55 protein-coding genes, 1 tRNA gene and 1 riboswitch (1 of these 57 running past the window's edge) are annotated in these 57,250 nt (G+C 45.3%); of the genes, 42 read left to right on the top strand and 14 right to left on the bottom strand.

All coding sequences use genetic code 11. From position 1 onward, the window contains the following. Positions 1-717: the 5' portion of a threonine/serine exporter family protein gene (locus AC5162_RS03330; RefSeq protein WP_496533829.1), read on the bottom strand. 645 nt of this gene lie to the left of the window's left edge; the window shows 717 of its 1,362 coding nt (coding positions 1-717); its start codon is at positions 715-717; its stop codon lies beyond the left edge, outside the window. Between the two features lie 175 nt (positions 718-892). Between AC5162_RS03330 and AC5162_RS03335 the strand changes: the two genes are divergently transcribed. Together AC5162_RS03335 and AC5162_RS03340 are read left to right on the top strand one after the other, a co-directional pair. After that, positions 893-1,243 (top strand): PH domain-containing protein, encoded by a 351-nt coding sequence (locus AC5162_RS03335; RefSeq protein WP_496533830.1) that lies wholly within the window; start codon positions 893-895, stop codon positions 1,241-1,243. Between the two features lie 1,097 nt (positions 1,244-2,340). Next, positions 2,341-2,949: a helix-turn-helix domain-containing protein gene (locus AC5162_RS03340; protein WP_496533831.1), complete on the top strand. Its 609-nt coding sequence runs from the start codon at positions 2,341-2,343 to the stop codon at positions 2,947-2,949. 450 nt (positions 2,950-3,399) lie between these two features. On the opposite strand, the gene rpiA is transcribed toward AC5162_RS03340, so the two are convergent. Beyond that, positions 3,400-4,080, bottom strand: coding sequence for a ribose-5-phosphate isomerase RpiA (gene rpiA, locus AC5162_RS03345; protein ID WP_496533832.1), 681 nt, complete (start codon positions 4,078-4,080; stop codon positions 3,400-3,402). Positions 4,081-4,260: 180 nt separating this feature from the next. Here rpiA and rbsK point away from each other — a divergent pair, with 180 nt between their 5' ends. The 3 genes from rbsK to lepB are packed head-to-tail and all read left to right on the top strand — an operon-like array spanning position 4,261 to position 6,190. Beyond that, entirely contained in the window at positions 4,261-5,196 is a 936-nt protein-coding gene (gene rbsK, locus AC5162_RS03350) for a ribokinase (protein WP_496533833.1), read from the top strand. 11 nt (positions 5,197-5,207) lie between these two features. Then, positions 5,208-5,519: a hypothetical protein gene (locus AC5162_RS03355; RefSeq protein WP_496533834.1), complete on the top strand. Its 312-nt coding sequence runs from the start codon at positions 5,208-5,210 to the stop codon at positions 5,517-5,519. Positions 5,520-5,563: 44 nt separating this feature from the next. Next, positions 5,564-6,190, top strand: coding sequence for a signal peptidase I (gene lepB / locus AC5162_RS03360; protein WP_496533835.1), 627 nt, complete (start codon positions 5,564-5,566; stop codon positions 6,188-6,190). Positions 6,191-6,266: 76 nt separating this feature from the next. Here the strand turns inward: lepB and AC5162_RS03365 are convergent, their stop codons facing one another. Then, complete coding sequence (locus tag AC5162_RS03365; protein WP_496533836.1) at positions 6,267-7,925, bottom strand: alpha-keto acid decarboxylase family protein; 1,659 nt, start codon at positions 7,923-7,925, stop codon at positions 6,267-6,269. Between the two features lie 162 nt (positions 7,926-8,087). On the opposite strand from AC5162_RS03365, the gene AC5162_RS03370 reads away from it, so the two are divergent. After that, entirely contained in the window at positions 8,088-8,441 is a 354-nt protein-coding gene (locus AC5162_RS03370) for a MarR family winged helix-turn-helix transcriptional regulator (RefSeq protein WP_496533837.1), read from the top strand. Between the two features lie 51 nt (positions 8,442-8,492). Here AC5162_RS03370 and AC5162_RS03375 read toward each other — a convergent pair whose 3' ends face one another. Both AC5162_RS03375 and AC5162_RS03380 read right to left on the bottom strand, forming a co-directional pair. After that, positions 8,493-9,743 carry an MFS transporter gene (locus AC5162_RS03375; RefSeq protein WP_496533838.1) on the bottom strand — a complete coding sequence of 417 codons (1,251 nt, stop codon included), beginning with the start codon at positions 9,741-9,743 and terminating at the stop codon, positions 8,493-8,495. 123 nt (positions 9,744-9,866) lie between these two features. Further along, complete coding sequence (locus AC5162_RS03380; RefSeq protein ID WP_496533839.1) at positions 9,867-10,361, bottom strand: DUF1440 domain-containing protein; 495 nt, start codon at positions 10,359-10,361, stop codon at positions 9,867-9,869. Between the two features lie 105 nt (positions 10,362-10,466). Here AC5162_RS03380 and AC5162_RS03385 point away from each other — a divergent pair, with 105 nt between their 5' ends. Together AC5162_RS03385 and AC5162_RS03390 are read left to right on the top strand one after the other, a co-directional pair. After that, positions 10,467-11,000, top strand: a complete 534-nt coding sequence (locus AC5162_RS03385; protein ID WP_496533840.1) for a YbhB/YbcL family Raf kinase inhibitor-like protein — start codon at positions 10,467-10,469, stop codon at positions 10,998-11,000. A gap of 213 nt (positions 11,001-11,213) precedes the next feature. After that, positions 11,214-11,717, top strand: coding sequence for a hypothetical protein (locus AC5162_RS03390; protein WP_496533841.1), 504 nt, complete (start codon positions 11,214-11,216; stop codon positions 11,715-11,717). A 107-nt stretch (positions 11,718-11,824) separates the two neighbouring features. Here AC5162_RS03390 and AC5162_RS03395 read toward each other — a convergent pair whose 3' ends face one another. Together AC5162_RS03395 and AC5162_RS03400 are read right to left on the bottom strand one after the other, a co-directional pair. Then, complete coding sequence (locus tag AC5162_RS03395) at positions 11,825-12,049, bottom strand: hypothetical protein (RefSeq protein ID WP_496533842.1); 225 nt, start codon at positions 12,047-12,049, stop codon at positions 11,825-11,827. Beyond that, on the bottom strand, positions 12,039-12,563 hold the full coding sequence (locus tag AC5162_RS03400) for a sigma-70 family RNA polymerase sigma factor (RefSeq protein WP_496533843.1): 525 nt from the start codon (positions 12,561-12,563) through the stop codon (positions 12,039-12,041). Before AC5162_RS03400 ends, AC5162_RS03395 begins: the two co-directional genes overlap by 11 nt. A 122-nt stretch (positions 12,564-12,685) precedes the next feature. Between AC5162_RS03400 and AC5162_RS03405 the strand changes: the two genes are divergently transcribed. The 7 genes from AC5162_RS03405 (at position 12,686) to AC5162_RS03435 (ending at position 19,524) form a co-directional block, all read left to right on the top strand. Beyond that, entirely contained in the window at positions 12,686-13,375 is a 690-nt protein-coding gene (locus AC5162_RS03405) for a helix-turn-helix domain-containing protein (protein ID WP_496533844.1), read from the top strand. A gap of 149 nt (positions 13,376-13,524) precedes the next feature. Next, complete coding sequence (locus tag AC5162_RS03410; protein WP_496533845.1) at positions 13,525-15,741, top strand: glycoside hydrolase domain-containing protein; 2,217 nt, start codon at positions 13,525-13,527, stop codon at positions 15,739-15,741. Positions 15,742-15,784: 43 nt separating this feature from the next. After that, positions 15,785-16,354: a hypothetical protein gene (locus AC5162_RS03415; protein ID WP_496533846.1), complete on the top strand. Its 570-nt coding sequence runs from the start codon at positions 15,785-15,787 to the stop codon at positions 16,352-16,354. 74 nt (positions 16,355-16,428) lie between these two features. After that, positions 16,429-16,962: a hypothetical protein gene (locus tag AC5162_RS03420; RefSeq protein WP_496533847.1), complete on the top strand. Its 534-nt coding sequence runs from the start codon at positions 16,429-16,431 to the stop codon at positions 16,960-16,962. Between the two features lie 22 nt (positions 16,963-16,984). Then, positions 16,985-17,569 (top strand): hypothetical protein, encoded by a 585-nt coding sequence (locus tag AC5162_RS03425; RefSeq protein ID WP_496533848.1) that lies wholly within the window; start codon positions 16,985-16,987, stop codon positions 17,567-17,569. 117 nt (positions 17,570-17,686) lie between these two features. Further along, complete coding sequence (locus tag AC5162_RS03430; RefSeq protein ID WP_496533849.1) at positions 17,687-18,991, top strand: HD domain-containing protein; 1,305 nt, start codon at positions 17,687-17,689, stop codon at positions 18,989-18,991. 17 nt (positions 18,992-19,008) lie between these two features. Beyond that, positions 19,009-19,524: a GNAT family N-acetyltransferase gene (locus tag AC5162_RS03435; RefSeq protein ID WP_496533850.1), complete on the top strand. Its 516-nt coding sequence runs from the start codon at positions 19,009-19,011 to the stop codon at positions 19,522-19,524. 217 nt (positions 19,525-19,741) lie between these two features. Here the strand turns inward: AC5162_RS03435 and zwf are convergent, their stop codons facing one another. Next, positions 19,742-21,202: a glucose-6-phosphate dehydrogenase gene (zwf, locus tag AC5162_RS03440; RefSeq protein ID WP_496533851.1), complete on the bottom strand. Its 1,461-nt coding sequence runs from the start codon at positions 21,200-21,202 to the stop codon at positions 19,742-19,744. Between the two features lie 208 nt (positions 21,203-21,410). On the opposite strand from zwf, the gene AC5162_RS03445 reads away from it, so the two are divergent. From AC5162_RS03445 to AC5162_RS03485, 9 genes are all read left to right on the top strand, one after another. Then, entirely contained in the window at positions 21,411-22,712 is a 1,302-nt protein-coding gene (locus AC5162_RS03445; RefSeq protein ID WP_496533852.1) for an MFS transporter, read from the top strand. Continuing rightward, the gene (locus AC5162_RS03450) at positions 22,693-24,069 is read left to right on the top strand and encodes a Na+/H+ antiporter NhaC family protein (RefSeq protein WP_496533853.1); all 1,377 of its coding nucleotides are present in this window, start codon (positions 22,693-22,695) and stop codon (positions 24,067-24,069) included. The genes AC5162_RS03445 and AC5162_RS03450 overlap by 20 nt, the downstream gene beginning before the upstream one ends. Positions 24,070-24,258: 189 nt before the next feature. Next, complete coding sequence (gene rpsF, locus AC5162_RS03455) at positions 24,259-24,555, top strand: 30S ribosomal protein S6 (RefSeq protein WP_496533854.1); 297 nt, start codon at positions 24,259-24,261, stop codon at positions 24,553-24,555. A 31-nt stretch (positions 24,556-24,586) separates the two neighbouring features. Next, positions 24,587-25,138 (top strand): single-stranded DNA-binding protein, encoded by a 552-nt coding sequence (gene ssb, locus AC5162_RS03460; RefSeq protein WP_496533855.1) that lies wholly within the window; start codon positions 24,587-24,589, stop codon positions 25,136-25,138. A 32-nt stretch (positions 25,139-25,170) separates the two neighbouring features. Next, positions 25,171-25,434: a 30S ribosomal protein S18 gene (gene rpsR / locus AC5162_RS03465; protein WP_496533856.1), complete on the top strand. Its 264-nt coding sequence runs from the start codon at positions 25,171-25,173 to the stop codon at positions 25,432-25,434. Positions 25,435-25,633: 199 nt separating this feature from the next. Then, a complete protein-coding gene (locus AC5162_RS03470; RefSeq protein WP_496533857.1) occupies positions 25,634-27,670 on the top strand; it encodes a DHH family phosphoesterase in 2,037 nt (678 codons plus the stop codon). Positions 27,671-27,721: 51 nt separating this feature from the next. Further along, on the top strand, positions 27,722-28,174 hold the full coding sequence (rplI, locus tag AC5162_RS03475) for a 50S ribosomal protein L9 (RefSeq protein ID WP_496533858.1): 453 nt from the start codon (positions 27,722-27,724) through the stop codon (positions 28,172-28,174). 1 nt (position 28,175) lies between these two features. Then, the gene (dnaB, locus tag AC5162_RS03480) at positions 28,176-29,678 is read left to right on the top strand and encodes a replicative DNA helicase (protein ID WP_496533859.1); all 1,503 of its coding nucleotides are present in this window, start codon (positions 28,176-28,178) and stop codon (positions 29,676-29,678) included. Between the two features lie 158 nt (positions 29,679-29,836). Continuing rightward, positions 29,837-30,574 (top strand): SDR family NAD(P)-dependent oxidoreductase, encoded by a 738-nt coding sequence (locus tag AC5162_RS03485; protein ID WP_496533860.1) that lies wholly within the window; start codon positions 29,837-29,839, stop codon positions 30,572-30,574. A 56-nt stretch (positions 30,575-30,630) separates the two neighbouring features. On the opposite strand, the gene AC5162_RS03490 is transcribed toward AC5162_RS03485, so the two are convergent. Then, a complete protein-coding gene (locus AC5162_RS03490; protein WP_496533861.1) occupies positions 30,631-31,029 on the bottom strand; it encodes a hypothetical protein in 399 nt (132 codons plus the stop codon). A gap of 152 nt (positions 31,030-31,181) precedes the next feature. Then, the gene (locus AC5162_RS03495) at positions 31,182-31,679 is read right to left on the bottom strand and encodes a YbaK/EbsC family protein (RefSeq protein ID WP_496533862.1); all 498 of its coding nucleotides are present in this window, start codon (positions 31,677-31,679) and stop codon (positions 31,182-31,184) included. 81 nt (positions 31,680-31,760) lie between these two features. Between AC5162_RS03495 and AC5162_RS03500 the strand changes: the two genes are divergently transcribed. From AC5162_RS03500 to AC5162_RS03535, 8 genes are all read left to right on the top strand, one after another. Further along, positions 31,761-32,489: a GntR family transcriptional regulator gene (locus tag AC5162_RS03500; RefSeq protein ID WP_496533863.1), complete on the top strand. Its 729-nt coding sequence runs from the start codon at positions 31,761-31,763 to the stop codon at positions 32,487-32,489. A gap of 234 nt (positions 32,490-32,723) precedes the next feature. Then, a complete protein-coding gene (locus AC5162_RS03505) occupies positions 32,724-35,177 on the top strand; it encodes a phosphoketolase family protein (RefSeq protein WP_496533864.1) in 2,454 nt (817 codons plus the stop codon). A gap of 173 nt (positions 35,178-35,350) precedes the next feature. Next, a complete protein-coding gene (locus tag AC5162_RS03510; RefSeq protein ID WP_496533865.1) occupies positions 35,351-36,169 on the top strand; it encodes a Cof-type HAD-IIB family hydrolase in 819 nt (272 codons plus the stop codon). A 140-nt stretch (positions 36,170-36,309) separates the two neighbouring features. After that, the gene (locus AC5162_RS03515; RefSeq protein WP_496533866.1) at positions 36,310-37,290 is read left to right on the top strand and encodes a ribose-phosphate diphosphokinase; all 981 of its coding nucleotides are present in this window, start codon (positions 36,310-36,312) and stop codon (positions 37,288-37,290) included. Positions 37,291-37,488: 198 nt separating this feature from the next. Continuing rightward, positions 37,489-38,202 (top strand): response regulator YycF, encoded by a 714-nt coding sequence (gene yycF / locus AC5162_RS03520; protein ID WP_496533867.1) that lies wholly within the window; start codon positions 37,489-37,491, stop codon positions 38,200-38,202. Positions 38,203-38,237: 35 nt separating this feature from the next. Next, on the top strand, positions 38,238-40,109 hold the full coding sequence (locus AC5162_RS03525) for an ATP-binding protein (protein WP_496533868.1): 1,872 nt from the start codon (positions 38,238-38,240) through the stop codon (positions 40,107-40,109). A gap of 72 nt (positions 40,110-40,181) precedes the next feature. Next, the gene (locus tag AC5162_RS03530) at positions 40,182-41,318 is read left to right on the top strand and encodes a S1C family serine protease (RefSeq protein ID WP_496533869.1); all 1,137 of its coding nucleotides are present in this window, start codon (positions 40,182-40,184) and stop codon (positions 41,316-41,318) included. A 153-nt stretch (positions 41,319-41,471) separates the two neighbouring features. Further along, entirely contained in the window at positions 41,472-42,110 is a 639-nt protein-coding gene (locus AC5162_RS03535) for a deoxynucleoside kinase (protein ID WP_496533870.1), read from the top strand. A 100-nt stretch (positions 42,111-42,210) separates the two neighbouring features. Here the strand turns inward: AC5162_RS03535 and AC5162_RS03540 are convergent, their stop codons facing one another. After that, positions 42,211-43,167 carry a nucleoside hydrolase gene (locus AC5162_RS03540; RefSeq protein WP_496533871.1) on the bottom strand — a complete coding sequence of 319 codons (957 nt, stop codon included), beginning with the start codon at positions 43,165-43,167 and terminating at the stop codon, positions 42,211-42,213. Between the two features lie 81 nt (positions 43,168-43,248). On the opposite strand from AC5162_RS03540, the gene AC5162_RS03545 reads away from it, so the two are divergent. Both AC5162_RS03545 and AC5162_RS03550 read left to right on the top strand, forming a co-directional pair. Beyond that, positions 43,249-44,241, top strand: coding sequence for an NAD(P)/FAD-dependent oxidoreductase (locus AC5162_RS03545; RefSeq protein ID WP_496533872.1), 993 nt, complete (start codon positions 43,249-43,251; stop codon positions 44,239-44,241). A 185-nt stretch (positions 44,242-44,426) separates the two neighbouring features. Next, positions 44,427-45,797 (top strand): C40 family peptidase, encoded by a 1,371-nt coding sequence (locus tag AC5162_RS03550; RefSeq protein ID WP_496533873.1) that lies wholly within the window; start codon positions 44,427-44,429, stop codon positions 45,795-45,797. Between the two features lie 124 nt (positions 45,798-45,921). Here AC5162_RS03550 and AC5162_RS03555 read toward each other — a convergent pair. After that, positions 45,922-45,994, bottom strand: a tRNA-Lys gene (locus AC5162_RS03555). 137 nt (positions 45,995-46,131) lie between these two features. Next, positions 46,132-46,461 (bottom strand): VOC family protein, encoded by a 330-nt coding sequence (locus AC5162_RS03560; RefSeq protein ID WP_496533874.1) that lies wholly within the window; start codon positions 46,459-46,461, stop codon positions 46,132-46,134. A gap of 97 nt (positions 46,462-46,558) precedes the next feature. On the opposite strand from AC5162_RS03560, the gene AC5162_RS03565 reads away from it, so the two are divergent. From AC5162_RS03565 to AC5162_RS03600, 8 genes are all read left to right on the top strand, one after another. Next, a complete protein-coding gene (locus AC5162_RS03565) occupies positions 46,559-48,115 on the top strand; it encodes an ABC-F family ATP-binding cassette domain-containing protein (RefSeq protein ID WP_496533875.1) in 1,557 nt (518 codons plus the stop codon). A gap of 232 nt (positions 48,116-48,347) precedes the next feature. Continuing rightward, positions 48,348-49,988, top strand: a complete 1,641-nt coding sequence (locus tag AC5162_RS03570; RefSeq protein WP_496533876.1) for a peptide ABC transporter substrate-binding protein — start codon at positions 48,348-48,350, stop codon at positions 49,986-49,988. A gap of 30 nt (positions 49,989-50,018) precedes the next feature. Beyond that, the gene (locus AC5162_RS03575) at positions 50,019-50,936 is read left to right on the top strand and encodes an ABC transporter permease (RefSeq protein WP_496533877.1); all 918 of its coding nucleotides are present in this window, start codon (positions 50,019-50,021) and stop codon (positions 50,934-50,936) included. Positions 50,937-50,945: 9 nt separating this feature from the next. Beyond that, entirely contained in the window at positions 50,946-51,968 is a 1,023-nt protein-coding gene (locus AC5162_RS03580; protein WP_496533878.1) for an ABC transporter permease, read from the top strand. A gap of 9 nt (positions 51,969-51,977) precedes the next feature. Next, complete coding sequence (locus AC5162_RS03585; protein WP_496533879.1) at positions 51,978-53,030, top strand: ABC transporter ATP-binding protein; 1,053 nt, start codon at positions 51,978-51,980, stop codon at positions 53,028-53,030. Next, the gene (locus AC5162_RS03590; protein WP_496533880.1) at positions 53,030-53,965 is read left to right on the top strand and encodes an ABC transporter ATP-binding protein; all 936 of its coding nucleotides are present in this window, start codon (positions 53,030-53,032) and stop codon (positions 53,963-53,965) included. The genes AC5162_RS03585 and AC5162_RS03590 overlap by 1 nt, the downstream gene beginning before the upstream one ends. A gap of 104 nt (positions 53,966-54,069) precedes the next feature. Next, positions 54,070-55,581 (top strand): peptide chain release factor 3, encoded by a 1,512-nt coding sequence (locus tag AC5162_RS03595; RefSeq protein ID WP_496533881.1) that lies wholly within the window; start codon positions 54,070-54,072, stop codon positions 55,579-55,581. Between the two features lie 186 nt (positions 55,582-55,767). Next, positions 55,768-55,862: riboswitch (THF riboswitch) on the top strand. A gap of 30 nt (positions 55,863-55,892) precedes the next feature. Continuing rightward, positions 55,893-56,471 (top strand): folate family ECF transporter S component, encoded by a 579-nt coding sequence (locus AC5162_RS03600; RefSeq protein ID WP_496533882.1) that lies wholly within the window; start codon positions 55,893-55,895, stop codon positions 56,469-56,471. 66 nt (positions 56,472-56,537) lie between these two features. Here AC5162_RS03600 and AC5162_RS03605 read toward each other — a convergent pair whose 3' ends face one another. After that, complete coding sequence (locus AC5162_RS03605; RefSeq protein WP_496533883.1) at positions 56,538-57,239, bottom strand: DUF6198 family protein; 702 nt, start codon at positions 57,237-57,239, stop codon at positions 56,538-56,540. Positions 57,240-57,250 lie beyond the last annotated feature (11 nt).

Genomic DNA, 57,250 nt, shown 5'->3' on the forward strand with positions numbered 1-57,250 from the left:
GGCTTCGTGGGCCGATGCCACTGGCAAGAATAAGGCGAGTAAATGCAAAACGATAAAGTAGGTCAAAGAGGCTGCCCCAACGCCCAAGGCAGTTGTCGCCACCGAAGTCCAATGGTGGGCGCCCAAAACCTTGCGGGTGTACTGGCCAATGCCGGCTCCAAAGAAGCAGCAGACCATTTCGATCCAGCCACCACCGAGCAAAAAGATAAAGCCGGCACAGGCTAAGCCGGCCGCCAAGCCGGATTGGATTTTCGAATAGTTACTTGGTTCTTGCTTGATTTCACTCAAGCGCTGGTGGATTTCCAACGGGGTCTTGTCAGCGTAATCGCTGGCAAAGTGCAAAACAAAGTCCCGCAACAAGGCCAACTTGTGGGTGTTAACCCCAGAGCTTGGCAAATTCAGACTTTCAGTGAAGGATTCAACGCCGTCAAAGCAGGTGACCGTTAACGAAGTAAAACCAATATCGGCTGAACAAGTCATCTGCAAGGCCCGGGCAACCGTGTTCATCGCATCCCGAACCCGCCAGGCTCCAGTCCCACAGGACAAGAGCAAGAGCCCAACCCGGCCAACAATCGAGGCCCGGACCCGGAGCGAAGCCTCCCGGGCAGGAACGGGCTCGCCGGCAATCACCTTCTCCCAGCGGATCGCCATATGGTGGTGGAGTCTGCCGGGATTATTGGTATCTGCCAGAGCGGCCTTAGTCGTTTGCGTGGTCATGGTTTTTCCTTCTTTAGAGAGCTTCTTAAAAACGTCAATATAGGTAATATGATAGGCTTTTGGCCCTTGTTTTTCAAGGTGGGGTGGGAGAAAAATTATTGATTTATTGATTAGGTAGGTGTATCTTTTAGGCAAACAATTAAAGGGAAATTCGTCTTTGTAAAGAAGGTTGATGATGGAAAATGAAGTTGTTTTGGCAAATAAAGAGCTGACGGTTTCACCAACTGGCTTGAATAAGTTTCTTTCGTTCAAAACTGCAATTGTAGTGCCTGTGAAAGACATCAAAAATGCAACAGTCGATGAAAGCATCCTAAAAGAAGCCAAGGGAATCCGTAATTTAGGTACAGGCTTACCAAATTATTTTGGTGGCTCTTTTACAAAGAACGGTCAGAAAACATTTTTTAATGTAAAAAAAGGTGAAAAACCAGTCGTTATTTCATTGGAAAACGAACAATACACTCGCCTTGTCTTGGGCGTTGAAAATCCGGAAGAGGTTGTCCAGACCATTAATCAAGCAATTGCTTAATGCTACGGAGGTGAGTGGTTTACTCACTGTGTTTTTAAAACGTGTTATAATATTGTCAAGAAGTTATTGAGGAGCGTGCACCTCCTTCAAGTCATTGCCGGCCAGCAATGACTTTTTTTGTATCAAAAAAGCCTCGGTCGGCCAACCGAGGCACGTGTAATTAGTCTTTTTGGTCTAACCACTTTTGCAACTTGTATAGTATGAATCCAGATAGAACTGAAGTTGTCACACCAAGTACAAGAAGCACCAAGAAATTATTGAGGCTCATCGCGTTCACCTCCTTTCAGGGTGTAAATCACCCGTCCATATTTTACAGGAAAGAAAGTAAGCACATCGGCCTTTATTATTGTGATTATTTGGTTGTTATCACGTAAAATATAGTAGTTGGTTGCTCTTAAATTGTGTATAAGGAATATCTTTTAATGGCTTAAAATCTGGTATAATGAAACTGGAAGTAACGGAGAGGTATTTACCTCTTTCAAGTTCATTGCTGGCAGGCGGTGAACTTTTTATTATGATATGATTTGAAAGATTTATTATTTTTAGTTGAGTAGTTAACTTAAAAAAATGTGTTATAATCTGGTTGAAAAAATAGAGGGGGGCATTCACCTCTTGTAAGACACCGTCGACCAGCGGTGTCTTTTTTTGTGCTGAAAATTAAAAAAGCCAAGACCTTCAAACGGTCTTAGCTTACTATTGTTACTTACTTTTCTTTTTCAGCTCGATGTTTTTAAAACCAAATCCCCAAAAGATAGCAATTAGGTAAATAATGGCCATTGGCCAATAAATAAACGGGTGGCTGTAAAAGGCAAACATGGCGAGCAGCCACACGGTGGCAACAATTTTCTGGTAAAGCGGTTTAATAATCATTGGGAAACCTCACTCTCTTCTCTTTTATTTTATCCAAACTAGTAAAAGTGTATCAGTTATCTAATTTGCGTGTGTAATAGCGAAATGACAATTGGATTAAAATCAATCAAGGAAAGTGTCTGAACGGGTAGTTAAAATCTATTGCAAGCCTGATACAACTAAATGTTAACAACCTTTGCTTTCCAAAACACTACCAACCCGCTATATTAAGAACAAAGGAGCAACTAATGGTAATCGGAGAAAAGATAAAATTACTGAGAAAAGCTCAGAACCTGACCCAAGAACAATTGGGCCAAGAATTGCACTTAACTCGTCAAACGATTTCGAGTTGGGAAAACGGGAAAAGTTATCCAGGGATTGCAGATATTGTGGCTATTAGCGACACCTATCAAATTTCTTTGGACGAACTGATGAAAGAGGATTATGAAATGATGGAACACTTTGAAGCGATTGATGGCCGGTATAACCGGCAGAAAAACTTATATACAGTTGCATATTTAATTAATATTTTTTACCTGCTATTTGAAATTACGAATCATTATCTAAACCTACCAACTGGGTTAACGGCTGTCGTTGGACTAGCCGGAATCGTCGTTGTAGCCATTTTGTATTCGACTATTCAAGAGCCAGTCAATCTTTTGAAAAATAAGTGGGCACTATTAGTTGTCATCGTTGCCTTCTTATACTTTTTCAGTCTTGCGATGTCGACTGGGTTGACGGGAAACGCTAGTTACCGTGATGGTATGGTTGTTGGCTCAGCTGTGAAGTTGTTTTTGGTAACTAGTTCCGCCTACTTTGTACCACAGGTGCCTAGTCAGTTTAAGAATAAGAATTAAGTTTTAAAAAATGAATAAAAGAGCCCTGAAATTTTCAGGGCTCTTTTTGTGTCCAAAATTAAACAGTTAAACAGTTAATGTTACTAAAAAATTTAAAGCTGACTAAATAAAATGATTTTATTGCGTATAAATATATATGGCGTTGTAGTTAGGCGCCGGGAAAGGAGGTAGTGACATGACTTTCTTTTTAATCTGCTTGCAACTGCTTCGCGCCGTGCTAATTGAGATATTAACTGCGGTGTTATCGGAATTAGCATTAACTAAGTTGCGAAAATGGTTTAGTCGAAAGGACTAAGCTAAAAAAGCTCCGGTTGGCCGACCGGGGTTTTATACATAAAAAAAGCCCATCGCTGGCCGGCGGTGGACTTTTTAGAAAAGAGTTTGTAGTGACTTTTCTTATTTAATCTTGTCTATATTATAGCATAGAATTTTCTGCTTAAACGAAGAACACTAACCCAAATCCTTCTTATAAATTGCCTCGCCTGTGTTACCCACCAGCAAGACGTCACAGATATCAATGAACAAACCGTGTTCGACGACCCCGGTCAAGGCCTTCAGGTCCTTGGCCAATTGGGGCAGGTCGGTTTGACCAGTGATGTCAACATCGATAATGTAGTTCCCGGAGTCGGTGGTTAGGTAGTTCCCATCTTCTTGAATCCGGTAAACGGGGGATAAGTTGTGCTTTTTGAGGTAGTTAAAGACATGGTGGACACCGAATTTGACAACTTCAACGGGGAGCTTGAACGAACCTAAGAATTCGTGCTGCTTGGAAGAGTCAACGACCCAGATGTTCTTAGTTGAATTGCTGGCCACAATTTTTTCGAAAAGCAGGGCGGCCCCGCCCCCCTTAATACCGTTTAAGTTACCATCGACTTCGTCGGCCCCATCGACGGTCACGTCAATCCGGTCAACGGCGTCAATATCGACCACTTTTAGGCCAAAGCCTAAGGCCAATTGAGCCGTTTGGGCTGAAGTTGAAACGCAGGTGATGTCCATGTTTTCGTCATGGGCTTTTTTGGCGAGTAAATCAATGAAAATGGAAGCAGTCGACCCAGAGCCGAGGCCAACAATGGCATGGTCTGGGATGAGTTCGACTGCCATTTGAGCTGCTTTAACCTTTTGATCGTTCACGTCAAATCCTCCAACAAGTGGCAGTAGTAATCATTACTTCTATTATAGCAGATATTGCCCGCCTAGCGGGGTGGTTCGGCCGACGAAATTGACCGGTTTTCCTGTCTTTTCTTCCTATCTTTAGTAAAATAGACCTTGAAGAAAAATTTCTAGAAATGACAAATGCAGGAAGGAAACGGCATGGTCAAGCAAGTAACAATTATCGGGTCGACCAACATTGACAAGGTGACCCGGGTTCCCCGGCTCGCCTCAAGTGGTGAAACACTGTCAACGCCCCAGCACCAAGAAGAGGTCATGGGCGGCAAAGGGCTGAACCAGGCAGTGGCCGTTGCCCGTTCGGGCAGCCAGGCCAACTTTATTACCAAGGTCGGCGCTAGTTTTGACCTCAAAAGCCATATCCAAGAAGACGGATTAAACTTAGACTACGTCTTGCAGGCCGACCAGGCCGAAACCGGCCAAGCTTACATCACGGTTTCCAAGGCGACCGGCGATAACATCATCTATGTTTACGAGGGTGCCAACGGCGAATTGACTGCTAAAGACATTTGGGACCAAAAGGCCGCCTTTGATGACGCCGCCTTTTGCCTGGCCCAGTTAGAAGTCCCAGTCGAAACGGTCTTGGCCGGCTTCAAGGATGCCCACAAGGCTGGCGTTTTAACAGTGCTGAACCCGGCCCCAGTTCCAGCTCAAGAAGACTTACCGAAAGAACTCTTGGCCGAAACGGACTTGGTTATTCCAAACGAACACGAAGCGGCCCTAATCACCGACATCCCGGTGACCGACCGGGAATCTTTGGTAAAAAACGCCCAGTTCTTTTTTGACGCGGGCGTCAAGCACGTCTTGATTACCTTGGGTGACAAGGGGGCCTTTTACCAGTCAGCTGACGGCAAAGAAATCATGGTTTCAGCGATTAAAACCACTGCCATTGATACCACGGCAGCTGGTGACACCTTTATCGGTGCCCTGCTTTCTCGCCTGGTGCCATCCTTTGATAATATTGAAGGGGCAATCCGTTTTGGAGTGGCGGCTTCATCACTGACGGTTGCTAGGCCAGGGGCCATCCCATCGATTCCACGCCAAGAAGAAATCTTGTCCCAGTTGCCAAAGGCCAAGTAAGGGAGGTTGTCATGCAAGTTGCTGATATGGGCCTAATCCGTAAGGATTATTGGTTATCTTTGCAAGAAAAGGGCCAAGATGAAGCCGGCCAGCCTTGGCCAGTCCTGGACTACCGGGTCCTCGCCTTTTCTTTTGAAGACAACTTAGTGATCTCTTGGGACCAAGCCTTTCCGGGCCCAAACCCAACTAATTTAATTCCCGGTTTGCTGCAAGACGGGCAAGTTTTGAATTTGGAATTGGTCCATGGAATCTATCATTTCGATACAAATGGCCAAGATAGTGATAAAATTTATCATGTAACGATTAACACGGTTCGGTCATAAGGCTCGCCGCTAATCGATTATCATAATTTAAAGGAAAAATTAATATGAAAAAGTTTTTAGCATTTATCTGGAATTGGATTGTGCCAATTGCAGTTGGAATTGCGGTTTACTTAGTTGTGACCACTTTTTGGGTCAACGTCGTGACCATTAATGGGGACTCGATGGCCCCTAACTTGTTAAATGAACAAAAGGTCCTGGTTACTAAGACCCATAATGTGAAGCGGGGGGATGTCATCGTCTTTGACGCCCGCAAGGAAGACCCTCGGATTGAAGCTGGTAACAAGGACTACGTCAAGCGGGTTATCGGTGTTCCCGGTGATACGATTGAATACAAGGACGGCACCCTTTACGTCAACAACAAGAAGGTCAATGAATCCTTTATCTCAGATGACCAGCAAGTTTCTGGAACGGAAGCTAGCTTTGGTTCTAGCTGGTCACTTGGTAGCCTTTCTTCAACTGGTTTGTGGAAGAAGGATGACCAAGGCAAGACCGTTGTGCCAAAGGGAACTTACTTCGTTCTTGGTGACCACCGCTCTGTTTCAAACGATAGTCGTTACTTCGGCTTTGTTTCAAAAGACCACGTCATCGGCCGCGTCTCAGTACCGTTCTGGTACAGCAAGACGGTCCAGAACAATATTAGTAAGGAACGGGACCACTTCTTTGCTTCATAAGTTTGGCTAAATAAAATGACCAACAAGGGTTTCCTTGTTGGTCATTTTTTGTGAGGTGAAAAGTTTGGGTTAGTGATTAGTGGTTTTGGGCTTCGAAGCGAATACCAGCTTCAATTAATTGGGCTGGGGCATCGTCCATTGCCATGTTGGCTTGGATAATGACTAGCTTATCAGTTTCCTGGTCCGCTTTTTCCATGGCGGCCACTAATTCTTCTTCTGTTGAAGCTTCGATAAAGTCGTATTGGTTGGCCTGGCCACCAAAGGCGTTGGCGATTTGGTCATAGCGGTACTTTGGCACATCGTTATAGGATTCGTGCATACCGTGGATAACACGTTCAACCGTGTAGCCGGTGTTTTCGATAATGAACAAAACGGGTGTCAGGCGCTGCTTTAATGCGAGGGCGAGGTCTTGGATGGTCAGCTGCAAGGAACCTTCACCGGTTGAAAGCACAGCCCGACGGTTTTGGTTAGCAAGTTGGGCACCAAGGGTGGCAGGGAAGGCGTAACCGATTGACCCCCAGAGTGGCTGGCCGAAGAATTTCGCACCGCTGGCCAAGTTTTGACTAGCCAAACCGAAGAATGAAGTCCCTTGTTCAGCCACCAGCGTTTTATTAGCGGTGATAAAGCCTTGCAAGGCTTGGTCGTAGAAGGCCTGGGTAAGCGGCTGGTCAGTTGGGGCAGGCAGGGCTTGGTCGGCCGGCTTCTGAACAGCTGGTAGGTTTAAGTTTAACTTGGCGGTTGCGAGGCCGGTAACAGTGGCCTGGAAGTCATAGTCAGCTGGCAAATCTTTGCCGTAAATCTGGCCTTCGGTGGTTGAAAGGGTGATTGCCTGGCTATCATCGAATTCTTGGGTAAAGCCGCCGGTAACAGAGTCGGTTAACTTAGCGCCTAAGACCATAACGGCGTCAGCGTTTGCGACAAATTGGTTAATTTCTTGGTCAGAAATCGTACCGTTATAGGTACCGACAAAGTTTTCAAAACTTTCATCAACGGCTGCTTTGCCTAAACCAAGGTCGACAACGGGGATGTTGTTGAGTAATGAAAAGTCGCGCACGGCATCGCCGAGGTTAAAGCGGTCGATTTCGTGGCCAGCAATGATAACCGGGTTCTTAGCGGTTGCTAAGGCAGCGGTGATGGCTTCTAGACTGGCCGAAGAAGTGGTTTTTGTTTCAGTAAAGAGCTGGTTAATTTCCGCTTTCAACGCTGGGTTAACGGGTACGTTGACTAAGTCGCTTGGCAACACCAGGTAGGCTGGTTGCTTTGTTTGCATGATGTAAGTCAAAGTATCGTTAATTTGGTTAATGGCGTTTTGCTTGTCTAAAACAGTGGTTTTAATGCCCAAAGCTTGGTGGGCCTGGATAAAGCGGTCGAAGTTTTGGTCGCCAAAGGTGTGGTGGACGAGCTTGCCAGCGTTTTGGACATCGTTAGTTGGTGCACCAACAATTTCTAGAATGGGCACCTTTTCGGCAATGCTACCAGAGAGGCCATTAATGGCGCTCAATTCGCCAACACCAAAGGTAGTGACAAAGGTGGCAAAGCCTTTTTCACGGGCATAGCCGTCAGCCATGTAGGAAGCGTTGAGCTCGTTGGCATTGCCGACCCATTCCATGTCGGAACGGTGGGTAATATGGTCCAAAAATTGGAGGTTATAGTCACCGGGAACACCGAGAATTTCATCGGCCCCCAGTGATTTGATTACATCCAAGAGATAATCTGATATAGTATATTCAGTCATATAGTTCTTCCTTTCTTTTAGGTCAATTAAGTTTACCTATAACCAGAACTATATACCCGTTTTTATAATATGTCAACATAATTGACCTAAAAAGGAGAACTTCTTTTGGAAATTGATCAAAAACTGCCAACAATTTTTTTTGCTTACCAGGAGTTTTCTTCGATGGTTGATCTCAATCAATACGATTTGACCAAGAACCAACACCGGATTTTGTTTATTATCGGGAGTTTGGACGATATCAGCATTAAAAAGGTTTTGTTGCTGCTGGGAATCTCCAAGCAGGCTGCCAACGTTGCCATTCGCGACCTGACTGCCCGAGGCTTGGTAACCGAGGCCCGTTCCACTGTCGATAAACGGATTAAATACTTGCAGCTCACTGAAGACGGGCAAGCGCTTAATGAAAAAATCAGCCAAGAACAGCAGGCCCTGCTAAATAAGTACTTTGCTGCGGCTGACGGGGATTGGAAGTTGGCGATGGAGAAGTTGGCGGATAAGTATTTGGATAGGGTGAAGTGAAAGAATAAGCTAAAAGCCAGCATCTTCGTGCTGGCTTTTTACTATCCATTATTAAACCTTAGATTGGTACTTACTAGCCAAGACCAGCAAGTAAAATAGTCCTAAACTAGTCAGGACGGTTAATAGCAACCAACCCATTTTGTCGTTCATTACCGTGCTCAAAACACCGGCAAGGGCAGACCCGGCCGGCAGTCCTAGGGTGACGACGGTATAGAACGCTCCCATGCCAGCGCCAATTTTTTCTTCAGGTAGGGTCGTCATAAGGTAGGCATCGATTTTTGGATTTGAGATGCCCATGAAGTAACCGCTGAAGAAAATCGTTACCAGAACAAACCAGATGTTATCCAATACGGCTAGTTCGGCTGCAATTGCTGCAAACATAGCCATTTCGAAAATCAAGTTATGCTCGATGGTCATTCTGTAAAAAAGCTTGGCGGGGGCGGTCGCACCGATGACCATTCCGAGAATCTCAGTTGTTTCGACCGTGGCGACAGTGAAGCCAAAATTGCTGATGATTAGGCTCGGACGGTTTAAGATTGAGATATTCAAAAGGGTGGTTTGCAGCGAGCCGATTAAATTAAAGAGGGTGAAGATGAATAAGAAGTGCTTTACTTGTTGGACTAAGAGTAGGCCTTTGAAGTTTTGGCCTAGGTCTTTGAGGGTTTGTCGGCTGAAGTGGACGGGCGGTTCGCCTCCATCTTTTGCTGTCTGACCGTCGTTGCTATCATGGATATTTCGTAAAACAAGTAAAGATAGGAAGAAGGAAAAGGCATTGATCAAGGCGAAGACGGCAAAGTTCCCGTGAATCAGTGTTAGAATCGAGGCACCAATTGGCGCTCCGACCAGGTCGAGGGTTTGGGAAACCCCGCGTTGGATGCCGCGAACTTTGGCCAGGTCTTGGTCAGAAACGTAGTGGTTCATGATTGGTAATTGAACATAGGAGCTGAAAAAGCCCAGCATATCGCTGCTAAAATTAACGGCCAGGACCAGACCGAAGATTAGCCAGCTATGCTCGATATTAATTACCAATGATAAAAACAAGTAGAGCAGGATTTGGCTAAACCGGACTAGAACCAGGGCCCTTAGCTTATGGCTGACCTGGTCAGCCAAGTGCCCTAATAAAAAATTCAGCAGGTAGGGCAGGCTTGAAATAATCCCCACCGCCGTAATGGCGATTTTGGCATTGGGGGTCTGGCTGGCGTAAATGACAAAAACAATGTTGAACAGCGTGGTCCCAATCCCGTTTAAGACACCGGAATAAAACAGTCGTTGGACAATTTTGGCTTGCTTAAAAATAATCATGTGGACCTCCTCTCCAGTAATCCATATTTGCTAGTATTTTAGCATCATACGTAGTAGACCAGAAATTTGCCTACTAAAAAAATCCAACCACTCCCGCAGCTGGATCATCATTCACAATTATTTTTATAAATAAACACCCGAAATTGGCAGGCCAATCGCCACCAGGTAGATGGTGAAGCCAAAGAGGATAAAGCCGACCATTTCAGCAAGCAGTTCGTAAATTGACCGGTGCCAAAACATCGGAATGGTCCGGAAGAGGGGCAAGAAGACGAGGTAGAAAGCGATCCAGAGCAAGAAACCAAACAGGGTTCCTTGACCATAGGTGATGCTGCCGTCAAAGTTTGCCCAGGCGACAAAGACAATCGCGCTCACGATTGAAAAGAGGTAGTGGGCGATTAGTTCAACGTAGGGCACTTGCCGGTTGCCCGCCATGGTAATGGTGGCGTGGCTAGTGTTTTTTGAAAAGCCAAGTTCTTCTAAGAAAGTTTGAGTAGGGGTGGTTTGGTCGTCTTGGTAGGAGCGTAGCGGCAGGACGACATCCAAACCGGAACGAACCAAGCCGCCCAGCAGACCGGCCAAGCCACCAACCCATAGTGAGTTAAAGATGATATTGAACATTTAATAAACTCCTCTGGTTATTCGTCCATTATTTTACCACTTTCACCGGCCCTTGAGCAGTGCTATAATTGGAATACTAAAAATGACGAATTGGAGTCCATTTTAATGAACATTCACGTAAATTTAACAGATGGCTACTTGCCTGACCCATATAGCAAATTCGCCTCAGAAGACCTCAAGGTTGGCCGTTTCCCTGTCCAATCTTTCCCCTTTGAGGTCGACGACCTCCCAGCAGGGACTAAGTACATTGCCTTTTCTTACACCGACTTTGATTCAATTCCCGTGATGGGCTTCGCCTGGATCCACTGGTTGGCAGCCAACTATGCAGTTGCTGGGGATAAAGCGGTTGTTCCGGCCGACTTATCCCGGCAGGCCGACCAGGCAAACCCAGAATTTGTCCAGGGTGAAAACTCGTCTTACTCGCGTTACATCGACGCACCAGATGACCGCCTCCACCGCCACTATATTGGCCCGGTTCCGCCCAACGGCGACCATCGCTATACGCTGACAGTCTTGGCTTGTGCCGACAAATTGCCAGTTGAAGAAGGCTTCTTCTTAAACGATGTCCACCATTTGGCAACTGACCGGCCGGACTTGGTTTTGGACCAGGTCAGCTTGGATATTTTATCAAAATCTTAACCTGTTAAAAGGACGGTCAACCGCTTGGTTGACCGCTTTTTTTGTGAAATCTTTTTGGCAAAACCGGTTACTTGCTACGTTTTTTGGTATAATATTAGATTAGGTAGTTCCATTTGGGCAAGCCCTGAAACTATCGTTTATGACAAATACAAAACCATTCTGGCCACCCGCTACTTTATTCATGGGCGACCATCTTAGATGGAGGATTGACCGTTGAAAATCAAACGTGAAAATATGAAAGATTACTATACTTTCGGTTCAACCGCTGAACTGACTTTGTTCCTGGGCATCGAGCGCGAAACGCTCTTCCACCGGGCCAAGTTGCGCGGGATTGATTTGAATGGGACTTACTCAGAAGAAGACTTGGCGGCCCTAAAGCCCGCCAAGGAATCCGCCTTAGCTAGCCTCGATTCTGAAACCGAAGCTGAAATCGAAATGCTCAAGATGAAGTTGCAAATGCTTGAATCACAGTTGGGCTACAAGGACCAGCAACTCGACGACCGTAAGCAGCACATCGACACCCTGAAGTCGACCTTGGCCAAGGCCGAGCAGAACCTGGAAAAGACCCAGACCACGGTCGACCAGCAACAACACTTGCAAATGGCGACCTTGTCACAGCTCGACAAGGTTACTTCCCGGGTCCAACGGATCGAGATGGAAGAACAAGAAAAGAGCCACTGGTGGTCCTTCGGTAAGAAGAAAAATAAAGAAGATTAATTGAAAGGGTTTCGTTCATATCTATGAACGAAGCCCTTTTTCTTTAAATCATATTAGCCTCAAAAGAAGTATGTTTTAGGAAGGCGCAATCCAATAAATAAACAGTTTTATTCTTTTTCGTACCTTTCGATAAAGTTCTTGAAATTTTCTTCCAATTTAAGACTCGACTTTCGATATAAATTAAGAATTTCAATTTTTAAGTCCTGTTTGATATCTTCTTGGTTGCTATCAGAAGTATAAGATAGTTTATTAATCAATGGCTCTAATTCTTTTAGTAATTGGTTTTCATTATTAGTAATAAGTGCTTGGCGTAATTTTGGATTATCCTGCATGCGAATCACCGCTTTCTAAATAAGTATGTAGAATTTTAAGGCTTTTCTTTTTACTTTGATTAACGGCTGAACTTGAAATACCGAGTATACTTCCAATCTCTTTTTGTTTATACCCTTGAAGGTATAGCATAATTAAAATTTTTATTTGCTGTTTAGAAAGGAGACTTTCCCAAGGAATATTTTCTAGCACAGCCAGTTTAAAAGCGGAACTTTCAACCTCAAAATAGTTTGGATTAACTTGGTCGATGTTGTCGGTTTGATTTAGGTATTTTTGTTTTAGTCTGTAACTTTTAAACCGAAGTGATTGGTTTAAATAATTTAAGAACTGAACATAGAAAAAATATGATTTTAAGCTTTGGTGTAATTGTTGATTTAGCTGATTTGATCCATGTTTAGTAAGTTTTAGCTGGTCAAGTAATGCTTTTGTAGAGGAGAGTGACATAAAGTTTGAAATCAGTTGATTTTGCCGAGTTCCTTGTTTGAGTAGTTCGATTGAAATGGATTTATCTGTCATTTCTTACCTTCCTTTTTTTGATGACACAAACTTTACACTTCAAATAAATTGATGTCAATCAAAAGTTCAATTTTATTGAACTTTTGTGGTACAATATTATCAACAAAGAAGGAGTTCACCACATGCCAACCAACTTTTCTAAGAATTTGAAGTACCTCAGATTAAAAGAAAGAATTGAACAATCAGCACTTGCTATGCGTCTTGGAAAAAAGGGAGGAAGTAGTGTCGCCAATTGGGAAAAAGGTTTGGCTGTGCCGAATCTTGATATATTAGTTGAATTATCCCAACTATTTTCGGTAAGTGTTGATGACCTTGTTAATGCTCAATTGGAGGAGCAAAAAGAACCAACGATGAACCAACTGTATGCAAAGTTGGTAAAAAGTCGTCAGCAAAAAGTGTACCAATATGCTCAACAAGAATTACGAGAACAAAATCAAAAAGACAAAATCATTGATATGGTTGAAGTTTATGGTTCTGTTTCGGCCGGTACTGGTCAATTTTTGAGTGATATGGAGTACCATGAAACGGTTCCTTATAAAGGACAAGTCCCTGCTCACGACTATGCTGTAACTGTTAGTGGTGACTCGATGGAGCCGATGTTTACGGACCAGCAAATTATTTTTGTCAATAAAACTCAGGAAGCGCGTAGCGGTCAAATAGTGATCGGACAATATGATGGGTCAGAGGTTTATGTTAAGAAATTAGTACTTGATGATCAGGGATGTCGGTTGGTTTCTTTGAATAAAGAATATAGTGACTTGATTGTTGATGAGAGTCATCCGTTAAAAATATTAGGAACAGTTATCTTATAAGACTGAAAAACCGTAGTTGATTGAACTACGGTTTTTCTTTTTACTTAATTTTTTGAGATTTGATGTCTTTTACTATGTGTAAGGTTAAAAATGACGTCATTACTTTACAACATAAGTTATCCAAAAAAATTAGAAACGAGGAAAAAGAAATGGATGCAAAAGTTTTAGAAACACAACAATGGTTGAACGCCACTTATAGTGGTATTGCGAACTTTGACCATGTAACTGAAAATGGTCAAACGGGTTGGCCGACGATTTACGCTTTGATTAAGGGGTTGCAACACGAACTTGGAATCACGTTGACTTCAGGGGATCCTGCATTTGGTGATGCCACTACTGCCGCTTTTAACAACCAGGTGACACCCAATCTGAAGGAAAACTACACAAGTAATTTTGTACGGCTGATTCAGGGGGCCTTTTGGGCGAAGGGAATTAATCCTGTAGCCTTTGATGGAGTTTATTCACTGGATACTAGATCGGCAGTGGAATCTCTTGAAAACGATGCTGGCCTTGCTGTAACCGGAACATTGACCGGGGAGCTGGCTAAGGCCCTGTTCGATATGAGTGCGTTTGTCCTAGTAGAAGGTGGAGATGATAAGGTCCGCCAAATCCAACAATACTTAAACCGCCATTACAATGCCTATACTGGTGTTTTGCCCGCCGACGGTATTTATCAACGGGCAACGAATACGGCATTGATTTATGGGATGCAAGTTGAATTAGGCCTTGAAAGTATTGCTAATGGTTTTTGGGGACCAAATACCATTTCAACATATAAGTCAGCCTATAATTCAGGTCTGAGCTCAAACCTAATTCTCTTGGTTCAATTTGCGTTGTATGTTAACATGAAGGAGTATTTGGCTGATAAGGGAACAACCGGACCGGTCTTTACAGGCACGTTAGACAATCAAACAGAACGAATTTTGAATCAATTCCAGGACTTCATGCAGTTGAAGCCGGTTGCAAGTGGCCAGCCAGATGGTATGACTGTTTATTCATTAATGCTATCGAGTGGGAATCCTAATCGTTATTTCTATGGCATGGATACCTCTTACAAGCTTGATGGGGACATGGTCCAAAGCTTGGTTAATGATGAGGTTTATTATATTGGTCGGTATTTAACAGGGACTGTTGGAACAGGAGCTAACCGGCACGATAAGAGCCTAGACCATAGCGAAGCTAAAATGATTGTTGATGCGGGAATTCACTTGGTGCCAATTTACCAAGACAATTATCCTGAGTTAGGTTACTTTACCCGTAGTCAGGGAATTGAAGATGCTCAGAAGGCGGTTGCGGCTGCCCTGGAAATCGGAATTCCTGATGGTCATACAATTTACTTTGCGGTTGACATGGATATGACCGATGATGATATTACGAATAATGCAATTCCATACTTTAAGGGAGTTGCTGCAGGAATCAGTCATTATGGGGTTGGTGTTTACGGTACTCGAAATGTAAGTACTCGAGTTTCACACGCTGTCTCGGCGGTTGAACACAGTTATGTATCAAACATGTCCACGGGGTATTCTGGCAACCTTGGGTTTTCACAGCCCATCAACTGGGCCTTCGACCAATTCTACGAAGACGATAATGGTGCTGATCGGGTACCAGCTATTGACCGAGTGGCTGTTTCATATGCAGACAAAGGGGTTACTAACATCCAGGACGGTCGCACTGTTGAAAACTGGGTTGAAAATTCTTCTTGGTCGTTTGTTAAAAAGTTGATGTTATCTGGAGAAGTTTCTTATCAAGGTAAGGCTCATCCAATTATTGGCAATGCTGACTCTGCTTTTGAAGTTACTGTTTCATATAAAGATGCTATTAAAGTTGGGTCAGATAGCTTTTTGACTAGGGAGTATAGTATTACTAATGGTCAAATTGAAACCAACTTTGTATCTGATATGGCTAGTTCAGCTGATAGCATTACTGGGGCCTCATTGTCTGCGGCGCTTAATCATTTTCTATCAGGATTAACTAATGGTTACTTAAATTTAAGCGTGGATACTAACATGAGTTGGCCTGACGGTTCAAAGGGAGTTCATGTCATGGTAGAAATTTCAAATCAAAGTTTGAATAAGGGGAATGTTTCAAATATACCAGCAATTATTTTTGATGTGTATTTTAAAACATCGCATATTGAGAAGGATGACATGGGGCAAATTTCTGATAGTGAGTTGGCTAAATATATTAAGTTAGTTACAGGACTCGGAATTAATTCGCTTGCTTTGGTTAAATTTGGAGTGGTACTATTGAGTTCTGTAAATAGTGTAGTAAATGATTTAAATAATGAAGGTGTTGGTGAGGATGTTGAGCAGGGAGCGGACGCTGTTGCTCAGTTACTTTCAAATATTCCCGAAATTGCTTAATATAATATTTTTATATAGTTAAAATCACATGAAGAGAGATTGTATGATTGAAGATTATTTCAACGAACGTAAAATTTATCAACACCGGTTCAAGGAAAATAAGCGGGCATACACCCGCCGGATAGTTTTGGAGAACCTGTTACGCTTGGTTTTTATTGTGATTGTATTGCTGATACCAATTACGAAGGGAACTTTCGTTGTTATCTGGGTGATTCTACTATCAGCGTGGAGTGGGAATAGAAATACGCATTTGCGTTTACAGGAATTTCATGCCGTCGCCAACCAACTCACGCTAGGCCAAAACGACTTTGAGATTATTGATGCTGGAAAAACGCCTTGGCAGTTGAAAACAGGAAAGCCCTTTGGTGTTTACGAAAGTAAAAATTCTTTCTTAATTGAAGTTTATTTTTTGAACAGCACTGCCAAACCACAATTGATTTTAGTGAACAAAAGTCAGTTTTTCAGTCTTGAAAATTCCGACCTTTTCTTGGGAATTGTGGCGATGGTAAAAGGAAACCAAAAGCGTAAGCAAAATAAGAAAAAGCGAATACGTCTATCATCTGCACGAATGCTATATGTTGATAAGCGCTTGGATGATGTCACCAACTTGTAAGGTTGGTGTCCTTTTCTTTTGGTGGGGGGTGTAAAATCGGGCGTGATTTCGAACAAAGAGAGTGGAAATAAATCATGCTTGAAGAATACAACAAACTAAGATTCAAACAGATAACTATACTACAAAAGCTACGTCGCAGATTTAAAAAAATCGCGGTGTTTGCTCTAATTTTAGCTGTAGTTGGATTGGCTGTGTATTACGGAGACCATAGCTTATTAGCGGTCATGTTCAGGACGTCAATCTATGTCCTTGTTGTCTTAGTAATTTTATTTGGTGTATTCGATGTTCTGATGGCTAATCAAGCGATTAGATCTTTTCGGGTCAGAATCACAGAAGAGAACCTGCAAACCGATTTGAAAGCCATTAACGGCCAGGCCAAAGCGAATAGTAAAAACTATGTGCTAAGTGTTTATGAAACACAGGACCTGTACTTAGTCGAACAAGTGGCGCTTTGGAAGCGCCAAAAGCCACAATTTTTACTAACTTCAAAGGTGGACTTAGATCGTTACAGTCAAAAGGAATTGCTTTTATTTTCAATCAAAAGGATGAAAGACGTGTCGAAAGGGAAGTACCACCTGTATGTGAATCGAACTGCCGGTAAAAACTAAGAAAACAAAAGGTTGCACCAATATGGATATTAAAAACGATTATTTTACAAAACGGGATGAACGCATACCTAAAAGTAGCCGAGGTGTCGTTATTTGCATAGCTTTGTTATGTATAGCTCTTTTAGACTTAGTTCTCGCACTCAATCTTGGTAAAATCATCTTTCCTATTCTTGATGTTTATTTGATTTTGCTAGCTGTTGGGATTTTAAAGCGTTATCGAAAATTTCGACAATTGATCAAAGTGGACCAAACGACAGGAATTGTCGTCAAGGATTTGCAAGAGGCAGATTATGAGTTGGACTACTTGAGAGTACCGAAGCGAAATGTGTTTTCACTTGTTCGTTACTATCCTAACCACCAAATTGCGGGCGTCTACCAAGATGATTCGACTATTTTGATTGAAATGTTTCAAATGAACCAACTAAATCGAGCGAAGCTTATTATTCTGAGAAAATCTGATTTGGAATACCTAAACTTGGAAAATCAGAAAAAGGTAGAAAAAACACTAGAACATTTTGAGAAAAAGGCGCATCGGTTCCCGGTCCGGCCAGCTAACAGTGTGGCGTGGCGTTTGTATTTTCTTTTTTATATTGACAACCGGTCTTAACTATATAGCGGAAGTCACCAACTTGTAAGGTTGGTGGCTTCCTTTTTTCTTTACCCACGCTGGGGTGGCGTGATAACCTTTTATTGATTAGAAATAAGCTAAGTTAGAGGAATATTTATGTTAGAGGATTACTTAAAGCTGCGGAAAGCCAATTTGAAACGGATTGTGGTTTGGAGTAAAATCCAGTGGCGAAATACCATGGTGGCGGTTGTGGTGCTGCTGGTAGCCACTTCATTGTTTTACTTGATTGGGCTGTGGGCGATTTTGCCGGTGGCTTTTGTGGCCTTCTTTGTGCTGGCTCTCCTATCAGCCACCATGCAGGAAAAGCGGATTAAGGCGGGGTTGGAGGCCGACTTTGACCAGTTATTGGTTATCGATAACTTCCGAGTCGTTGACCGGATTATTTCTGGTAACGACGGTTCCGTTCCGGCTAAACGTTCGTCTATCTATAATTGGAAGCACTACCATTATTACTATGCTGGAATTTATGAAAGTAATGACCACTATTTGGCTGAAGTGGTTCCAATTGCTAAGGACTACCAGCCCCGTATTTTAGTTTTTAGTAAGGATGACTTGGCCCGGGCTGAAAATCCCGAAAGGTTCATGCTGATGGTTTACCGGTTTCGTCGGCAAAAGGACCGAGCAAATGCAGGACGGCGGGGCGGACTGTTCTTCTATATTGACCGTCGCGACAACAAGGTGGCGGACCAGTGGGAGAGCACTGATAAGCCAGCAGTGGCCAATACCATTGGCATTGATGGTGAGGCGGTTCCCCGAGTTGATTTGTCAGCCGTCCAAGCCTTTGCCAAAGAAACCTTGGCAGGGGATGTAACCGGCCATGATTACCTCCATGCCGACCGGGTTGCCAAGTTAGCCACCCAACTTTACCGGTTGGATGGCCGTTTACACGACGACCAGCAGGAAGGGGTCTTACGCGCAGCAGCCTACTTGCACGATACGATCGATGATAAGGTGGTCGACGATGTTGCGACCCAGTATGCCAAGGTTGATGACTTATTGCCAGGAACCAACCTGACGGCCGTTAACCAGGCCTTGGTAGCCGAGGCCATCACTCATTTGTCCTATTCGGCCAACTTGAAGGCCCATTATAAGTTGCCCTTGCTGACCCAGTACGTCCAGGATGCTGACCGCTTGGAGGCCTTGGGTGCGGTCGGGATTGCCCGGACCTTTGCTTATGGTGGCCGTGTTGGCCACCCAATCTATGACCCAACGGTGACCCCGGTGACTCTGACCGATAAAAAACAATACCGGAACCACAAGACGACGACCCTTAACCACTTTTACGAAAAGCTCTTCAAGTTAGAAAGTAAGATGAACACGACTGCTGGGGAAAAGGAAGCCCGGCGGCGGACAGCGATTATGCATGACTTTGTGGATGAGTTTATGCATGAGGTCCAGTGACGAAGTGAGGTAGTAAGATGACTAATACTAAGATTGTTGGAGTAGCAGACGTAAAAGATTGGCAAAGAATCAGTCGAGAAACTTTCACTGAAACTTTTGGTCAAGACAATAGTGCAGAAGACTTACAAAGTTACCTTGATTCAGCTTACTCGACAGAAAAGCTGACAGCTGAGTTAAACAACCCAGAAAGCCTAGTATATTTTCTCTATCAAGAAGATCAGCTGGCCGGTTATTTGAAATTAAATTGGGGTCAGGCCCATTCTGAAGACCAGGGCTCTGATTCGCTTGAAATTGAAAGAATCTATCTTTTGGCTGAATTTCAAGGGTTGGGACTTGGCGGTCAATTAATTGCCTTGGCTGAAGAAGCGGCTCAGGAAAAAGGTAAGAAAAGTCTTTGGTTAGGAGTCTGGGAGCACAATAACCAGGCCTTACACTTTTACGACAAGCATGGGTTCAAACCTTTTAGTGACCACGTTTTCCAAGTGGGTACGGATGCCCAACGTGATATTTTAATGAAAAAGAACCTTAATTGAATAGCTGACTAAAATTAATGAAAGCCTAGAAAATTATTATTATAATTTTCTGGGCTTTTACTTTTAATGTAAATAAAAAGCTCATCGCTGGCCGGCAATGAGCTCGAAAGAAAGTATTACACTTCAAAACATTTCTAGAATTATTTTATCATGTTTCAAAAAATGGGCTATAATAAAACGCCGACTCAACCGAGCCGGCGTTTTATTTGTCAGTGAATTATTCGCCCCGGAAAACCCAGGCATCACCATTCTTGGCCAACAAGTCATCAGCGGCTTGTGGACCCATGGTGTCGGATTCGTAAATTTCAAGTGGTGCCTTGTCGGCAGCGTAGACGTCTGAGATGGCGTCGGTAAACTTCCAGGCAGTCGCAACACCGTGCCAGTCGGCAAAGTTTGAACCGTTGCCGTCCATGGCATCGTGGAGCATCCGTTCGTAAGGAGCAGGCGTGATGGCCTTTTCTTCAGCGGTTGGCGCCCAGTTCAAGTTGATGGTCTGGGTTGACAAGTTGTCTGCCACTTCACGGGCGTTCAATGACCAGGTAATTTGTTCGTCAGGAGAAACCACGATGGAAAGAACCGTTTCTTGTGGTTCTTGGGCAGCGCCGAATTGGAAGGCACCAGCCTTGAAGACAACGTCAATCCGAGTGGTCTTCTTAGTCAACCGCTTACCAGAGCGGACGTAGAATGGCACGCCTTCCCAACGAGGGGTGTTGAAGTGCAATTCACCAGCGATGTAAGTGTTGGTCTTTGAATCGGCTGGAACATCTGGTTCCTTGGTGTAAGCGATGTGGCCATCGGTCTTACCGGCGCCGTATTGACCACGAACGAAGTAGCGGTTAACACCAGCTTCGTCGTAAATTTCAAGGGCAGAAAAGGCAGCGTTCTTGGCATCGCGGATCGCAGTGTCAGAGAAGTCCTTTGGTTCTTCCATGGCCAACCAACCGATGATTTGCATCGTGTGGTTTTGGATCATATCAAGCAAGGCCCCAGCAGTATCGTAGTAGCCAGCTCGTTCTTCAACCCCAAGGGTTTCGGCCAAGGTCACTTGGACGTTCTTGATGTAGTCCTTGTTCCAAGCTGAGTTGAGCATTGGGTTACCAAAGCGGAGTGGGGCGATGTTTAGGACCATTTCCTTGCCTAAGAAGTGGTCGATTCGGTAGACTTGGTTTTCGTCAAATGCAGCCGTCAATTCGTTTTGCAATTGTTCGGCCGTCTTGTAGGAAGTACCGAATGGCTTTTCAATCATGATCCGGTTGTAGCCTTCATCAGCCAACAAGCCTTCTGACTTCAAGAATTGCGCAATCGTACCGAAGAAGCGTGGAGCAACAGACATGTAGAAGATTCGGTTGCCCTTGACGTCAAACTTGTCAGCGGCGGCTTCAATCGTCTTCTTCAAGTCGGCGTAACCAGCGGCTTCGGTAACGTCTGAAGCTTCGTATGAGAAGTGGGCCAAGAAGGCAGTCACTTGGGCTGGGTCTTGGTTTTCTTGGATTGACTCGCGGACCATGTCTTGGTATTCCTCGTCAGTCAAAGTCTGACGGGCAGTACCAACAATGGCGAAGTGGTCAGCCAAGAAGCCCTTCTTATACAAGTTAAAGACGGATGGGTAAAGCAGGCGCTTGGCCAAATCGCCAGTAGCACCGAAGAATGTAACTAAGGTTTGAAGTTCTGCAACCATATGAATCCCCTTTATCTGTTTTGTGTTCGCCACTATTATACCGAAACGAGGCACAAAAAGCACGGAATTTGGCAAATTTGTAAAAATCGCTTAGCCCTAGAGCCAAAATAAAGTAAGCACTTACATAAGACCGCCAAAACGAGGCTGTCTAATAGAATATTTCCGAGCCTCCATGGTATACTATAGAGATATTTAGGGGAGAGGAGTTATGCAAGTGAGTTCAACAAAAAAATTATCAGAACGCTGGTTATTGACGGCTAACTTGTTGGCCAATACTGGTAACGCCATGATTTGGCCGGTGACGACCCTCCACATGACCGTTTCACTCCACCAGACTTTGACGATGTCGGGGCTGGTTTTGCTAGTGGCTTCCTTAATGAATATCTGCGGGGCTTATTTGGCCGGGAAACTCTTTGACCGTTGGAACCCGTACCTGTCTTTGATTGGGGCCAGCGCGGTCGCCTTTGTGGCGATGACCTTCCTATTCTTCTTTAATGGTTGGCCAACCTTTGCCCTGCTTATCTTTGCCTCATCCTTTGGAATTGGGGCCACTAACACGCTCTTAAACGCTTATGCCACGACGGTGCCGGGCAAGAACACCCGGGTGATTTTCAACAACATGTATATTATGCTGAATGTCGGCGTGGTGATTGGGACCTGGGTCGTTGGGGCCCTGTTCGACCACGCTTTTAGCTGGTTAATGCTGATTGCAGCTGTCTTGTTCATGGTCTTGTTGGTCGTAGTTGTGCTAGTCTTTAACGTCAATACCGATATTCCAAGTGTGGTGGTGGCGGATTCAACGGCTGTGGCCGCTGACGGGGGGAGTCCTGTCAGTTCAGAGGCGGGCCAAGAAAATAGCACCGCCGGTCAAAAAACAAGTTCGGTTACCAGCCTCGACAAGCGTGACGAACCAACTAGTCCTGTCCGCTTTAAGATGACGCCCTTGCTCTGGTGGCTGGCCGGTTTCTTGTTTGTCATCTACTTATCTTATATGCTTTGGGAAACCGTGATGGCACCCCACCTGCGCACGGTTGGCATTTCAACTAGTCATTATGCTGACCTCTGGGTTTTAAACGGTTTGACGATTATCGCCTTCCAAAAGTTGATTTCAACTTGGGCCAACAAGCACCCTTACCGTTTGTCAGTCATCAGTGGTGGTTTTGTCTTCGCGGCTTCATTTATTTTGATGCTGTTTGTTAACCAGTTCTGGCAAATCGTGATTGTCTTCGAACTCTTAACCCTTGGTGAAATGCTGGCCTCGCCCCAGGTACCAGCCTGGGTGGCCCAGGTCACGCCAAAGGAAGTCTCAGGCCAGGCCCAAGGCTTTGTCAGCATGATGATTTCCCTTGGTCGGATGTTTGGGCCATTGTACGGCGGCGTGATGCTCGACCACGGGCTCTTCAACCAACTCTTTTTGTCGGTCTTTGTCGCCATGGTGGCGGCCAACATCGGCCTCTTATTAATTACTAGTCGAAAAAAGGAACGTATTTATGGAACAGAAGGTAAATAAAAGTTTAGCAATTACCTTATTAATTGGTGTGATTTTGATTTTGGCCGGTGGGATTATCGGCCTGGGCTTAGAGCCGATTGCACCGCTTTTGCTGGCGATTGCCTGGATAGTAATCGTAATGCGCCTGTCAGGGGTTTCTTTTAAGGACTCCCAGGCAGCGTTGACCAAGGGAATTGAAGCTGGAATTGCACCACTCTTCTTGTTCCTCTTAATCGGATCGATGATTGCTCTTTGGCTTGGAACTGGTGTGATTCCAACCATGATTTGGTTAGGTTTTAAACTGATTGACCCGGCCTGGTTCTTGCCAACTGCTTTGTTGACTTCGGCCTTAGTTGGGTCAGTAATTGGGTCGGCCTTTACCACCATGTCAACGGTTGGAGTGGCCTTGATGGGAGTTGGAACGACCCTGGGATTCAACCCTGCTTTGGTGGCTGGGATGATTGTTTCGGGGGCTATCTTTGGTGATAAGAGTTCACCCTTGGCCGATTCAACTAACTTGGCCGCAGCTGTTTCTGGCACGGACTTGTTTGCCCACTTGAAGAACTTGATGTGGACGACCTTGCCAGCGATGGCGGTGACCCTGATGTTTGCGATTGGTTTTGGCTTTTCATCCCACCATACTGGCCTGATTTCGACCAAGGCTTCAGCAGTTACGACCTTGATTACGCCAACTTGGTGGACGATTGTGCCAATTGCCTTGATTTTGATCTCAGCGATTAGCCGGATTCCGGCCATCCCATCACTGCTGATGAACGTGGTTGTGAACGCTATTTACTTCTTGCTTTCTGGTCATTCTTTGACAACCTTGTCAAACTTGGTGGTTAACGGCTACAAGACGAGTTCGACCAACCCCACCTTGGTGGCCCTGCTGGACCGTGGGGGGATGACTGCCATGATGAACACCATCATGTTGATCATGTTGGCCTTGGCCTTAGGGGGACTCTTGTCCCACCTGGGCATCTTGCGGTCCGTGATGAACCCAATCGTTTCGCACTTGCACAGCCAAAAGTCCTTGGTCTTTGCCACCTTGATGACGGGAATTGCTACTAACTTCTTGGTTGGGGAACAGTACTTGTCAGTGATGCTACCAGGGCAAATTTACAAGGAAGATTATAAGCGCTTTGGTCTGTCACCCTTGGCCCTGTCGCGGGCGATGGAAGATTCCGGGGCGATTGCTAATTACTTGGTCCCTTGGGGAGTGGCTGGGGCCTTTGCTAGTCAGACCTTGCACGTCTCGGTTTTGGCCTTTGTTCCCTTTACCTTTTTGGCCTTGTTCTCGCCAGTCTTCTCATTGCTGTCAGCCTTGACTGGGATTGGTTTGCGCCAGGCCAGCCAGGACGAAAAGTCGGCTGCTTAATCAAAATTTATTTGCCAAAAGCTGGAATAATTTCCAGCTTTTTTCGTCTAATGAAAGTAGCGGTGGAAATGACGGCCGAATGCTTGCAAAACCGGGCCGAATTTAGTATAGTTAATGGATGTGAGTGCAGACAATGCACGCACTCCTTGCAGCTGTTTAGCTGCCAGAGACCAAAAGGAGGAAAAATACATGGCTACAGCATACGAATTAACATACATTATTCGCCCTGACATGGAAGCAGATGCAAAAAAGGCGCTCGTTGAACGCTTTGACAAGATCTTGGCTGACAACGGTGCGGAAGTTGCTAAGTCAGCTGACTGGGCTAACCGTCGTTTCGCTTACGAAATCAACGGTTACCGTGAAGGTACTTACCACATCGTCAACTTCACTGCAGAATCAAACGAAGCTGCAAACGAATTTGACCGTTTGGCTAAGATTTCAGCTGACATCTTGCGTCACATGATCGTCAAGCGCGACGCTGAATAAATTTCAATTCCACCGGGAAAGGACCTAGAAAATGATTAATCGAGTTGTTTTAATTGGACGGTTGACCCGTGACGTGGAATTGCGCTACACCCAATCGGGGGTAGCGGTTGGTTCCTTCACTCTTGCAGTGAACCGGAACTTTACCAATGCAAATGGCGACCGGGAAGCAGACTTCATCAACGCTGTTATCTGGCGGAAGGCTGCTGAAAACTTTGCTAACTTTACTGGCAAAGGGGCCCAGGTCGCAATTGAAGGCCGGTTGCAGACTAGAAATTATGAGAATAATGCTGGTCAGCGCGTTTACGTGACCGAAGTTTCAGTCGATAACTTCTCATTGTTGGAGTCAAAGGCTGATAGCGAACGTCGCCGGGCCCAAAATGGTAACGGCCAAGGCAATGACTTTGGCGGGAATAACGGCAATGCCAACTTTGGTTCCGACCAAAGCTTTGACAACGCCAACCCATTTGCTAGTGCAAGTCAAAATAACAACCAACAAAGTGGTAACAATAACCAAGCAGCAAACCCATTTGCTGCTAACAATAGCTCAGAAATTGATATTTCTGACGATGACCTACCATTTTAACTTTTAAACACTAATTGAAAGGAGACATGAAAATGCCTGAACAAAGCTCACGTCCACAACGTCGTCGCCCACAAGGCGGACCACGTCGTCGCCGTAAGGTTGACTTTATTGCAGCCAACCACATCGAATACGTTGACTACAAGGACACTGAATTATTGGAACGTTTCATCTCAGAACGCGGTAAGATTTTGCCACGTCGTGTGACTGGAACTTCTGCTAAGAACCAACGCAAGGTTACGGCCGCTATCAAGCGTGCCCGTATCATGGCCTTGTTGCCATTCGTCGCTGAAGATTAATGGTTTTAAGCCAAGACTTAGGTCTTGGCTTTTTCTTTTTACATACCCTGGGCAAATAAAAATTTGCCACGCTAATCTTAAAGGTACTCGGTTTTTTCGTGGTGCCTTTCTTTTTATCTTCTTTGTTTTTGTCGGCCATTTTTGACTGGGTCAATATGGTAAAATAGTAGTAAGTGGATAGAAAAATATTGAGGCTTTAATGAAAAACTTTTTGAATTTTCGGGCATTAGCCCGCTACCAACAAAATAAGAGCTTCCGGTCTGGTTCCCTAATAGCCTTAATCGTGGTGATTGTATCACTGGTTTTGGCTGTGATGGTTAACTGGATTTTTGGCCTGGTTTGGCTATTGGTTTTGGCCCTGGCCGGGACCTTAGTCGTTAAGCAGCTAATTGAAACGGCTGAATCAACCGCGTCCTACCTGGAAGAGCTGACCTATAAGGTTAAAAACAGCCAGCAAGAAGCTGTCTTGGGAATGCCAATTGGGATCTTGTTGATGAATGAAACAGGCAAGATTACCTGGGTCAACCCTTACTTGCAGGCCTTGCTCGTCGACCAAGAATTGATCGGTGACACCTTGCAAGAAGCCAGTGCCGACTTAGCCTTTGCAGTTAAGAATTATGATTCTGAGCAAAAGAACCAGTTCCAATGGCTGGACCGGTCCTTTGACTTGGTTTACCAAGAAGACCAGCGGGCGGTTTATTTACTTGATGCCAGCGAAAACGTGGCTTTGAAGCAAAATTTTGAAGACCACCGCTTGGTCACCGGGTTGATTTCAGTTGATAACTATGAAGAAGTTACCGAAGGAATGCCAGACTCTGAAACCTCACGGTTGCGGACTGACATCACTGGTCAGTTAACCGAATGGGCTAAGAAGTACGACTTGTACGTCCGGCGTCTGAGCCCGGTTACCTACCTTTTGATGGGATACCAGCAAGACTTAGCGAAAGCCGAAGAAGATAAGTTCTCGGTTGTGAAAAACGTCCGAGAATCAACTGCTCAGCAGAACTCACCCTTGACCCTGTCAATGGGGGTTGCTTACGGCGAACAAGACATTAATTCCTTGGTTCAGTTGGCTCAGACTAACTTGGATTTGGCCTTGGGCCGTGGGGGTGACCAGGTGGTAGTCAAGCCGGCCGATGCCCCTGCCCGGTTCTATGGTGGAACGACTAACCCAATGGAAAAGCGGACTCGGGTCCGGGCTCGTGTGATTTCTCAAACGATTGCCGAGTTGATTGACCAGTCTGACAAGGTCTTTATGGTCGGCCACAAGGCACCAGACTTGGATGCGATTGGAGCTGGCATGGGTCTTTGGCGCTTTGCCCAAATCCGGCAAAAGCCTGCCTTCGTCGTGGTTGATGAAGACAATATTTATTCCGATATCCAATCGTTGATTGAAACGGTTCGGGCTGACCAGGCTGGCGAAGGTCAACCTGGTGTTGACCTTGGTGCTTCAATCATTAATGAAAAGCAAGCGATGGAACAGGCAACCGAGAATTCCTTGTTGATCTTGGTTGACCACGCCCGCGAAATGTTGGACGGGGCCCCTGACTTGCTCCACCAGTTGGCCAGTCGAATTGTGGTGATTGATCACCACCGTTTGGCAGAAAACGCCTTGGACCAGAAGCCACTGCTGACTTATATCGAACCATACGCGTCATCAACTTCTGAATTGGTGACCGAATTGTTGCAGTACCAGAACCAAAAGGGGGCTGCCATTACTGGCTTGGAAGCAACCGCCATGCTTGGTGGAATCCAAGTCGACACCAAGAACTTTGTTTTGCGGACCGGGTCGCGGACTTTTGATGCCGCTTCTTACTTGCGGGCTAACGGGGCCGACAACGAGCTGATCCAATCATTCTTGAAAGAAAAGTTCTCAGACTTTAAGGCCCGGGCTGAGTTGGTTCATTTGGCCGAAATTAAGGACGAAGCCGCCATTTCGGTTGGCGATAACGACACGGTTTATCCTGGCGTGATTACCGCCCAAGCGGCCGACGAACTCTTGCAAATTGAAGGGGTTAAGGCTTCCTTTGTCCTCACCAAGCGTGATGATGGCAAGGTTGGTATTTCTGCTCGGTCAAACGGTGAATTTAACGTGCAGACCGTGATGGAAGACCTCGGTGGGGGTGGCCACTTATCAAATGCCGCTACCCAAATTGCTGATACGACAACCAACGATGCCTACGACCAATTGGTCAAGGCTATCGAAAACCAGGAAGCCGAAGAAGCCGCTGAATAATGATTGAGCAGTCGCCCGAAGAAAGTTTTTAATTAAAAAGGAGACATGAAGATGAAAGTTGTATTTTTAGAAGATGTTAAAGGCCGTGGTAAAAAAGGCGAAATCAAAGAAGTGCCTGATGGCTATGCCAACAACTTTTTGATTAAAAACAAGAAGGCTGAACCTGCAACCGGGAAGAATCTGGGGGCCGTGAAGGGTCGCCAGAAGGCCGAAGAAAAGCAAGCTGCCGAAGAATTGGCTGACGCTAACAAATTAAAGGCAATGCTTGAAGACGAAAAGACCGTTGTGACCATCAAGGGTAAGTCTGGGACTGATGGCCGCTTGTTTGGGGCGGTTTCAACCAAGCAAATTGTGGCGGCTTTGGCCGACCAATACAAGGTCAAGGTTGATAAGCGTAAGTTGTTGTTGAACCAACCAATCCATTCTCTTGGCTACACAACGGTACCAGTCAAGCTGCACCGCGAAGTTACTGCTGAAATGCGCGTACACGTAAGCGAGGGATAAGATGGTTGATTTAGCCAATGAATACCGGCAGGCGCCCCAAGATGTGGCCGCCGAAAAAGCCGTATTAGGGGCCATCTTCTTCGACGTGCAATCCGATGCGGCGGTGGTTGCTGCCCAGGCCATCCTGGAGCCAGCCGACTTTTACCGCCAGGCCCACCAAGAAATCTTTAAGGCAATGGAACAACTGGTCGAAGATGAACGACCAATTGATATGTTGACTTTGCAGGACAAACTAAACGCCGCCCAACAGCTTGAAAATGTTGGTGGCGTGGCTTATTTGGCCGAGTTGTCCCAGTCGACGGCTTCCGCCGCCAACCTAAAGTATTATGCTCAAATCGTCCATGAAAAGGCGATTTTGCGCCGGATGATTCAGACGCTGACGGACTCGATGTCCTTGGCCTATGATGGAGCTGAAGACTCAACCGACTTGTTGGAAGAATTGGGCCGCAAGCTTGATAAGCTCGCTCAAAACCAGGGTGATGATGACATTCGCCAAATCAAAGACGTTTTGAACGAATTCCAAGAGAACCTGCAAAACGCCGCCGACCGTGATTCCGATATTATCGGCTTGGCTTCCGGCTATAACCAATTGGATGAATTGACCCATGGCTTCCGTGAAGACCAAATGATCGTTATTGGAGCCCGGCCAGCCGTTGGTAAGACGGCCTTTGTTTTGAACATGGCCCGCAACGCTGCCAAGACTGAAAAGGTCCCGGTTGTCATCTTTTCCCTTGAAATGGGGGCGGTTGACTTGGTAACCCGGTTGGTTGCCGCTGAAGGTGGGATTGATTCGAATAATTTGACGACCGGTAAGATGACCAATGACGACTGGTCCTTGCTGACAATGGCAGTCAACTCCTTGTCTCAGATGAAAATCTACATGGATGATACGCCTGGAATTCGGATGTCTCAGATTTCCGCCAAGTTGCGCAAGCTCGAACGTGATACCTTGGCCAAAATGACCGAAGATGAACGGGAAGAAAACCCCCATCCACTCGGCCTAGTCATGATTGACTACTTGGGTCTGATTGAATCGGCTAACACTGAGAGCCGGCAGCAAGCCGTTTCTGAAGTGTCGCGGTCAATCAAGAAGTTGGCCAAGGAATTGCATACGCCAATCATCGCCTTGGCTCAGCTTTCCCGTGGTGTCGAACAACGCCAGGACAAGCGTCCTGTTCTTTCTGACTTGCGTGAATCAGGGTCAATCGAACAGGATGCCGACATCGTGGCCTTCTTGTATCGTGAAGACTACTACCGTGGCGAAGAAGGCGATGAGGGTGGTCAAGAGGCTGAAGAAGAGCAGGATGCTGTCCCAATCGACGTCATCTTGGAAAAGAACCGTGCCGGTGCTCGTGGTAGTGCCCACCTGATGTTCAACAAGCCAACCTTCAAGTTCTCCAACATGTCACCTGACTTCCAGGGTGCCCCAATTCCTGGTGGCCCTAATGGTGGTGCTGGCTTTGGCGGACCAAACGCCATGCCTGATATGTCGTCGGGCTGGTAAGCCTTTATAACTAACAGCAAATGAAAACCCGACTGGAAAATCCAGTCGGTTTTTCTTATGGGAAAAGTTTTAATTGTAGCCCAAACCGCCCGTTATAATCAAAAAACAGTTGAAAAGTTGTCAAAATTAACCAGTTATAAACAAGGACGGTCGGACAAATGAAAAAGATTGTGATTACGGGCGGGACCTCTGGCGTGGGCCTTCAGGTTGCCAAGGACTTAGCGGTTGATAACCAGGTCATCGTAGTCGGCCGTAATATTCAAAAGGGACAGCGGGCGGTTGCTGCAATTGGGGCCAATGCGACCTTTGTGGCAGCGGACTTAACCAGTGCTTCGGGCCTACAAACTTTGCAATCGACGGTTAGCCAGAAACTTGGTAGCGTTAACGTCTTATTATTAAGCTCCGGTATTTGGCCCCAGAACAAGGAAGATAACATTGCCGCCAACTTGCTTAGTCATTTTCACGTCGTTGAAAGTTTAAAAGGTTTGTTTGAAGTCGGCAGCAGAGTCTTACTTGTGACCGCTAACCCACAGGCTGTCCGTCTGGCCCCAATTCTGGAAAGTCAGGCCGGCCAACTACAAAAGATGATGTGGGTTGTCACCCACAAGACCCTGCTAATGATTTACTTGGCTGATATGTTGCAGGATGCTGGTGTGACCGTTAATGCTTTCTTCCCCGGTGATGTCCAAAGCGACCTAATGCCTTATACCCGTGGTCTAGTGAATGTCGCTGTTTCGGTCGGTCGGTACTTGGCCCTAACGAATGATGAAGAAGTCCTTGGCAAAACCGGTCGTTTTTTTGACCAAAACGGCCAGCGAGTCTTGTTGGATGAGTGCAAGTACAGCGTGGCACGGGCGAGAAAAACGTTGGGTGGGTATTTAGGCGTGAATGTTTAAAAATGAGTGCAATAAAAAAACATCAACCGTAAGGATTGGTGTTTAGATAAATGATATTAATGTGATGTTGATGAAGATTCAGCATTATTAGCGGCTGAAAAAGCACTAGAAGCTTGTGAAATTGCAGCTGAGCCAGCATTTGCTTCAGTATGAAGACCGGCACTGTATGATGCAGCGGCGTTGCTGTATGAGGTGGCTGCAGATTGTGCATCAGAAGTTGCTTGTTTAGATTCAGTCAGTTCACCGGCCATTTTGCCAAGACGACTTGAAACATCTGACAACGCAGATTGGACATTTCCCAAAGCGGCAATATCACTGTCGTAAGTGTCACCACTCATAACAGATGCAAATGCTGTTCCAGAAACTAGCATCAACCCTGCTGCAACACCAGCTACAAGAAACTTGCGTGACTTAGGAGCTTTAGCTGCATGTAAGTTAACACGTGTATTTTCCATAAGTTTAACAACATCTTAAGTATCGTCCCAAAATATTTAGGGGGGTAACGTTACTATTACAAAATGGTTCTAAATTGCAACCTGTTTTGTGTCAAAAGGAAAAGGGTCGCAAAAGTAAAGAACCCTGCCATGGCAGGGTTCTAAACGATTATTTATTCAGTTAATTCTTCAAATGGAGCACCAATCATGGCTGCTAATTCCCGGGGATCTAATTTGTCAGACCGACCAAGTTCACCAGCAGAAACCAGGATGAAGTCAGCGGTTTCAGCTTGCTTGGCCATGTACACTGGAAAGCCGTGATTATGCCAGATGCCGACAGGATTATTGGCGCCGTGAACGTAGCCGGTAGTGGCGACCAAGTCCTTCAGTGGAATCATGTGGGCCTTCTTGTTGCCAGAAACGGCGGCCAGTTTCTTCATGCTTAACCGTTCAGTCAAAGGCACAACCGCGACCAATGGGCCGGTCTTGTCACCCTTAACCGCAAGAGTCTTATAGACGTCAGATTTTTGAAAGCCGAGCTCTTTTAAGTGGGCCTCACGCTCTTCTTCTGGGGCGTCTAAATCGCCCATTTCATAGTCGACGTATGCTACGCCGTTCTTCTCAAGTACCTGCTCAGGAAGGGTTTTCTTGTCTTTTTTCTTTTTAGCCATGTCCTTATTTTAGCATAATTCTGGGTAAATTAAGGACCAGTTGATAAACTGGTCCGACCAATTCATGCTATAATATTACTTATGTCAGAAGCTATTTACGTTTCGGTGCAAGCCGATATCAAACAAAAAATTTACCAAGGGGCTTACCCCGACTTGAAACTGCCAGACGAACGGTCTTTGGCGGCTAGTTACGATGTTTCCCGGTCATCAATTAAGCGGGCCCTAAACGTCTTGGTCCAACAGGGAATCATTTTCAAAAAGCGGGGGTCGGGAACTTTCGTGAACCCCCTTTATTTGAAAAACCAGGCTATCTTCCAGCATGAAGGGTCGAACCTAGGGGTTTCCGATTCATTCCGGATCAACGGCCAGGCCCCTAGTATTGAATTGCTCGACTTCCGGGTAATTCCAGCCACGCCAGAACAGCAAACGGCCTTGTTCCTGCGGGAAGGGGACTTTGTTTATGAAATTAAGCGCCTGCGTAAAATCGATGGCGTGCCTTTTATGATTGAATATGGTTACGTGCCAATTTCTTTGTTGCCGGGCCTAAATCGCGAAACGGTTTCGCAATCAATCTATGAATACGTTGAAAAGCGGAAGTCCAAGACGGTTACCCGGTCCTTTATGACCATCATGACCGAACCATCTAACCAAGAAGAGCAAGACTTGCTGAAGCTCAAAGCGACCGAACCAGTCGGCATCATGGAGGGGATTTTCTTCATGGATGACGGCACGCCGTTGGAATATGCCAACATGCGTTTGCACTACAAGTACCTCCGCTACAATGCCTTCGTTTCTTTGGAGACGGAATAAGAGACAAAACGATAAATTTCTTCCTATTTATAATGATTCGTTGTTGTTTTGAACCGTTAATAATTGGACCGGTCCAATTTAAATTAAAATGCAACCAAAAACGAAAAAGTTAGGTCCAATCACCTTTTTTGCTTGAATCAACCTTGGTCAGTCGATATAATAGTACCTGTAAATATATAAACCTGAAGTTTGCAAGAAGCGGGCTTCGTGGAAGAAAAAAGGAGTACTATTTACATGGTTGATTACAACTCAAAAGAGTATTTAGAACTCGTTGATAAGTGGTGGCGCGCAACCAACTACTTGTCAGCTGGGATGATTTTCTTGAAGTCAAACCCATTGTTCTCAGTTACTAACACGCCTATCCAAGCTGAAGACGTGAAGGTAAAGCCTATCGGGCACTGGGGAACAATCTCAGGTCAGACTTTCTTGTATGCTCACGCTAACCGCTTGATCAACAAGTATGACTTGAACATGTTCTACATCGGTGGACCTGGTCACGGTGGCCAAGTAATGGTTACTAACGCCTACCTTGATGGTGAATATACTGCTGATTACCCAGAAGTTACCCAAGACTTGAAGGGTATGTCAACTTTGTTCAAGCGTTTCTCATTCCCAGGTGGAATTGGATCGCACATGACTGCTCAAACTCCAGGTTCATTGCACGAAGGTGGAGAATTGGGTTACTCATTGTCTCACGCCTTTGGTGCCGTTTTGGATAACCCAGACCAAATTGCTTTCGCAGTAGTTGGTGATGGTGAAGCCGAAACTGGTCCATCAATGACTTCATGGCACTCAATCAAGTTCTTGAACGCCAAGAACGATGGTGCTGTTTTGCCAATCTTGGATTTGAACGGATTTAAGATTTCAAACCCTACTCTTTTCTCACGTATGTCAGATGAAGAAATCAAGAACTTCTTTGCAGGTCTTGGTTACTCAGCTCGTTTCCTTGAAAACGATGATGTTCATGACTACATGACTTACCACGAAAAGGCTGCTTCAATCTTTGACCAAGCAATTGAAGACATCCAAGCTATCCAAAAGGATGCTCGTGAAAACGGTAAGTACGAAGACGGAACTATCCCTGCATGGCCTGTAATTATTGCACGCTTGCCTAAGGGATGGGGTGGACCTACCCACGATTTGAAGGGTATGCCTATCGAAGATTCATTCCGTGCCCACCAAGTTCCATTGCCTCTTGGCCAAAACAACTTGGAAACTTTGCCACAATTTGAAGAATGGATGAACTCATACAAGCCTGAAGAATTGTTCAACGCTGATGGTTCATTGAAGGATGAATTGAAGGCAATCGCACCTAAGGGTGACAAGCGTATGTCAGCTAACCCAATCGCTAACGGTGGACGTAAGCGTGGGGAAGCCTTGAAGGACCTTGATTTGCCAGATTGGCACGATTACGCCAACGACATCAACGCGGACAACCGTGGAACGATGTTGCCAGATGGTAACCACAACATGGACATGTTCACTTTGTCAACTTACCTTGAAAAGGTAATGCAAATGAACCCTAAGTCATTCCGCTTCTTCGGTCCTGATGAAACTATGTCAAACCGTTTGTGGTCATTGTTTGATACTACTAACCGTCAATGGATGGAAGAAGTTAAGAACCCTAACGACCAATACGAAGGTCCTGAAGGCCGTATCTTGGATGCTCAATTGTCAGAACACCAAGCTGAAGGTTGGCTTGAAGGTTACACTTTGACTGGTCGTGTTGGAATCTTTGCTTCATACGAATCATTCTTGCGCGTTGTGGATTCAATGATTACTCAACACTTCAAGTGGTTGCGTCACGCCTCAGAACAAGCATGGCGTAATGACTACCCATCATTGAACTTGATTTCAACTTCAACTGCCTTCCAACAAGATCACAACGGTTACACTCACCAAGATCCAGGTATGTTGACTCACTTGTCAGAAAAGAAGTCAAACTTCATCCGTCAATACTTGCCAGCCGATGGTAACGCCTCACTTGCTGTGATGGAACGTGCCTTCAGCGAACATTCAAAGGTTAACCACATGGTTATCTCTAAGCAACCACGTCAACAGTGGTTCTCAGCTGCTGAAGCTGAAGAATTGGCTACTCAAGGTTTGAAGGTTATTGACTGGGCTTCTACTGCACCATCAGCTAAGGTTGACATTACCTTTGCTTCTGCAGGTACTGAACCTACAATCGAAACTTTGGCAGCTTTGTGGTTGGTTAACCAGGAATTCCCTGAAGTTAAGTTCCGCTATGTCAACGTTGTTGAATTGCTTCGTTTGCAAAAGAAGTCAGAATCAGCTGGTAACGACGAACGTGAATTGTCAGATGCTGAATTTAACAACTTCTTCCAAGAAGACACACCAGTTATCTTCGGATTCCACGGATACGAAGACTTGGTTGAATCATTCTTCTTCGAACGTAAGTTCCGTGGTGACGTCTTTGTTCACGGTTACCGTGAAGATGGTGACATCACTACTACTTACGATATGCGTGTTTACTCACACCTTGACCGCTTCCACCAAGCTAAGGAAGCCGTTGAAGTTCTTGCCGACCGCGGCGTAATTGCTCAAGCGGCTGCAGATACATTCATCGCAAAGATGGATGACATCTTGGCAAAGCACTTCAAGGTGACCCGTGAAGAAGGTCGCGATATTGAAGAATTTACTAAGTGGCAATGGTCAGCTTTGAAGTAAGCTAATCACCGCTTAAAAATTGAACTGCCTCCGGGCGGTTCTTTTTTTGTGCCTTTTAGCAAATGCAGTTGGCCTTGGCCCTTATTTATAAGACTTTTCAGCCTGGTTTTGCCGAATAAAACTAGTGGTAAATTTGCTATAATAGAGTTAATTTTGAAAAGGTGGTAGACCCAATGAACCCAATTAAACTCGTTTCAATCGACATTGACGGCACGCTGTATAACGATAGCCGTGAAATTACGCCATCCGTCAAAAGTGCCGTTCAAAAGGCCAGTGCCGAGGGGGTCTACATTGTTATTACTACCGGTCGTCCCAAAACGGGTGTGACCAAGATTTTAAACGAATTGGACTTGGTGGCTGAAAACCAGTACGTTATCACCCACAATGGTGGTTTGGTTCAAAGCACCGATGGGTCAAAGACCCTCCACCGGTCATCGTTACCGTGGGAGGCCTTTTTGCAGGCACAAAAGTTTGCTGAGAAAAATGGGGCTTATATTCAAGTCGAATCGGATTCAGATGCCTTTACGGTTGCTAACCAGGTTAATGTCTATGCCAGCCAGGAAAACTATGTGGTTTCTTTGCCACTAAACTTCAAAGCTGACTTGGCCCAGCTGCAAGAATCAGGCTATGTGAAGGCAATTGCCATTGGTGAAAAGACCTTTATGGACCAAGTTCAAGCCAAGGTCCCAGCCCGATTAAAAGAAGAGGCCAATGTTGTTCGGTCGACACCAAATAACTTGGAATTTATGAATAATAACGCCTCCAAAGGCCAGGCCTTGTTGGCCTTAGCCAAGGAACTAGGAATCGATCCTAGCCAAACAATGGCAATTGGTGACCAGGAAAATGATACGACCATGATTAAGGCTGCCGGGATTGGGGTTGCCATGGGTAATGCCATTCCAGCTATCAAGGCGATTGCCGACCAAGAAACGGCTGATAATAACCACGACGGGGTGGCCAAGGCAATTGAAAAGTTTGTTTTGGGGGACTAGGTCGTCTTGAATTTGCCAGGGGGATAACGAACAGTTCTCTGGTAAAACCAAAGCAAAATGGTCTGAAATTCTTACCAGTTTTCGTGAAAATATTGGTATAATAGATAAGAAAACGTCGTCTTTTATTCTTGGAGTAGTATATGACTCAGTCAAACATCAAACTCTTTTCCCTTTCATCTAACCACCCGTTGGCCGAGAAGGTCGCTGCTGAAGTTGGTGTCCCCCTTAGTGACATTTCAGTTAAGCGTTTTGCTGACGGTGAAGTTCAGATTAACATCGAAGAATCTGTTCGTGGAGCAGACGTCTTCGTTATCCAATCAACCTCCCAACCAGTTAATGATAACTTGATGGAATTGTTGATTATGATTGACGCCTTGAAGCGGGCTTCAGCTAACCAGATCAACGTGGTTTTGCCTTATTATGGCTATGCCCGTCAGGACCGCAAGGCCCGGTCACGCGAACCAATCACAGCTAAGTTGGTTGCCAACATGATTGAACGTGCTGGTGCCACTCGCGTCATGGCATTGGACCTTCACGCCGCTCAAATTCAAGGATTCTTCGACTTGCCAATGGACCACTTGCAAGGGGCACCATTGTTGGCCGATTACTTGATTGAAACCGGAATCGCCGATAAGGAAAACGCCGTGGTTGTTTCACCTGACCACGGGGGAATGACCCGGGCCCGGAACTTGAACAACATGCTTGGCTTGGAAGCACCGGTTGCTGTTATTGACAAGCGCCGTCCGAAGCCAAACGTTGCCGAAGTTGGTTCGATTGTTGGTGATGTGGCTGGTAAGACTGCCATCATGGTCGATGATATGATTGACACTGCTGGAACCATTACTCAAGGTGCACAATTGGTTTTGGAACACGGGGCCAAGGAAGTTTATGTGGCTGCTTCACACGCGGTCTTCTCAGGACCAGCTTTGGAACGGTTGCAAAACTCCGTCTTTACTAAGGTTATCGTGACTGATTCAATTAACTTGCCTGATTCCAAGAAGTTTGACAAGTTGGAAATTGTTTCAGTTGGCGAATTGATTGGTGAAGCCATCCGTCGTGTGTCATTAAACGAAGCAATTAGTCCATTGTTTAAGCACCGGTTCCGCCGCCGTAACCAGTGAGAAAATTCTGACTTATCGGACTTTTCTTCTAAAATATGGTCATCAGATTAAAAATCACAAAGTCAAAAGCTCAATTTTCGCCTTTTTTTGGTTGAAATTGGGCTTTTTGTGAAAGAATTTCACTAAATAGCCGAATTATTTGCTGTAATATGTTACAATAACGTACGAAAAATGTTTTTTATATTGGAGCGATAACGTATGTATAAGATTTTAGTTGTAGATGACGAGAAGCCAATTTCTGATATCATTAAGTTCAACCTGGTGAAGGAAGGCTATGAAGTCGTAACTGTTGGGGACGGTGCTGCCGCCTTGGAAGCTTACCAATCAGAAAACCCTGACTTAGTTTTGCTTGACCAAATGTTGCCAGAAGTTGAAGGAATCGAAGTTCTGCGCCAAATCCGTGCCAAGGATAAGACGCCGGTCATCATGGTTACAGCTAAAAACTCCGAAATTGATAAGGTTATCGGTCTTGAAATGGGTGCGGATGATTATATCACCAAGCCATTCTCAAACCGCGAGCTCGTTGCCCGAGTGAAGGCCAACTTGCGGAACCGAAACACTGCTAGTCGCAGTGACGAAAATGAAGCTAACCAAGAAGATATCCAATTAGGTAACTTGGTTATCCATACTAAGACTTACATGGTTACCAAGGATGGGGTTGACCTTGAATTGACTCACCGTGAATTTGAGCTTTTGTCATACATGGCCCAACACATTGGCCAAGTGATGAACCGGGAAAACTTGCTCCGTCAAGTTTGGGGCTACGACTACTTCGGTGATGTCCGAGCAGTTGATGTGACGGTCCGTCGTCTTCGTGAAAAGATCGAAGATGTTCCTTCACACCCAGTTTGGTTGGGAACTCGCCGTGGTGTGGGTTACTTCCTTTCATCAGGTAAAAAAGCGAATAAATAATTAATAGAAAGGACAGGCAACCGTTTTTTGGGGTTATGAAAGTCATTGTTAAGATATTACAATCGATTCGATTCCGGATAACGTTAGTCTTTGTCCTTTTTTTGGTGGTTGTCTTAGAATCCTTTGGGGTTTTCTTTGTTCACCAAATCGAACGGCATGATTTGCTTTCCAGTCAAACGGAACTATCGATGCCAACCTATATTAAGAAAAAGATTACGGCCGGTTTGTTGAACCCAGATGATTCGGATTCTACGAATAAGATGGAAACAGCCGTCAAGGACTTTGACTCTAGCCTGGTCCAAAACGTGGTGGTTTATAACAGCAAGAGTAAGATTGTGGCCAAGCAGACTGGTAAGAAGTTGGCCATGCCCAAGACAATCGAAGCCAATTCACGGGCGGCTCTTGAAGGCGACGACTCTTACTTGCAAATTCGGACACAAAACAGTCCGGATGACGACGGCCAGCAGGCCGTGATGACGACCCCATTGTATGCCAATGGCAAGACTTCGTCTTCTAAGGAAGATGAAAAGCCAATTGGGGTTGTCGTGGTTTATGCTAGCTTGAATAAGGTTTATTCGAACGCTCGGCAAATCCTCTTGCTATTCTTAATTGCCGGTGCTTTGACCCTCTTGGCCTCGATTTACTTGGCCTTTGTTTTGTCTCGAACTTTGACTCGACCAATTGAAATCATTAACCGTCAAACCTCGCGGATTGCGGCCGGTGATTACTCCATGGTCAACAACATCAAAGGTTCGGATGAAATTTCTGAGTTGGCCCAATCGGTTAACATGTTGTCAAACCGGATTGCCGAATCAACTGAAATTATTAGTAACGAGCGTAACCGCCTTCACTCAGTCTTGCATCACATGGAGGACGGGGTCTTGTTGGCGGATGCGAACGGGAATTTGACGATTATTAACCAGTCTGCTGCTAAGTTCTTGGCCGTTGCTGAAAAAGATGCTTTGGGCCGGCCAGTCTTTGACTTGCTTGACTTGCCTGAATACCAAAGTGTCCGGGATTTAATTAAGAACCCGAAGACAATCACGATGGATATTGACGACCGAATTGTTGAAATCCGAGTGTCGTTGATTAAAAACCCATCTGGGATGATTAACGCCCTCGTTTTGATCCTGCACGATGTGACGGTTCAAAAGAAGACCGACGAAGACCGTCGGGCCTTTGTTTCTAACGTTTCGCATGAACTGCGGACACCTTTGACGACGGTTCGTTCTTATATTGAAGCCTTGATTGATGGGGCTAAAGATGATCCTCAAATCACGGAAGAATTTTTGAATGTTGTCCAAAATGAAACCGACCGGATGTCTCGGATGGTAGCCGACTTGCTTGAACTTTCCCGGATGGACCAGGGAACGATGGAAGTTAAAACGGAACTGGTCAAGTTAAACGATATTTTGAACTTTATTCTGGACCGGTTTGATATGATTTTGCAGTCACCAGCCTCTGACGATAGCAAGAAACCAATCAAGATTATCCGAGAAATCCCAGATGAAGAATTCTGGGTTGATATCGACCATGATAAGATGATCCAGGTCTTTGATAACTTGGTCAATAATGCCATTAAGTACTCACCAGATGGTGGTACGATTACCGTTGCCTTGTCGAAGCGAGGCCAACAAGCCTTGGTTGAAATTAAGGACCAAGGACTTGGTATTCCAAAGAAAGACCAAGAAAAGATTTTCAACCGGTTCTTCCGGGTTGATAAGTCGCGGTCACGGGCCATGGGTGGTACCGGACTTGGTTTGGCGATTTCTAAAGAAATGGTGGAACGGTTTAACGGCCACCTCTGGGTTGAATCGGTTGAAAACCAAGGTTCGAACTTTAAGTTGACCTTGAACCTGGTTCAAGATGACATTTTGAATTCTGATAAAAACTGGGATGACGATTAATGGTGAACTGACCGTTAATCTTAGCTTAACGTCGCCCTGGTAAAGTTGTGCTAGCAAGTTGTGGAGATTACCATGAAAAGAAATTTAACAAATCTAATTTTAGCTGGTGCACTTGCCGGGGTAATTGGTGGGGGTGCCGTTTTGGCGGGCCAAGAAGTCTACCAAAACTACCAAGTTACGCATACCGCAGTAAGGACTCAAGCTACTAAAACAACAACAATCTCGTCAAAGGACACCTCGACGAGTGCTTATAACAAAGTGGCCAACTCGGTTGTTTCCGTTTTAAACTTTAAGCAAAGCGGGTCATCTTATACGGAATCATCTGAAGGTTCTGGAATCGTTTATAAGAAGAGTAGTGGGTCTGACTTCATCGTGACCAACAACCACGTGATTGATGGGGCCGCTAAGATTCAGGTCCTAACTAACGATAATAAGACGGTTACGGCTACTTTGGTTGGAAAAGATTCTTTGACCGATTTGGCGGTCTTGAAGATTGATAATACCAACGGTGTTTCAAGTGCGACCTTTGGCGACTCAAATAAGATTGCCGTTGGCCAAAGTGTCTTGGCCATTGGGTCACCACTTGGTTCACAATACGCCTCTTCTGTGACGGAAGGAATTATTTCAGCCACGAAGCGACTGGTCCAATCTGATAGCGAAAGTAGCTCAAACTACGGTGGCTCAACTGTTATCCAGACTGATGCGGCCATTAACCCTGGTAACTCGGGCGGTCCATTGATTAATTTGGCCGGTCAAGTCATTGGAATTAACTCGATGAAGCTCTCATCGTCATCTAACGGTACGGCGGTTGAAGGAATTGGCTTTGCCATCCCATCTGACCAGGTCATCACGATTGTTAACAAACTGGTTAAATATGGCAAGGTTACCCGTCCAGCTCTTGGAATCCAGATGATTAACCTGTCTCAGGTTACTGTTTCCGAACAGAACTCAACCTTGAAGCTTCCAAGTTCCGTTAGCGGTGGGGTTGTCTTGGACAAGGTCAATGCCGGTTCACCAGCAGCGAAGGCCGGTTTGAAGAAGTACGACGTGATTGTTGGTATCGATGGCAAGTCTGTCACGAACCAATCCGACTTACGTGAGCAACTGTACACTCACAGTGTTGGCGACAAGACCAAGTTGACCTTCTACCGTGGTTCTACTAAGAAGACGGTCACGGTTAAGTTGAACCAGACATTGAAAGAATCATAAAATTAATGAGGCACTTTGTCTGTTGAATGAAAATAAAGAAGCGGTCGTTTCGAACGACCGCTTTCTTTTTGCAAAATTATTGGTCAAATAAGACAATTTGTCGGTCAATTTTGCTATACTTGATAAGGCAATTGAAACGAGGAGAGTGACGAAATGATTGTATTAGCAGGAACAATTGGGGCTGGTAAAACCAGCCTAACGGAAATCTTGGCAGACCACTTGGGTAGCCAGGCTTACTATGAAAGTGTGGATAACAACCCGATTTTGCCGTTGTTTTACCAAGACCCTAAGAAATACGGCTTTCTCCTGCAAATCTATTTCCTAAACACTCGCTTGGACCAGATCATGGAGGCCCAAAAACAGGAACACTCCGTTTTGGACCGGTCAATCTTTGAAGATGCTTTGCTCTTTCAGTTAAACGCTGACTTAGGCCGGGCAACGCAAACGGAAGTTGATATTTACAAGTCCCTCGTGAATAACGTGATTGAAGAGGTCTCAGACGAAAGTAAGCTGAAGACTCCAGAACTACTCATCCATGTGCGTGTCTCCTTAGACACGATGTTAAAGCGGATTAAGAAGCGCGGTCGTCCGTTCGAACAGATTGAACAAGACCCAGATTTGAGACAGTACTATGCGGACCTAAATGCCCGTTATGACGACTGGTTCGAACAATACGACCGGTCACCTAAGTTGCAAATTAACGGCGACGAACTCAACTTCGTTGAAGACCCTGCTGCCAAGGAAAAGGTCTTGGCAATGGTCGATGCCGCTTTAAAAGATGTTGAAAAATAAGCATAATAAAAAACCGGTTGAAACGCTGGTAGTTAGGCCCTGAAACGGGGTTTGACCACGGCGGTTTCTGCCGGTTTTATTTGTTAGCGTTAGTAAAATTTTAGCCCAAAACTTTTAGCATCATCTGCTGGAAGTCCTGCACGAACCGGGCCTCGTCCACTAAGATGGCTGCCTTGGAGTGGGTTTTCTCCAGTAACTTGGCCTTATCGCCAATCGTCCGGCCGTAATCGCCAGATTCCTGGTCATAAGTGACCTGCATGTTTAAATCCAAGGTCGTTACGTACGTTGGGTCCATTGCCACTGCGACCGCAAGCGGGTCGTGGAGGGCGGCTCCTTTTTTATCGATATCTAGGTTATAATAGGCATCGATGTAGTAGTCCATGATGTCGGCGTAATTCTGACCGGCAGTGGTACCAAGGTCGCGCCATTCCTGCGTGTACTTTTTCGTCAAAAGTGTCCGTAGGGTGACGTCGAGGCCAACCATCGTTAGGTTTTTCTGGTGTTGGAAAACTTCGTTAGCAGCTTCAGGATCCTGGTTGATGTTGGCTTCTGTAAAGGGTGTCACATTTCCAGGGACGGTGAGGGCCCCACCCATCAAGGTGGTTTGCCCAATCAGAGAACCAATCTCAGGGTCTTTTTCCAAGGCCTTGGCCAAGTTGGTCAGTGGACCGGTTGGCAAATAGATTAGATCTCCTTGATACTGGTGGGCGGCTTCAATTAAGAAGTCAATCCCGTTTTGGCTGCTGACTTGGCGGGTAGAGCGGGTTACATCGACTTCGCCGATTCCGTTTTTACCGTGGATGGCCGCTGAGATGGGCATTACTTCAAAGCTTTCAGTCGTTGATGAATGGGTTTCACCAACAAAGACTGGAACGTCTTTTGCGCCCAAGAGGTCTAGCAGGTCGAGTGAGTTTTGAGCGGTAACATCCGTCAAGGCGTTTCCGTAAGTTGCGATAATTCCGATTAAGTCGACATCATCGTGGCCAACGGCATACGCCAACGCCAAAGCATCATCGATTCCAGTGTCTAGGTCTAAAATCATTTTTTTGCGAGACATTGCGCATTCTCCTTATTCAATTTTGCGTGCAAGCCTATTGTACCAAAAGATTCAGGTAATTTACGAAGAAAGATTGATCAAATGAAAAAAACGTACGATATTATTATTGTTGGTGCCGGACCTGCCGGTATGTTCGCAGCTTTCTACGCTGCCTTGCGAGATACCCAGGTCTTGTTAGTGGAAGCATTGGAAGACTTGGGTGGTCAAGTCCAAGCCCTGTACCCGGATAAAAAGATCTGGGATGTCGCTGGCTTAGCGGGTGTTTCTGGCCGTGAATTAGTCGACCATTTAAAGGACCAATTGGGCAAGTTCCCAGTTGACGTAAAGACAAGTGCTAAGGTTACTGACTTAGTACAAAAAGACGAACAATGGTCGGTCGAAATCAATGGCGGTAAAAACGTCGTATCAGCTTCAGCTGTTATCCTCGCAACTGGGAAGGGGGCCTTTGAACCCCGTCGCTTGCAAATCGATAACGAGGCAGACTTAGAGGGCGATGGCTTGTCGTACTTTGCCCCTAATTTGGCCAAGTTCGCCGGTAGGCAGGTTGCCGTTTTGGGTGGTGGTGATTCAGCCGTTGACTTGGCAGCTCAACTTGATGGGGTGGCTCGTGAAACATACTTAATTCACCGCCGGGACCAGTTTCGAGCCTTAGAACAAGCGGTTTTGGCTTTGGACAAAACGGATGTGATCAAGAAAACACCGATGAAGGTGGCTTCAGCCGAAAAGACTGGTGACCAATTAGATTTGACCTTGGCCCACGTCAAAGATAAAACGATTAGCGAACACCTGCTAGTCGACGACCTGTTAGTCCAATATGGCTTTTTGACCAAAGGCCAGGCTGATGGTTGGCCGGCAGCACTGACTTGGGATGCCCAGGGTTTGGTTGTTACTGACCAGGTTAAGACCGGGTTGCCAGGGCTCTTTGCCATTGGGGATGTGACTTCTTATGAAGACCATGTTGATTTGATTGCTACTGGCTTTGGTCAGGGCCCAGCCGCCGTTAATGCGGCGATTGCTGGTTTCAACCCAGAAGCGGGCGGACCAGGTCATTCATCGTCATTGGATTTGTCATAGAAGTTAGAACACTGCAATTTTTTGTAGTGTTTTTTTAGTGGGAATTTAACCTATGAATGATATTGTTTTCCTAAAGATAGTTAAGAATACCTTAAAATCACTTGAGATAATGCCTTCCGAACACTTGTGCCCCAAGTAACTTTGGTAACATTAATGATAGGTCCGATGATAAAGGAGGAATCATTATGAAAGAAAATTACACCAACAAGGCCGTTGGCAAACGGCTAATGTTGACCGCTGGTGCAACAACACTGGCAGCCACAGGTGCTGTTTTCAGTGCTATGGTACTCAATCCAAATTCACAAGCGAGTGCTGATGATGTACAAGACACCGCCAGTACTCAAAGTGATGCAAGCCAGTCATGGCAAGTAAATTCTTTGGCAACTGTTCAAGCAGAAATTAAAAGTCAAGGAAAGGAATCTGACTTACACGATTATTCCGTTCAATGGGGTGATACACTGTCAGTGATTGCTCAAGCTTACGGTGTTTCTACCGATGAGGCTGCCCAGCAATTAGGTTTGGAAGATCAGGGGGTTTTGATTTCTGGCTATCAGTTGTCAAAGCAAGCAACGGTCATCCAAGCTTTGAAGGATAGTGGCGTTTTGGTATCAAGCCAAAATGTTTCTAGCTCACAAACGACCAGTAGTTCAGATTTGATAACTATTCAACAGGGGATTCCTTCATCAACAAGTGCATCTGATTCAAGCACGAACCAGACTAGCACTGCTGCTGATAGCTCCGTTAATGGTCAAAGTGGATCAACCACTGAAAGCCAGTCAGCTGTTGAATCAGCATCGCAATCTGCTGCTAATAGCCAATCAATTTCGATTGCTAGTTCTCAGGCAGCGGCTACTCAAACACAGAGTGCTGCATCGTCAACTCAGTTGTTTAATACGAGTGCCGCAACGAAAAATTCAGCGGCTAATGTAACAGCGTCTCTGTTTGCTGATTATGGTACTAAGTCATCCGGTTCAACTGCTTCAAGCCAAGCTAGTTCGACCAGTACAAGTCAATCGACTTCACAAGCTTCTAGCGCAGCAGCCACAACTACTTCTCAAAGTAGTCAAAGTTCAACTGTTAATAACAAAGTTGACACCGAAAAGTTGATTAGCTGGTTCTATAACCATATGGGGAAGCTAACTTACTCGATGACAGGTTCTCGTAATGGTTCTGATGGAACTGCTGATTGTTCTGGTGCGATGACTGAAGCTTTGTATGAAGCTGGTGCATCAAAGCCTGCTTACTTATATAACACTGACTCATTACATTCATATTTGACGCAAAATGGTTATAAGTTGGTTTCGACGAATACACCGTGGAATGCCGAACGTGGTGATATTGTTATTTGGGGAAGTCAAGGCTCATCCGGTGGAGCAGCTGGTCACGTTCAAGTTATCACTAAGGGTGACCCGGCTTCACAGGCTATTTCAGTTAACTATTCAACTAAGGGTGCCACGGGTAGCGCGGTATCTGTTTGGAACTATGATGCAGCTTATGTAGCGTCATCAAGGGCCGCTGGTCAACAATTAACCTACTACGTTTACCGTCAGGTTTAAGCTGATAAATCAAAAAAGGCAAGCCCTTCGGCTTGTCTTTTTTTGGTAGCAAAATGGGGGGAGAGAAAAAGCGTTTAATTTGATCAAAAAAAGAGCCGCTAGGATAATTCCTAGCGGCTTTTAGTGGTCAGTCAGGGGCTCGAACCCTGGACCCACGGATTAAGAGTCCGTTGCTCTACCAACTGAGCTAACTAACCATGGAGTTGTCTTAAACAACAAAAAATATTATACCATGGCTAGGGCTGGTGGGCAAGCGTTTTTAGTTGAAAAATGATATTTTTTTGCAGGCTAGTTCATTGAATGCTAGCAACTGAATAAACTAACCGGGTAATGATTAGGCGTTTGCTTCAATCACAACAAGATTGCCTTCAGAATCAACGACTGTAAAGGCAACCTTGTTGTTAAACCGGTCTTCTTCTTTTTGAATTTGGACGAAGTTATTGGCTAAGTGTTGGCGGAGTTCGTCTTGGTGGTCGCGGACTAAAAGTTCAAAGTCGACCCGTGGGTTTCCCTCGACAAAGGTCAGTTCCTCATGGTCAACGACTAAGATGCGGTCGGTTTGAGCACCAGCCTGGGGTAAGTCGAAAACATCTCGCCAGAAGCGAAAGGCCCGGTTGGGGTCTGTTGCGGGAATAGTTTTATGGTTTAACTTTCGTGCTTTCATTTGCAAGAATACCTACTTGAATTTAATAATGCTAGTATAGCCCAAGATGGCCTAGTTGACCATGCTTTAGCACTTAGAATATGGTAAAATTAAGCTTATGGCATTACTAGAAGTAAGTGGGCTCTCAATGGCCTACGCAGAAAAAACATTATATGAAGACGCGGACTTGGAATTGCAAGTTGGCGAGCACATGGGGATTGTCGGTCAAAACGGGGCCGGTAAGTCAACCTTGATTCGGATTTTGACGGGGCAGGTCTTGCCCTTGTCCGGCCGGATTGACTGGGCTAAGGGCTTGAAAATTGGTTACTTGGACCAGTATGCTGAAATCCCAGCGGGGATGACCCTTGTTGATTTCTTGCACACTGCTTACCAGGACTTGTATGACAAGCAAGACCGTGCGACCGAATTGTACGAAAAGTACGCAGCAACTGCTGATGACAAATTGCTCGAACGAGCTGGACGGCTCCAGGAAGAATTGGATGCCGCTGGCTTTTACGAAGTCGATACCGAAATCGAACGCGTGATTTCTGGTTTGGGACTGGAAGCAATCGGCCGTGACCGTGAATTGGAACACATGTCTGGTGGGCAGCGAGCCAAGGTGATCTTGGCCAAGCTCTTGTTGGAAAATGATGACGTCATTATCTTAGATGAGCCCACCAACTACTTAGATGTGGCTCACATTGAATGGTTGGAAGGGTTCTTGCAAGACTTTGAGGGCGCTGCTTTAATCATTTCCCACGACTTTGATTTCTTAGATAAGGTGACCAACGCGATTGCTGACGTTTCCTTTGGTAAGATTACCAAGTACCGGGGCTCTTTCCAAAAGGCCATGCGTCAAAAAGAAGAACGGGCTGACCAGCAAATGCGTCAGTACGAAAAGCAGCAGGTTGAAATCGCTAAGGCTGAAAAGTTTATCGCCAAAAACAAGGCTCGGGCTTCAACTTCTAAGCAGGCTAAGTCTCGTGAAAAGATGCTGGCTCGGATGGATAAGGTTGATCCACCTTCTGAAAACTTGAAGGCCAAGTTTGACTTCCCATACGTCAACTCTCAGTCAGCTGCTGCTTTGACAGTGACCAACTTATCAGTTGGTTATGAAAAAGCCATCCTTGAACCGGTTTCTTTCTCAATTACCACTGAAAAGAAGCTCGTCTTTGCTGGATTTAACGGAGCCGGTAAGTCAACTTTGATCAAATCAATCTTGGGTGAAATTCCATCATTGGGTGGTCACGTGGAATTTTCACCATCAGCCGTGGTCAATTACTTTGACCAAGACTTGGACTGGGATAACGACCAGCAGACACCCCTCCAAGCGATGCAAGATTTGTTCCCAACCATCATGCCAAAGGAATTGCGGCAACGGTTGGCAGGGGCCGGAATTAATTCCGAAAACGCCCAAAAGCCGCTCTTCCAACTTTCCGGGGGAGAGCAGACCAAGGTCAAATTAGCCATCATGGAAATGAAGCCCTCAAACTTCTTAATCCTTGATGAACCAACCAACCACCTGGATGAAGAAACAAAGAATGCTTTGTACAAGGCAATCAAAGCCTTTCCAGGGAACGCAATTATTGTTTCCCACGAAACTTCCTTTACTAAGGACTTGGCTGACCAAACATTAAACGTTGCTGCCTTATCTTATAAGGAAAATCCGGAATAAAAAGAAATATTAAAGGTTATTATCCCGAATCAGAAATGATTCGGGATTTTTTTTAAGAAAAATTATTAAATTGTAAAACGTTGATATATCAATGTTTGTAGCTATTAACGTGTCATAAAAGCTAACATTTAAGGACTTTTATTAGAAAATTATTTGAATTTTATTTGAATTTTATTTGATTGGTTGGTAAGATTAAACATACATTAAGAAAAGTGACCGAGGAGGGCATGGAATGAAACGATGGCAGAAATGGACTGCGGGGGCAGTCGTTGTTGTAGCCGTTGCTGCTGGTGGAAAAGCAGCTGGCTGGTGGGGCGGTTCAACCGCTACTGGAAAGGCTTTGAATTATGCTTTGTCAGCAAATATTCAAACATTGGATCTTTCAAAAGTAACAGATAATAACTCGTTGACAATTTTGGGTAACACGGAAGCCAACTTGTTGCGGGTGAACGCTAAGGGTAATGTCGAACCTGATTTGGCAAAGTCATATAGCGTGTCTTCTGATGGTTTGACTTATACGGTTAAGTTGCGGTCAGGTTTGAAATTCTCAGATGGATCTTCATTGAAAGCTAAAGATGTTGTTTATTCATGGCAACGAATTGCTGACCCTAAGACGGCTTCACAGTACTCATACTTGACCTCTGGGGTTGAAAACGCTGATGATATTGTTGCTGGTAAGAAGCCAGTTTCAGACTTGGGCGTTACTGCAAGTGGTAACACGGTTACCTTTAAGCTTGAAAAGCCAATGCCACAATTCAAGTACCTCTTGAGTTACGCAATCTTTGCACCACAAAAGCAATCATTTGTTGAAAAAGAAGGTTCAAAGTACGGAACCACTTCTTCAACTCAGATTTACTCTGGTGCATACAAGCTTGAAGGCTTTAACGGAACAAACAACAGCTTCAAGATGGTTAAGAACGATAATTACTGGAATGCTAAGAACGTTAAGACCAAGAAGATTAACTGGCAAGTTGTTACCAATCCAGATACAGCGGTTAAGTTGTACAAGGAAGGTAAGCTAGACCGTGCTTCGATTGCCAACTCTGCTGAAATGTATGCCGCTAATAAGAGCAATAAGGATGTTACAACATCAGCGGTTGCTGCTACGACTTACCTTGAATACAACCAAGCTAAGAACCCATACTTGGCCAACGCTAAGATTCGTGAGGCTTTGAACCTTGCTACTAACCGTAGTGATTTGGCTAGTCAAGCAACTGGTGGAACCCGTGATGCTGCTACTAGTCTTGTTTCAAAGAACTTGACCAAGGCTGCCAACGGTAAGGACCTATCAACTTATGTAGCTCCTGGTTACACATATAACAAGAAGAAGGCCAAGGAACTCTTCGAAGAAGGTTTGAAGGAAGTTAACAAGGGCAAGATGAATATCAGCATCGAAACGGACGCTGATTCACCAATTGCCAAGAACACGGTTGACTACTTGAAGCAAGCTTGGGAATCAATCTTTGGTACTGATAACATTTCAGTTACTGAAAAGGTTGTGCCATTCAAGCAGCGTCTCCAAGATTCTTCTAACGGTGACTTCGATGTCGTCGTGACGAACTGGAACGGTGATTACCAAGACGGTTCAACCTTCTACGACTTGTTTAAGTCAGCTGATACTGGCATGAACTCTGGTCAATTTACTAACGCTACTTATACTGCAGCAGTTGCCAAGGCTGAAGGACAAGATGCTAACAACGCTTCTGCCCGTGATGCTGACTGGAAGGCTGCTGAAGCAGCTTTGAAGGCTGATTCAAACATTAACCCACTCTACTCATGGAAGGGTATCACCTTAGCACGTAAGAACGTTAAGGGCGTGGTTACAACACCAGCTGGTGTTGGTCTTGATTTGACCTACGCCTACCGTAAGTAAAATTTTTAAGAACTAAGGGAGTCATTCAAAATGGCCAAGTACATTTTAAAACGAGTGTTGATCCTGTTAGTAACATTATGGATTGTGGTCACGGCGACCTTTTTCTTAATGCAAATTCTTCCTGGAACACCGTATAACAACCCGCACTTGACGGCCTCAGCCATTGCGCAGCTGAACCAAACTTATGGTTTAGATAGACCAGTCTATGTGCAATACTTCGATTATCTTGGTAATCTGTTGCATGGTGATTTAGGAACTTCATACCAGTACCAAAACCAGTCAGTTTCAATGCTGATTGGTCAGCGGTTACCTGTTTCTGCTCAACTAGGACTACAAGCTTTGGTAGTTGGAATCTTAGCTGGGCTTTGGTTTGGGGCTGTGTCAGCTCGAAACCAAAACAACAAGACAGACGGTTTCTTAAGCATTATTTCAACGCTTGGAATTTCAGTTCCTTCCTTCATCTTGGCAATTGTTTTGCTCTTTATCTTTGGATATGAACTGAGCTGGTTCCCAATTTCTGGTTGGGGTGACAGCTTCTCACAAACAATTTTGCCAACTCTGGCCTTAGCAGTTAGTCCAGCAGCCATCACAACCCGGTTCGTCCGTTCTGAAATGATTGATGTCTTGCATTCAGACTATATTCAACTAGCCCGGGCGAAAGGTTTGGACGAAAACCAGTTGGTCCGTCAGCACGCTTACCGGAATTCAATGATTCCAATTTTGACCTTGATTGGGCCAATGGTGGCGAACTTGTTGACAGGTTCAACTTTGGTTGAAACTATCTTCTCGATTCCTGGAATTGGTCAGCAGTTTGTTTCATCGATTCCAACAAAGGATTATCCGGTTATTATGGGAACCACGATTGTCTATGCTTTGATCTTGATGGTCTGCATTTTGATTACTGATATCATTACAGCCATCGTTGATCCACGAGTTCGGTTGCAGTAGGGGGAAACCATGACAGAAGTAAAAAATGAATTTTCCCTCGTTGGAATTAAAAACCAGGCTGCGAGTGAAACGATTGTAAAACCGACTTTAACCAATTGGCAAAACATTTGGCGTCGGTTGAAAAAGAATAAGTTAGCGGTTGTTAGTTTGTTCTTCTTACTCTTTGTTTTCTTGTATGCTTTGATTTCAATTCCAGTTGTTAGCCAAAACTCAGCTAACGAGTTTAATACTGGGACTTCGAAGTACAAGAACTTGGCACCAAAGTCAGGGCTACCAATTCCCTACTGGGATGGAAAGCAGACGATGCCTGGTTCCTCTGATGCAGTTGATTCCTATGCTCAAAATGATGTTACTCAAAACTTTATTTTGGGAACGGATAACTTGGGCCGGTCAATTGCTAAGCGAGTAACGGTTGGTTTGCGGATTTCACTCTTTGTAGCGATTGCTGCCACCTTGATTGACTTGTTAATCGGGGTAACTTACGGATTAGTTTCCGGTTGGCTCGGTGGCTGGATTGATAATGGGATGCAACGGTTGATTGAAATCATCTCTGCTATTCCAAGTTTGGTTGTCGTGACCTTGCTAGCAATGTGGTTTGGTTCAGGAATTTGGTCAATTATTCTGGCGATTGCTTTTACCAACTGGGTTGGAATGGCCCGTCAGGTTCGAAACTTGACATTGACTTATAAGGAACGCGACTTTATCCTAGCCGCCAAGACATTGGGTGAATCAGGTCCTAAGATTGCCTTGAAGCACCTAGTGCCGAATATGTCTGGGACCATTATCGTTCAGATTATGATGACCATTCCAAGTGCCATCATGTTCGAAGCAGTTTTGTCAGCAATTAACTTGGGGGTTAAGGCACCAACGGCCTCATTGGGAACATTAATTTCCGATGCCCAAAGTATGTTGCAGTACTACCCTTACCAAATCTTGATTCCATCAGCCGTCTTGGTCTTGGTCTCACTAGCCTTCATCCTCTTGGGGGATGGCCTTCGTGATGCCTTTGACCCTAAGATGACTGACGAATAGGAGACTTTCATGACAGATTCAATTTTACAAGTGAAAAACCTCCAGGTCAGCTTTAACACCTATGCCGGTAAAATCCAGGCAATCCGGGGCGTTGACTTTGACCTCAAGGCCGGAGAAACTCTGGCGATTGTCGGTGAATCCGGTTCTGGTAAGTCGGTTACCACTAAGACTTTGCTTGGCTTGAACGCTGAAAACGCTGAACTCGGTGAAGACAGCCAAATTCTTTACGAAGGTAAAAACCTGGCTCAGTTGTCTGAAAAGGAATGGGAAGGTTACCGTGGTTCTGAAGTGGCCATGGTTTTCCAAGACCCAATGACTTCTTTGGACCCAACCATGAAGATTGGTCAGCAGATTGCTGAACCAATGTTAAAGCATGGTGATATTGATAAAAAGGCTGCGTGGGAAAAGGCCCTTTCAATTATGAAAGAAGTCGGAATTCCAAATGCTGAAGAACACATTAACGATTATCCCCACCAGTGGTCTGGTGGGATGCGCCAACGGGCGGTCATCGCGATTGCATTAGCTGCTGAACCAAAAATTTTGATTGCCGATGAACCTACGACTGCCTTAGATGTGACGATTCAGGCTCAGATTCTGAAAGTTTTGAAGGATTTGCAGGAAAAAAACAACACTGCAATTATCTTTATTACCCACGATTTGGGTGTGGTTGCTGGTATTGCTGACCGAGTGGCTGTTATGTACGCCGGTAAGATTGTTGAAACCGGCACGGTTAACGAAGTCTTTTATAACCCACAGCACCCCTATACTTGGGGCTTGCTTGGCTCAATGCCTTCAACTAAGACTGAATCCGGTACGCTTCAAGCAATTCCTGGTACGCCACCAGACCTGCTTTACCCACCCAAGGGTGATGCATTTGCGAACCGCAATGAATTTGGCCTAGCAATTGACCATGAGAAGCAACCACCATTTTTCCAAGTATCAAAGACGCATTACGCTGCTACCTGGCTCTTAGATGACCGGGCACCAGCTGTAGAGCCTCCACTTGAAATAAAGCGCCGCCAGGCTTACTGGCAGACCTTGCAGAAAGAGGAGGTTCAGTAATGCAAAACCCAAATGCCAAAAAATTAGTTGAGGTGCAAAACTTAAATCTGACTTTTAACGCCGGGAAAAAGAATGCCACCAAGGCGATTGATAACATTTCCTTTGATATCTACGAAGGGGAGACCTTTGGTTTGGTTGGGGAATCAGGTTCTGGTAAGACCACGATTGGTCGGACCATCTTGAAGTTGTATGACCAAGATGATGGGACGATTAAGTTTGACGGCCAAGACCTGGGCAAGTTGAAGAAGAAGGACCTCCAAGCCTTCCGTAAGCAAGCTCAAATGATTTTCCAAGACCCTCAAGCCTCCTTGAACGGCCGCCTCCGGGTTGAAAATATTATCGGTGAGGGCCTTGACCAGGTTGGTTATACCAAAAAGCATGACGAACGTGCTGAAAAAGTCTTGGAATTGCTTAAGTTAGTTGGTTTAAACAAGGACCACGCCTCCCGTTATCCCCACGAATTTTCGGGTGGTCAAAAGCAACGAATTGGAATTGCGCGCGCCCTAGCGGTTCAACCAAAGTTCATTATTGCTGATGAACCAATTTCCGCTTTGGACGTTTCTGTTCAAGCCCAAGTGGTCAACCTGCTAGCTGACTTGCAAAAGCAAAGTAACTTGACTTACCTCTTTATTGCCCACGATTTGGCAATGGTGAAGTACATCTCTGACCGAATTGGTGTGATGCACTGGGGAAAGTTGGTCGAATTAGGAACGGCTGATGAGGTTTATAACCACCCATTGCACCCGTATACCAAGTCGCTCTTGTCAGCGGTGCCGGAACCAGACCCAATTTCTGAAAAGAACCGGGTAATCAAGCCTTATGACCCTAGCTTTGAAAAAGATGGCCAAGACCGGTCAATGATTGAAGTTTCCAAGGGACACTTTGTGTTGGCAACTCCTGAAGAAGCCAAGACTTATGAACAAGAGCAAGCTTAATTGCCTTGTTTGAAAATTAGAAAAAGCTCTCAGAGCTTAGACCGAGCGGAAATTTCCCGCCAAGTCTAGCCCTGAGGGCTTTTTTCCTGTAAAATTAACTTGCTATGGAAAACTTTAAAGAAGAACTCGAAACAAGGCGAACTTTCGCCATTATTTCCCACCCCGATGCGGGAAAAACAACCTTAACGGAGCAATTGCTCTTACACGGAGGTGTAATCCGTGAAGCTGGAACAGTCAAGGGGCGTGGGGCCAAAAAACTGGCTTCCTCTGACTGGATGGCCATTGAACAGCAACGTGGAATTTCGGTGACCTCATCTGTCTTACAGTTTGATTATGAGGGCAAGCGGATTAACATCCTGGATACCCCTGGGCACGAAGATTTCTCAGAAGACACCTACCGGACCTTGATGGCTGTTGACTCGGTTGTGATGGTTGTCGATGCGGCCAAGGGAATCGAGCCTCAGACCAAGAAGCTTTTTGAGATTGTCTCAAACCGGGGCATTCCAGTCTTTACCTTCTTTAACAAGATTGACCGGGACGCTCGATCACCGTTGGACTTGGTCGATGAATTGGAAACGGTCCTGGGCATCCAGGCTTACCCAATGAACTGGCCAATTGGTTCTGGGCAAATCCTGCAGGGAATCTATGACTTAAAGCAAAAGGAAATGATTCCGTTTAAGAACGCGGTCGACCATCCGGAAGTCCGTGACGAAGGAATGGATGAAATCGAATTGCTAGAAGATGCCGGAAATGAATTTGACGAGGAAGCTGTTGCTAGCGGAAAATTGTCACCAGTCTTCTTCGGTTCAGCCTTGGCCAACTTTGGTGTAACGGAATTCTTGCGGGAATACCTAACGTACGCACCCAAGCCAATGGCGGTCAAGACGGTTGATGATGTTGAAGTTGAACCAGATAACGACCAATTCACTGGCTTTGTCTTCAAAATTCAGGCCAACATGGACCCACGTCACCGTGACCGGATTGCCTTTGTCCGGATTGTTTCTGGGGCCTTTGAGCGGGGGATGGACGTGACCTTGCAGCGGACTGGTAAGAAACTCCGCTTGGCTAATGTGACCCAGTTTATGGCCGAAGAACGTGAAAATGTTCAAGGCGCTGTCCCTGGCGATATTATTGGGGTTTATGATACTGGTAACTTCCAAATCGGCGATACGATTTTTGCCGGTAAGAAGGCAGTCCAGTTTCCTGACTTGCCAACCTTTACGCCAGAATTCTTTAACAAGGTGATTGCTAAAGATGTCATGAAGCAAAAGTCCTACCACAAGGGGATTACCCAGTTGGTCCAAGAAGGAACCATCCAGCTTTACAAGTCTTGGAACTCAAATGAGTACATTCTGGGAGCCGTTGGACAGTTGCAGTTCGAAGTCTTCAAGTTCCGGATGGAAAATGAATACAACGTTGAAATTCAATTTGAGCCAATCGGTTCCAAGGTGGCCCGTTGGATTGACCCAGACCAAGTTGATGAAAAGATGGCTTCGTCGCGGAACTTACTGGTTAAGGACCGTCATGATCGCCCAGTCTTCTTATTTGAAAACGCCTTTGCCCTAAATTGGTTTAAGGACAAGTACCCAGACGTTGAATTAGAAGCAAAAATGTAATGATTTGGATAAAAGTGGTTTGCGAGAGCAAGCCGCTTTTTTTATTTGGAAAGAGAATTATTTTAACAAATATGTATCAGAATACGAACGAATTGATTAATTATTCTGAAATAAGTCGGGAAAGTGCTATACTTATTTTTGCTGGGATTGAATTGTTCTAAACAATCAGTCTTCAGCAAAAATAAATTTGGGGTAGAAGCCCGCGCGTTAAGTGCGGTGGGTACGGAATGTGGCCTGCTGACGAAACATTATTGTGCGGTGCGGGTTTCGCATTCACCAACCAAGGTGAACGCTCCTTTAGGAGGTTCAAAATGAACAATCAGCACACAACTCTGTCACGGTGGAAGATGGTCAGTCTGTCGGTCCAGCAAATGGTTTTGCTGGCCTTGTTAATGGCCGTTACGCTGGTTTTGGGTAAGTTTTCAATTTACCTCACACCGACAATGAAGGTTGCCTTTACTTTTTTGGCAACATCGTTGATTGGTCGGTTCTTTGGCCCGGTGTGGTCTGTCTTTGTCCTAGTCATCTTAGACTTTGTCAATTCGGCCCTGTTAACTAGTCCGGCCGTTTGGTCTCCATTTTTAGCAGTTGGAGTAGCGATGACTGCTTTGATTTTTGGGACACTATTTTACCGGTCAGATCCTAAGGCCCGCGTACCGTTTTGGCGGGTTTTGCTAGCAGTCCTGCTCGCAACCTTTGTGGTCAACTTGCTGGTCAATACCTTTGCTTTGATGCTGATGTATTCAGCCCATCATTCGCTCTCGGTCTTCTTGGCCATGATGGTGACCCGCTTACCGAAGCAGTTGATTTTCTTCCCAATCCAGTTGGTTTTGACTTACTTGGTCTTAAATAACCGGATTGTCGACCAGATTTCACAAAAATTTTTCTAAAATAAAAGCCAAGTCTTGTCTCAAAACTGAGATGGGACTTGGCTTTTTATTGATTGTTAGAAACTTTTACGAAGCGGGCAAATCCTTATGGATTTGGCTGACGTTACCATGGACTAGGTGTGGGAAGACAATTTGATCTGACCAGGCAATGATTTGTCCTTGAAAGAGGAAGGAGAAGGCGGTCCCAATGTTTAAGGAAACCACTGATCCGGAGATGACCCAGCAGGTCAACGAAATGCCGATGGCCACCACGAAGTTTGATATTTGGGCCTTAGGTGCTGACCCACGAAAGTAAGAAAAGCGCAGGATGTTGGTCATGTCATCAATTGGGTGAAGGATAAAGTTGACCCGTTGGTAAACTGAAATGGCGACTCCGACAACCGCTACACCAGCAAAGTCAAAAATCAATTTGACCCAAAGTGACTCATCGGCGATTCCCATGTGTAAAAACAGGGTATTAAAATAGCCGGCCAAAAATGAAAAGGCGAGTCCAAAGGCAATGTTGCCAGAAAACCGTTTTAATGAAAATTTATGGGCCAAAAAGATATTGGCAACCGCCACCAAAACGACAATGGCACTCAAAAATAGGGCAAAGGGTAGCCCGGTTACGTGGGCCAGGTTAGCGGCTCCAGCTGTCCAAGGTGCCGATCCCAGGTTAGTGGCGACGGACAAGCCATTGCCAAGGGCATCGAGTATTAGTGAGAAAACGAAGTAAACAGCAACTTGTCGGTATGTTAATTCAAAAAATTGACCATTACGGTGGTACATTGGACACCTTC

The sequence above is a fragment of the Fructobacillus sp. ChS1-6f1-1-27 genome, assembly GCF_059579415.1.

What these genes read in the sequence shown, in the direction of transcription:
- AC5162_RS03600 (WP_496533882.1), top strand. Translation starts at nt 55,893, where the DNA reads ATGAACAATCAGCACACAACTCTGTCACGGTGGAAGATGGTCAGTCTG.
- AC5162_RS03525 (WP_496533868.1), top strand. Translation starts at nt 38,238, where the DNA reads ATGAAAGTCATTGTTAAGATATTACAATCGATTCGATTCCGGATAACG.
- rbsK (WP_496533833.1), top strand. Translation starts at nt 4,261, where the DNA reads ATGGTCAAGCAAGTAACAATTATCGGGTCGACCAACATTGACAAGGTG.
- AC5162_RS03470 (WP_496533857.1), top strand. Translation starts at nt 25,634, where the DNA reads ATGAAAAACTTTTTGAATTTTCGGGCATTAGCCCGCTACCAACAAAAT.
- lepB (WP_496533835.1), top strand. Translation starts at nt 5,564, where the DNA reads ATGAAAAAGTTTTTAGCATTTATCTGGAATTGGATTGTGCCAATTGCA.
- AC5162_RS03365 (WP_496533836.1), bottom strand. Translation starts at nt 7,925, where the DNA reads ATGACTGAATATACTATATCAGATTATCTCTTGGATGTAATCAAATCA.
- AC5162_RS03545 (WP_496533872.1), top strand. Translation starts at nt 43,249, where the DNA reads ATGAAAAAAACGTACGATATTATTATTGTTGGTGCCGGACCTGCCGGT.
- AC5162_RS03585 (WP_496533879.1), top strand. Translation starts at nt 51,978, where the DNA reads ATGACAGATTCAATTTTACAAGTGAAAAACCTCCAGGTCAGCTTTAAC.
- AC5162_RS03560 (WP_496533874.1), bottom strand. Translation starts at nt 46,461, where the DNA reads ATGAAAGCACGAAAGTTAAACCATAAAACTATTCCCGCAACAGACCCC.
- rpsF (WP_496533854.1), top strand. Translation starts at nt 24,259, where the DNA reads ATGGCTACAGCATACGAATTAACATACATTATTCGCCCTGACATGGAA.
- AC5162_RS03375 (WP_496533838.1), bottom strand. Translation starts at nt 9,743, where the DNA reads ATGATTATTTTTAAGCAAGCCAAAATTGTCCAACGACTGTTTTATTCC.
- AC5162_RS03535 (WP_496533870.1), top strand. Translation starts at nt 41,472, where the DNA reads ATGATTGTATTAGCAGGAACAATTGGGGCTGGTAAAACCAGCCTAACG.
- AC5162_RS03420 (WP_496533847.1), top strand. Translation starts at nt 16,429, where the DNA reads ATGCTTGAAGAATACAACAAACTAAGATTCAAACAGATAACTATACTA.
- AC5162_RS03430 (WP_496533849.1), top strand. Translation starts at nt 17,687, where the DNA reads ATGTTAGAGGATTACTTAAAGCTGCGGAAAGCCAATTTGAAACGGATT.
- zwf (WP_496533851.1), bottom strand. Translation starts at nt 21,202, where the DNA reads ATGGTTGCAGAACTTCAAACCTTAGTTACATTCTTCGGTGCTACTGGC.
- AC5162_RS03445 (WP_496533852.1), top strand. Translation starts at nt 21,411, where the DNA reads ATGCAAGTGAGTTCAACAAAAAAATTATCAGAACGCTGGTTATTGACG.
- AC5162_RS03485 (WP_496533860.1), top strand. Translation starts at nt 29,837, where the DNA reads ATGAAAAAGATTGTGATTACGGGCGGGACCTCTGGCGTGGGCCTTCAG.
- AC5162_RS03590 (WP_496533880.1), top strand. Translation starts at nt 53,030, where the DNA reads ATGCAAAACCCAAATGCCAAAAAATTAGTTGAGGTGCAAAACTTAAAT.
- AC5162_RS03380 (WP_496533839.1), bottom strand. Translation starts at nt 10,361, where the DNA reads ATGTTCAATATCATCTTTAACTCACTATGGGTTGGTGGCTTGGCCGGT.
- AC5162_RS03550 (WP_496533873.1), top strand. Translation starts at nt 44,427, where the DNA reads ATGAAAGAAAATTACACCAACAAGGCCGTTGGCAAACGGCTAATGTTG.
- yycF (WP_496533867.1), top strand. Translation starts at nt 37,489, where the DNA reads ATGTATAAGATTTTAGTTGTAGATGACGAGAAGCCAATTTCTGATATC.
- AC5162_RS03605 (WP_496533883.1), bottom strand. Translation starts at nt 57,239, where the DNA reads ATGTACCACCGTAATGGTCAATTTTTTGAATTAACATACCGACAAGTT.
- AC5162_RS03505 (WP_496533864.1), top strand. Translation starts at nt 32,724, where the DNA reads ATGGTTGATTACAACTCAAAAGAGTATTTAGAACTCGTTGATAAGTGG.
- AC5162_RS03425 (WP_496533848.1), top strand. Translation starts at nt 16,985, where the DNA reads ATGGATATTAAAAACGATTATTTTACAAAACGGGATGAACGCATACCT.
- AC5162_RS03575 (WP_496533877.1), top strand. Translation starts at nt 50,019, where the DNA reads ATGGCCAAGTACATTTTAAAACGAGTGTTGATCCTGTTAGTAACATTA.
- AC5162_RS03385 (WP_496533840.1), top strand. Translation starts at nt 10,467, where the DNA reads ATGAACATTCACGTAAATTTAACAGATGGCTACTTGCCTGACCCATAT.
- AC5162_RS03415 (WP_496533846.1), top strand. Translation starts at nt 15,785, where the DNA reads ATGATTGAAGATTATTTCAACGAACGTAAAATTTATCAACACCGGTTC.
- AC5162_RS03355 (WP_496533834.1), top strand. Translation starts at nt 5,208, where the DNA reads ATGCAAGTTGCTGATATGGGCCTAATCCGTAAGGATTATTGGTTATCT.
- AC5162_RS03510 (WP_496533865.1), top strand. Translation starts at nt 35,351, where the DNA reads ATGAACCCAATTAAACTCGTTTCAATCGACATTGACGGCACGCTGTAT.
- AC5162_RS03410 (WP_496533845.1), top strand. Translation starts at nt 13,525, where the DNA reads ATGGATGCAAAAGTTTTAGAAACACAACAATGGTTGAACGCCACTTAT.
- AC5162_RS03395 (WP_496533842.1), bottom strand. Translation starts at nt 12,049, where the DNA reads ATGCAGGATAATCCAAAATTACGCCAAGCACTTATTACTAATAATGAA.
- AC5162_RS03500 (WP_496533863.1), top strand. Translation starts at nt 31,761, where the DNA reads ATGTCAGAAGCTATTTACGTTTCGGTGCAAGCCGATATCAAACAAAAA.
- AC5162_RS03435 (WP_496533850.1), top strand. Translation starts at nt 19,009, where the DNA reads ATGACTAATACTAAGATTGTTGGAGTAGCAGACGTAAAAGATTGGCAA.
- AC5162_RS03540 (WP_496533871.1), bottom strand. Translation starts at nt 43,167, where the DNA reads ATGTCTCGCAAAAAAATGATTTTAGACCTAGACACTGGAATCGATGAT.
- AC5162_RS03405 (WP_496533844.1), top strand. Translation starts at nt 12,686, where the DNA reads ATGCCAACCAACTTTTCTAAGAATTTGAAGTACCTCAGATTAAAAGAA.
- rplI (WP_496533858.1), top strand. Translation starts at nt 27,722, where the DNA reads ATGAAAGTTGTATTTTTAGAAGATGTTAAAGGCCGTGGTAAAAAAGGC.
- AC5162_RS03495 (WP_496533862.1), bottom strand. Translation starts at nt 31,679, where the DNA reads ATGGCTAAAAAGAAAAAAGACAAGAAAACCCTTCCTGAGCAGGTACTT.
- AC5162_RS03595 (WP_496533881.1), top strand. Translation starts at nt 54,070, where the DNA reads ATGGAAAACTTTAAAGAAGAACTCGAAACAAGGCGAACTTTCGCCATT.
- AC5162_RS03400 (WP_496533843.1), bottom strand. Translation starts at nt 12,563, where the DNA reads ATGACAGATAAATCCATTTCAATCGAACTACTCAAACAAGGAACTCGG.
- ssb (WP_496533855.1), top strand. Translation starts at nt 24,587, where the DNA reads ATGATTAATCGAGTTGTTTTAATTGGACGGTTGACCCGTGACGTGGAA.
- AC5162_RS03530 (WP_496533869.1), top strand. Translation starts at nt 40,182, where the DNA reads ATGAAAAGAAATTTAACAAATCTAATTTTAGCTGGTGCACTTGCCGGG.
- AC5162_RS03565 (WP_496533875.1), top strand. Translation starts at nt 46,559, where the DNA reads ATGGCATTACTAGAAGTAAGTGGGCTCTCAATGGCCTACGCAGAAAAA.
- rpsR (WP_496533856.1), top strand. Translation starts at nt 25,171, where the DNA reads ATGCCTGAACAAAGCTCACGTCCACAACGTCGTCGCCCACAAGGCGGA.
- AC5162_RS03450 (WP_496533853.1), top strand. Translation starts at nt 22,693, where the DNA reads ATGGAACAGAAGGTAAATAAAAGTTTAGCAATTACCTTATTAATTGGT.
- dnaB (WP_496533859.1), top strand. Translation starts at nt 28,176, where the DNA reads ATGGTTGATTTAGCCAATGAATACCGGCAGGCGCCCCAAGATGTGGCC.
- AC5162_RS03515 (WP_496533866.1), top strand. Translation starts at nt 36,310, where the DNA reads ATGACTCAGTCAAACATCAAACTCTTTTCCCTTTCATCTAACCACCCG.
- AC5162_RS03370 (WP_496533837.1), top strand. Translation starts at nt 8,088, where the DNA reads ATGGTTGATCTCAATCAATACGATTTGACCAAGAACCAACACCGGATT.
- AC5162_RS03335 (WP_496533830.1), top strand. Translation starts at nt 893, where the DNA reads ATGGAAAATGAAGTTGTTTTGGCAAATAAAGAGCTGACGGTTTCACCA.
- AC5162_RS03570 (WP_496533876.1), top strand. Translation starts at nt 48,348, where the DNA reads ATGAAACGATGGCAGAAATGGACTGCGGGGGCAGTCGTTGTTGTAGCC.
- AC5162_RS03580 (WP_496533878.1), top strand. Translation starts at nt 50,946, where the DNA reads ATGACAGAAGTAAAAAATGAATTTTCCCTCGTTGGAATTAAAAACCAG.
- AC5162_RS03490 (WP_496533861.1), bottom strand. Translation starts at nt 31,029, where the DNA reads ATGGAAAATACACGTGTTAACTTACATGCAGCTAAAGCTCCTAAGTCA.
- AC5162_RS03340 (WP_496533831.1), top strand. Translation starts at nt 2,341, where the DNA reads ATGGTAATCGGAGAAAAGATAAAATTACTGAGAAAAGCTCAGAACCTG.